General features: G+C 36.2%; 59 protein-coding genes, 1 pseudogene and 1 riboswitch (1 of these 61 running past the window's edge). Of the genes and pseudogenes, 53 read left to right on the top strand and 7 right to left on the bottom strand.

Going from position 1 to position 57,671, the window contains the following annotated elements; translation table 11 throughout:
* From mreD to thiT, 4 genes are all read left to right on the top strand, one after another.
* Positions 1–88, top strand: the final stretch of a protein-coding gene (gene mreD / locus FC88_RS01445) for a rod shape-determining protein MreD (RefSeq protein WP_057812053.1). Its footprint begins 455 nt before the window's first position; the window shows 88 of its 543 coding nt (coding positions 456–543); its start codon lies beyond the left edge, outside the window; its stop codon occupies positions 86–88.
* Complete coding sequence (locus tag FC88_RS01440; RefSeq protein ID WP_057812051.1) at positions 85–723, top strand: septum site-determining protein MinC; 639 nt, start codon at positions 85–87, stop codon at positions 721–723. The genes mreD and FC88_RS01440 overlap by 4 nt, the downstream gene beginning before the upstream one ends.
* A gap of 23 nt (positions 724–746) precedes the next feature.
* The gene (minD, locus tag FC88_RS01435; RefSeq protein WP_010020130.1) at positions 747–1,544 is read left to right on the top strand and encodes a septum site-determining protein MinD; all 798 of its coding nucleotides are present in this window, start codon (positions 747–749) and stop codon (positions 1,542–1,544) included.
* Positions 1,545–1,577: 33 nt separating this feature from the next.
* Positions 1,578–1,678: riboswitch (TPP riboswitch) on the top strand.
* A gap of 49 nt (positions 1,679–1,727) precedes the next feature.
* Positions 1,728–2,318, top strand: coding sequence for an energy-coupled thiamine transporter ThiT (gene thiT / locus FC88_RS01430; protein ID WP_057812049.1), 591 nt, complete (start codon positions 1,728–1,730; stop codon positions 2,316–2,318).
* Between the two features lie 60 nt (positions 2,319–2,378).
* On the opposite strand, the gene FC88_RS12545 is transcribed toward thiT, so the two are convergent.
* Entirely contained in the window at positions 2,379–2,504 is a 126-nt protein-coding gene (locus FC88_RS12545) for a DUF4044 domain-containing protein (protein WP_371874030.1), read from the bottom strand.
* A gap of 216 nt (positions 2,505–2,720) precedes the next feature.
* On the opposite strand from FC88_RS12545, the gene mraZ reads away from it, so the two are divergent.
* The 25 genes from mraZ (at position 2,721) to recD2 (ending at position 27,149) form a co-directional block, all read left to right on the top strand.
* Complete coding sequence (gene mraZ, locus FC88_RS01425) at positions 2,721–3,152, top strand: division/cell wall cluster transcriptional repressor MraZ (RefSeq protein ID WP_057812047.1); 432 nt, start codon at positions 2,721–2,723, stop codon at positions 3,150–3,152.
* Positions 3,142–4,092 carry a 16S rRNA (cytosine(1402)-N(4))-methyltransferase RsmH gene (rsmH, locus tag FC88_RS01420; RefSeq protein ID WP_057812044.1) on the top strand — a complete coding sequence of 317 codons (951 nt, stop codon included), beginning with the start codon at positions 3,142–3,144 and terminating at the stop codon, positions 4,090–4,092. Before mraZ ends, rsmH begins: the two co-directional genes overlap by 11 nt.
* A gap of 15 nt (positions 4,093–4,107) precedes the next feature.
* Entirely contained in the window at positions 4,108–4,473 is a 366-nt protein-coding gene (gene ftsL / locus FC88_RS01415; protein ID WP_057812042.1) for a cell division protein FtsL, read from the top strand.
* The gene (locus FC88_RS01410) at positions 4,470–6,638 is read left to right on the top strand and encodes a penicillin-binding transpeptidase domain-containing protein (RefSeq protein ID WP_057812040.1); all 2,169 of its coding nucleotides are present in this window, start codon (positions 4,470–4,472) and stop codon (positions 6,636–6,638) included. Before ftsL ends, FC88_RS01410 begins: the two co-directional genes overlap by 4 nt.
* 14 nt (positions 6,639–6,652) lie before the next feature.
* The gene (mraY, locus tag FC88_RS01405) at positions 6,653–7,618 is read left to right on the top strand and encodes a phospho-N-acetylmuramoyl-pentapeptide-transferase (RefSeq protein ID WP_057812038.1); all 966 of its coding nucleotides are present in this window, start codon (positions 6,653–6,655) and stop codon (positions 7,616–7,618) included.
* Positions 7,619–7,634: 16 nt separating this feature from the next.
* Positions 7,635–9,011 carry a UDP-N-acetylmuramoyl-L-alanine--D-glutamate ligase gene (murD, locus tag FC88_RS01400; protein WP_057812036.1) on the top strand — a complete coding sequence of 459 codons (1,377 nt, stop codon included), beginning with the start codon at positions 7,635–7,637 and terminating at the stop codon, positions 9,009–9,011.
* Positions 9,004–10,113 carry an undecaprenyldiphospho-muramoylpentapeptide beta-N-acetylglucosaminyltransferase gene (gene murG / locus FC88_RS01395; RefSeq protein WP_229239938.1) on the top strand — a complete coding sequence of 370 codons (1,110 nt, stop codon included), beginning with the start codon at positions 9,004–9,006 and terminating at the stop codon, positions 10,111–10,113. Before murD ends, murG begins: the two co-directional genes overlap by 8 nt.
* Before the next feature lie 17 nt (positions 10,114–10,130).
* Positions 10,131–10,829 (top strand): cell division protein FtsQ/DivIB, encoded by a 699-nt coding sequence (locus FC88_RS01390; protein WP_057812034.1) that lies wholly within the window; start codon positions 10,131–10,133, stop codon positions 10,827–10,829.
* 75 nt (positions 10,830–10,904) lie between these two features.
* Positions 10,905–12,239, top strand: coding sequence for a cell division protein FtsA (ftsA, locus tag FC88_RS01385; RefSeq protein ID WP_057812032.1), 1,335 nt, complete (start codon positions 10,905–10,907; stop codon positions 12,237–12,239).
* Positions 12,240–12,278: 39 nt separating this feature from the next.
* Positions 12,279–13,514 (top strand): cell division protein FtsZ, encoded by a 1,236-nt coding sequence (ftsZ, locus tag FC88_RS01380; RefSeq protein ID WP_057812030.1) that lies wholly within the window; start codon positions 12,279–12,281, stop codon positions 13,512–13,514.
* A gap of 14 nt (positions 13,515–13,528) precedes the next feature.
* Positions 13,529–13,936 carry a cell division protein SepF gene (locus FC88_RS01375; protein ID WP_057812029.1) on the top strand — a complete coding sequence of 136 codons (408 nt, stop codon included), beginning with the start codon at positions 13,529–13,531 and terminating at the stop codon, positions 13,934–13,936.
* Positions 13,937–13,950: 14 nt separating this feature from the next.
* Complete coding sequence (locus tag FC88_RS01370) at positions 13,951–14,217, top strand: YggT family protein (RefSeq protein WP_057812027.1); 267 nt, start codon at positions 13,951–13,953, stop codon at positions 14,215–14,217.
* Positions 14,218–14,219: 2 nt separating this feature from the next.
* The gene (locus tag FC88_RS01365) at positions 14,220–15,014 is read left to right on the top strand and encodes a YlmH family RNA-binding protein (RefSeq protein WP_057812025.1); all 795 of its coding nucleotides are present in this window, start codon (positions 14,220–14,222) and stop codon (positions 15,012–15,014) included.
* A gap of 12 nt (positions 15,015–15,026) precedes the next feature.
* A complete protein-coding gene (locus tag FC88_RS01360) occupies positions 15,027–15,779 on the top strand; it encodes a DivIVA domain-containing protein (protein WP_057812023.1) in 753 nt (250 codons plus the stop codon).
* A 179-nt stretch (positions 15,780–15,958) separates the two neighbouring features.
* A complete protein-coding gene (gene ileS / locus FC88_RS01355; RefSeq protein WP_057812020.1) occupies positions 15,959–18,736 on the top strand; it encodes an isoleucine--tRNA ligase in 2,778 nt (925 codons plus the stop codon).
* Between the two features lie 12 nt (positions 18,737–18,748).
* The gene (locus tag FC88_RS01350; RefSeq protein WP_057812017.1) at positions 18,749–18,964 is read left to right on the top strand and encodes a cold-shock protein; all 216 of its coding nucleotides are present in this window, start codon (positions 18,749–18,751) and stop codon (positions 18,962–18,964) included.
* 107 nt (positions 18,965–19,071) lie between these two features.
* On the top strand, positions 19,072–19,641 hold the full coding sequence (locus FC88_RS01345) for an NUDIX hydrolase (RefSeq protein WP_057812015.1): 570 nt from the start codon (positions 19,072–19,074) through the stop codon (positions 19,639–19,641).
* Positions 19,642–19,929, top strand: coding sequence for a hypothetical protein (locus tag FC88_RS01340; protein ID WP_057812013.1), 288 nt, complete (start codon positions 19,642–19,644; stop codon positions 19,927–19,929).
* Positions 19,930–19,942: 13 nt separating this feature from the next.
* Positions 19,943–20,632 (top strand): 5'-methylthioadenosine/adenosylhomocysteine nucleosidase, encoded by a 690-nt coding sequence (locus FC88_RS01335; RefSeq protein WP_057812012.1) that lies wholly within the window; start codon positions 19,943–19,945, stop codon positions 20,630–20,632.
* 12 nt (positions 20,633–20,644) lie between these two features.
* Positions 20,645–21,793 carry a cysteine desulfurase family protein gene (locus FC88_RS01330; protein ID WP_057812011.1) on the top strand — a complete coding sequence of 383 codons (1,149 nt, stop codon included), beginning with the start codon at positions 20,645–20,647 and terminating at the stop codon, positions 21,791–21,793.
* Between the two features lie 56 nt (positions 21,794–21,849).
* Positions 21,850–22,185, top strand: coding sequence for a hypothetical protein (locus FC88_RS01325; protein ID WP_057812010.1), 336 nt, complete (start codon positions 21,850–21,852; stop codon positions 22,183–22,185).
* A 14-nt stretch (positions 22,186–22,199) separates the two neighbouring features.
* A complete protein-coding gene (mnmA, locus tag FC88_RS01320) occupies positions 22,200–23,318 on the top strand; it encodes a tRNA 2-thiouridine(34) synthase MnmA (protein WP_057812009.1) in 1,119 nt (372 codons plus the stop codon).
* A gap of 139 nt (positions 23,319–23,457) precedes the next feature.
* The gene (locus FC88_RS01315) at positions 23,458–24,108 is read left to right on the top strand and encodes a histidine phosphatase family protein (RefSeq protein WP_057812008.1); all 651 of its coding nucleotides are present in this window, start codon (positions 23,458–23,460) and stop codon (positions 24,106–24,108) included.
* A gap of 7 nt (positions 24,109–24,115) precedes the next feature.
* Positions 24,116–24,784 (top strand): tetratricopeptide repeat protein, encoded by a 669-nt coding sequence (locus FC88_RS01310; protein WP_057812007.1) that lies wholly within the window; start codon positions 24,116–24,118, stop codon positions 24,782–24,784.
* On the top strand, positions 24,771–27,149 hold the full coding sequence (gene recD2, locus FC88_RS01305) for an SF1B family DNA helicase RecD2 (protein ID WP_057812006.1): 2,379 nt from the start codon (positions 24,771–24,773) through the stop codon (positions 27,147–27,149). The genes FC88_RS01310 and recD2 overlap by 14 nt, the downstream gene beginning before the upstream one ends.
* Before the next feature lie 53 nt (positions 27,150–27,202).
* Here recD2 and FC88_RS01300 read toward each other — a convergent pair whose 3' ends face one another.
* The 4 genes from FC88_RS01300 to def form a co-directional block, all read right to left on the bottom strand.
* A complete protein-coding gene (locus FC88_RS01300) occupies positions 27,203–28,147 on the bottom strand; it encodes a diacylglycerol/lipid kinase family protein (protein ID WP_057812005.1) in 945 nt (314 codons plus the stop codon).
* A 41-nt stretch (positions 28,148–28,188) separates the two neighbouring features.
* Entirely contained in the window at positions 28,189–29,880 is a 1,692-nt protein-coding gene (gene rnjA, locus FC88_RS01295) for a ribonuclease J1 (protein WP_057812004.1), read from the bottom strand.
* Positions 29,881–29,883: 3 nt separating this feature from the next.
* Complete coding sequence (locus FC88_RS01290) at positions 29,884–30,096, bottom strand: DNA-directed RNA polymerase subunit epsilon (protein ID WP_010020092.1); 213 nt, start codon at positions 30,094–30,096, stop codon at positions 29,884–29,886.
* A 136-nt stretch (positions 30,097–30,232) separates the two neighbouring features.
* Positions 30,233–30,793: a peptide deformylase gene (gene def, locus FC88_RS01285; protein WP_057812003.1), complete on the bottom strand. Its 561-nt coding sequence runs from the start codon at positions 30,791–30,793 to the stop codon at positions 30,233–30,235.
* 246 nt (positions 30,794–31,039) lie between these two features.
* Here def and FC88_RS01280 point away from each other — a divergent pair, with 246 nt between their 5' ends.
* The 16 genes from FC88_RS01280 (at position 31,040) to holA (ending at position 47,671) form a co-directional block, all read left to right on the top strand.
* Complete coding sequence (locus tag FC88_RS01280) at positions 31,040–32,038, top strand: D-2-hydroxyacid dehydrogenase (protein WP_057812002.1); 999 nt, start codon at positions 31,040–31,042, stop codon at positions 32,036–32,038.
* A gap of 161 nt (positions 32,039–32,199) precedes the next feature.
* Positions 32,200–33,303: a pyruvate dehydrogenase (acetyl-transferring) E1 component subunit alpha gene (gene pdhA / locus FC88_RS01275; protein WP_057812169.1), complete on the top strand. Its 1,104-nt coding sequence runs from the start codon at positions 32,200–32,202 to the stop codon at positions 33,301–33,303.
* A gap of 2 nt (positions 33,304–33,305) precedes the next feature.
* Positions 33,306–34,283 carry an alpha-ketoacid dehydrogenase subunit beta gene (locus FC88_RS01270; RefSeq protein ID WP_057812001.1) on the top strand — a complete coding sequence of 326 codons (978 nt, stop codon included), beginning with the start codon at positions 33,306–33,308 and terminating at the stop codon, positions 34,281–34,283.
* Positions 34,284–34,308: 25 nt separating this feature from the next.
* Positions 34,309–35,583, top strand: coding sequence for a 2-oxo acid dehydrogenase subunit E2 (locus tag FC88_RS01265; RefSeq protein WP_057812000.1), 1,275 nt, complete (start codon positions 34,309–34,311; stop codon positions 35,581–35,583).
* Between the two features lie 6 nt (positions 35,584–35,589).
* Positions 35,590–37,017 (top strand): dihydrolipoyl dehydrogenase, encoded by a 1,428-nt coding sequence (gene lpdA / locus FC88_RS01260; protein ID WP_057811999.1) that lies wholly within the window; start codon positions 35,590–35,592, stop codon positions 37,015–37,017.
* Positions 37,018–37,140: 123 nt separating this feature from the next.
* Positions 37,141–37,431, top strand: a complete 291-nt coding sequence (locus FC88_RS01255) for a UPF0223 family protein (protein WP_057811998.1) — start codon at positions 37,141–37,143, stop codon at positions 37,429–37,431.
* Entirely contained in the window at positions 37,418–38,197 is a 780-nt protein-coding gene (locus tag FC88_RS01250; RefSeq protein WP_057811997.1) for an inositol monophosphatase family protein, read from the top strand. Before FC88_RS01255 ends, FC88_RS01250 begins: the two co-directional genes overlap by 14 nt.
* A gap of 74 nt (positions 38,198–38,271) precedes the next feature.
* Positions 38,272–40,110, top strand: coding sequence for a translational GTPase TypA (gene typA, locus FC88_RS01245; protein ID WP_229239867.1), 1,839 nt, complete (start codon positions 38,272–38,274; stop codon positions 40,108–40,110).
* A 134-nt stretch (positions 40,111–40,244) separates the two neighbouring features.
* Complete coding sequence (locus FC88_RS01240; protein ID WP_057811995.1) at positions 40,245–41,423, top strand: FtsW/RodA/SpoVE family cell cycle protein; 1,179 nt, start codon at positions 40,245–40,247, stop codon at positions 41,421–41,423.
* 4 nt (positions 41,424–41,427) lie between these two features.
* On the top strand, positions 41,428–41,691 hold the full coding sequence (locus FC88_RS01235) for a DUF2129 domain-containing protein (protein WP_229239866.1): 264 nt from the start codon (positions 41,428–41,430) through the stop codon (positions 41,689–41,691).
* Complete coding sequence (gene rsmD / locus FC88_RS01230; RefSeq protein WP_057811993.1) at positions 41,691–42,239, top strand: 16S rRNA (guanine(966)-N(2))-methyltransferase RsmD; 549 nt, start codon at positions 41,691–41,693, stop codon at positions 42,237–42,239. Before FC88_RS01235 ends, rsmD begins: the two co-directional genes overlap by 1 nt.
* A 2-nt stretch (positions 42,240–42,241) precedes the next feature.
* Positions 42,242–42,733, top strand: a complete 492-nt coding sequence (gene coaD / locus FC88_RS01225; protein ID WP_057811992.1) for a pantetheine-phosphate adenylyltransferase — start codon at positions 42,242–42,244, stop codon at positions 42,731–42,733.
* A gap of 6 nt (positions 42,734–42,739) precedes the next feature.
* Complete coding sequence (locus FC88_RS01220; RefSeq protein WP_057811991.1) at positions 42,740–43,795, top strand: SepM family pheromone-processing serine protease; 1,056 nt, start codon at positions 42,740–42,742, stop codon at positions 43,793–43,795.
* A 38-nt stretch (positions 43,796–43,833) separates the two neighbouring features.
* Positions 43,834–44,433 (top strand): helix-hairpin-helix domain-containing protein, encoded by a 600-nt coding sequence (locus tag FC88_RS01215; RefSeq protein WP_057811990.1) that lies wholly within the window; start codon positions 43,834–43,836, stop codon positions 44,431–44,433.
* 48 nt (positions 44,434–44,481) lie between these two features.
* Positions 44,482–46,683: a DNA internalization-related competence protein ComEC/Rec2 gene (locus FC88_RS01210; protein ID WP_162256517.1), complete on the top strand. Its 2,202-nt coding sequence runs from the start codon at positions 44,482–44,484 to the stop codon at positions 46,681–46,683.
* On the top strand, positions 46,658–47,671 hold the full coding sequence (holA, locus tag FC88_RS01205) for a DNA polymerase III subunit delta (protein WP_057811988.1): 1,014 nt from the start codon (positions 46,658–46,660) through the stop codon (positions 47,669–47,671). Before FC88_RS01210 ends, holA begins: the two co-directional genes overlap by 26 nt.
* A gap of 74 nt (positions 47,672–47,745) precedes the next feature.
* Here the strand turns inward: holA and rpsT are convergent, their stop codons facing one another.
* Entirely contained in the window at positions 47,746–47,994 is a 249-nt protein-coding gene (rpsT, locus tag FC88_RS01200) for a 30S ribosomal protein S20 (RefSeq protein ID WP_010020066.1), read from the bottom strand.
* A 215-nt stretch (positions 47,995–48,209) separates the two neighbouring features.
* Between rpsT and rpsO the strand changes: the two genes are divergently transcribed.
* From rpsO to yihA, 7 genes are all read left to right on the top strand, one after another.
* Positions 48,210–48,479: a 30S ribosomal protein S15 gene (gene rpsO / locus FC88_RS01195; RefSeq protein WP_057811987.1), complete on the top strand. Its 270-nt coding sequence runs from the start codon at positions 48,210–48,212 to the stop codon at positions 48,477–48,479.
* A gap of 172 nt (positions 48,480–48,651) precedes the next feature.
* Complete coding sequence (locus FC88_RS01190; RefSeq protein ID WP_057811986.1) at positions 48,652–50,361, top strand: ribonuclease J; 1,710 nt, start codon at positions 48,652–48,654, stop codon at positions 50,359–50,361.
* Between the two features lie 36 nt (positions 50,362–50,397).
* Complete coding sequence (locus tag FC88_RS01185; RefSeq protein ID WP_057811985.1) at positions 50,398–51,345, top strand: tetratricopeptide repeat protein; 948 nt, start codon at positions 50,398–50,400, stop codon at positions 51,343–51,345.
* A 205-nt stretch (positions 51,346–51,550) separates the two neighbouring features.
* On the top strand, positions 51,551–52,741 hold the full coding sequence (tuf, locus tag FC88_RS01180; RefSeq protein WP_057811984.1) for an elongation factor Tu: 1,191 nt from the start codon (positions 51,551–51,553) through the stop codon (positions 52,739–52,741).
* 203 nt (positions 52,742–52,944) lie between these two features.
* Positions 52,945–54,231, top strand: coding sequence for a trigger factor (gene tig, locus FC88_RS01175; protein WP_057811983.1), 1,287 nt, complete (start codon positions 52,945–52,947; stop codon positions 54,229–54,231).
* A gap of 137 nt (positions 54,232–54,368) precedes the next feature.
* Complete coding sequence (gene clpX, locus FC88_RS01170) at positions 54,369–55,616, top strand: ATP-dependent Clp protease ATP-binding subunit ClpX (RefSeq protein ID WP_057811982.1); 1,248 nt, start codon at positions 54,369–54,371, stop codon at positions 55,614–55,616.
* Between the two features lie 53 nt (positions 55,617–55,669).
* On the top strand, positions 55,670–56,251 hold the full coding sequence (gene yihA / locus FC88_RS01165; RefSeq protein ID WP_057811981.1) for a ribosome biogenesis GTP-binding protein YihA/YsxC: 582 nt from the start codon (positions 55,670–55,672) through the stop codon (positions 56,249–56,251).
* A gap of 31 nt (positions 56,252–56,282) precedes the next feature.
* Here yihA and FC88_RS01160 read toward each other — a convergent pair whose 3' ends face one another.
* On the bottom strand, positions 56,283–56,858 hold the full coding sequence (locus FC88_RS01160) for a histidine phosphatase family protein (protein WP_057812167.1): 576 nt from the start codon (positions 56,856–56,858) through the stop codon (positions 56,283–56,285).
* Positions 56,859–57,193: 335 nt separating this feature from the next.
* Here FC88_RS01160 and tyrS point away from each other — a divergent pair.
* Positions 57,194–57,616, top strand: a pseudogene (gene tyrS, locus FC88_RS01155) (tyrosine--tRNA ligase); the annotation flags it as partial.
* Positions 57,617–57,671: the final 55 nt, after the last annotated feature.

The raw sequence follows: 57,671 nt of genomic DNA, 5'->3' as shown, positions 1-57,671 counted from the left end.
ATGGAACGTAGTGGTTTTCTTCATTTTTTACATTCCACTAGCAAATTTATCAAGTTGGATGGTGAAATATCGGAGGGATAGTAAATGAGTGACATCATTTTAAAAGGTGATAAAAATGGCTTTTCAGTCATTATTGATGATAAGGCCAATTATGGCGATGCTTTGAAGGAAATGAAAGATTTGATTATCCAACAAAATGCCAAATCAACTAATGAAAATGATGATGTTATTTATTTTACCGTTAAGACAGGACATCGTTTGTTGACGGAAGATCAAAAAAACGATATCCGTGGTTTCTTTGATGAGTATCCACAACTGACTTTGAAAGATATTGAAGCAGATGTTGAGGATAATTTAAAAGTTGCCGATATTTTAAAAGCTAATCGAACTAATGTTGAATCGGGAATAGTCCGTAGTGGACAAAAAGTCGATTATGAAGGCGATTTGATTTTTCTAGGGACATTGCACCGAGATGCTCAGGTAAGAGCTAGTGGTTCTATTTACATTCTTGGAGAGGTCGATGGAATCGTTCATGCGGGCTATCCTGATAATACTGATGCCATGATCTTCGGCAATTTAAAAGACGTCGATCAGTTAAGAATTGCTGATGTGATAGAAATCGTAACTGATGATAATAAAGAAAATTTTCAAGCTGGAAAGTATGCTTTCATTGATGATTTGCATTCTATCAGTATTGATGATTTAAAAAATTATAAGCGTTAGTTTAAAAAAAGGACAGGTTAACTATGGGGATATCAATCGTTGTAACTTCTGGAAAAGGTGGAGTTGGAAAGACTACTACCACAGCAAATGTTAGTACTGTCTTGGCAAGCCTTGGAAAAAAGGTCTGCATGGTTGATTTGGATATTGGTCTAAGAAACCTGGATGCGGTCATGGGGCTAACCAATCGGATAGTTTATGATATTGTTGACGTAGCACAACATCGAGTCGTAGTATCACAGGCTTTAGTCAGAGATCCACGTTTTGAAGATAATTTGTATTTATTGGCGGCATCACAGTTTGCTGATAAATATGTCTTAGATAAAGAATCTGTTGGTAATATCGTTAACGAATTGAAACAACGTTTTGATTTTGTAATGATCGATTGCCCTGCCGGAATCGAGTATGGTTTTCAAAATGCTGTTTCCATTGCTGATGGGGCTTTAGTGGTTACTAATCCGGAAGTTGCTTCTGTAAGCGATGCTGATCGTGTCGTCGGTATTTTGGAGAATATGAATATGCCGATCACACCACATTTGATTATTAATCGTATTAGAAAGAATATGATCAATGATGGTACTTCGATGCGAATTGATGACATTGTCAATCATTTAGGAATCCCACTTTTGGGAATCGTGATTGATGAAGATAAAGTTATTTCTGCTTCTAATTCAGGTAGGACGGTTGTTTTTGATGATCAAAGTGATGCTGGGCATAGTTATCAAAATATTGCTCGTCGTATGCTTGGAGAAAACATTCCCCTAGATTTATCGACTCATACAAAAAAAGTCGGTTTTTGGGGCAGAGTGTTTGGAAGAAAATAAGGACTATGGTACAATTTTTCTGTAAATTGAATAAGTCAACACAGGGGGAGCCATTCGGCTGAGAGTGAACTAAGTTCAGACCCTTTAAACCTGTTATGTTAATACATGCGTAGGGATAGTGTTGTTCAAGCAGAAGCTCGAACTCTCTTGTGATGACGAAAATCAGAAGGGAGTTCTTTTTTTATGATCAATAATGTTAGTAAGGGAACGGGTAATGATTTAGTCGTCATTACTGAAGGTGCTTTGATCACTGCTTTAGCGATGGTCTTGTCATTTATTCCACATTCCACTGGTGTTTCAGCGGTGGAATTTTCCTATGGATTGATTACAATGTCAATTTTTGCCTTACGTCGAGGATTAAAACCCGGTTTAATGGCAGGATTAGTTTGGGGAATCTTAGATTTGGTTATTCGTGGTTTCAGTAACGGTGGATTTTTGAATCCTTTACAAGGTTTTGTTGAATATCCAGTTGCCTTTGGTGTAGTCGGGTTGATTGGTCTTGGTAGTGTTCAAGTGAAACGCTCAATTGAACAAGGCAACAATGCTTTGGGACTGATTATTTTTTATTCAGCTATTGGATTTTTTGCTAAATACTTTTTCCACTTTATTGCGGGAGGAATTTATTGGGGTTCATATGCGCCTAAGGGAATGAATCCTTGGATTTATTCTTTAGCAATCAACGGTGGCAGTTTTATTGCTAATATGATTATGCTCTTAATTTTGGCAGTCTTATTGAATAAAATTTTTAAACGTTTGATTATGGTTAAAAATTAGGATAAAAATAAAATCCTCGTGGAAATGTGTTCAAATACATTTCCACGAGGATTTTTTGTTTTAAATGAAACTCATTAACGCACCTAAAACTACACCGCCGATAGTAACTAAGATCATTAGCCAAACGACTACTTGTGTAATTTTAGTCAAAGTGCTTTTAGGTTTTTTATCGTCCAATAATTCCACCACCAAATTAAATATATAGTGAAATACTACTTCACAAACTCATTTTATGCAATGATTGCAACCGTTTGCAAGATAATTTAAAAAATTACCCCACCGCTAGAACCATACAAATAGTAATGGCTTTCACATTTCTTGTGAAATTATTAAATATCGTGTGGTTAAAAGTGGGGAATTGTGGTAAATTAGGAAGTGTTAAAGAATTGAGGTGAACTGTCCGTGTTTATGGGTGAATTTCATCACACACTAGATACTAAAGGTCGAGTTATTGTCCCGGCTAAATTTAGAAAGCTACTTGGTGATAAGTTTGTAATTACTCGAGGCATGGATGGTTGCCTTTTTGGGTATCCAATTGAGCAATGGGAAAAACTCGAAGCTCAATTGGACAAGCTGCCTTTAACAAAAAAAGACGCAAGAGCTTTTACACGATTCTTTTATTCTGCTGCTGCAGAGGTTGAATTCGATAAACAGGGGCGAATCAATCTTTCAACACCTTTAATCAAATTCGCTAAGTTACAAAAGGATTGTGTATTTGTCGGAGTTTCAGATCGAATTGAAATTTGGGATGCAGAGCGTTGGAACGAATTTAGCCAAGAGGCTGAAGATAATTTTGAGGAAATATCGGAGAAAATGACAGACTTTGACTTCTAATGTATATAAACATAAAACAGTACTTTTAAAAGAAACTATTGATGAAATAAATCCACACGATAATGGTATTTACGTTGACGCTACTTTTGGTCGTGGAGGACACACTAAAGAATTATTGAGTCGCGTACACAATAGTCATCTTTATGTTTTTGATCGAGATGAAGCTGCCATTGAGGTCGGTGAAAATATTCAAAATGATCCAAACATTATTGGTGATAATTCACTAACTTTAATACGTGATAATTTTGAAAATATGCAAGAACGTTTGAACGAACTTGGAATAGAGAAGGTTGACGGTATCGTTTATGATTTGGGAGTTTCATCTCCACAATTTGACGATGCCCAAAGGGGCTTTAGCTATAAAAAAGAAGCACGTTTAGATATGCGGATGGATCAAAGACAAGATCTTGATGCTGAAAAAATTGTAAATGATTGGTCGTTCAATGAACTAGTAAGTATTTTTTATAAGTATAGTGACGAAAAATTTGCTAAACAAATTGCTCGTGCGATTGAACGTACTAGAGACGATCATCGAATCACTTCTACGCTGGAATTAGCAGATATTATTAAAAATGCTATTCCAGCAGCAGCTAGAAGAACCGGTGGTCATCCTGCTAAGCGTGTTTTTCAAGCGATTAGAATTGCTGTTAATGATGAATTGGGTTCTTTAGAGAGATCTCTAGAACAAGCTATAGATTTGTTAGCACCAAAAGGCAGAATAAGCGTTATAACTTTTCAATCCAAAGAAGACCGAATTGTAAAACATATTTTTAAAAACAATTCCCATGTTGATTTACCAAGGGGACTTCCTGTCATTCCTGATGATGTCAAGCCGGCTTTGAAACAGATCACTAGGAAACCAATCTTGCCTAATGAAGAAGAATTGTCTGAAAATAATCGGGCTCATAGTGCAAAATTACGTGTCGTTGAAAAGATATAATGGAGAAATAATGATATGAGAGAAGAAAGTACTGCCAAAAACTTACAAGAATATCAAGTTGAACAACAACCACAAGAGCAGGTTCATCCTGCTCCTAAAACTTCTAGTGTTGCTTTGTCAAAGTTTGAGATTTTTTCAATTGTGACATTAGCTTTATTAACCTTGGGCTTAATGGTTACTTTGGTCAGTATTAAAGTTTCAATGACTTCTTCTCAAAATAAATTAGATAGTCTGACTACACAGATTACAAAAACAAATACCAGTAATGTTAATTTAAGACAAGAGATTTCTGAATTAACTAGTTTTGATCGCTTTTCTTCGTTTGCAAAAAAGCATAATTTGAAAATGAGTGACAACAATGTAAGGAATATTTCAAAATGAGTAAGTTCAGAAAATTATTTAAAAATAAGGCAAGACGCAATCATTATATTGTTGGGATAGTAATTTTGATTGCGACTGCCTTTTCTTTTATCCTTTTTATCCAAAGATTTGCCTATATCTCGATGAGTAAGCAATATGATGGTGTAAATTTGGAACAAAAGACGAAACAAAAGTACGAACGAGTAACGAAGGTCAACGCCAAACGTGGTGATATTCTTGATGTTAACGGAGATATGATTGCAGGAGACTCTACTATCTACAATATTTATGCGATTGTGGATCATAAGTCGAAAACAGTAGATGGCAAAGCTGATTATGTAGTGAATAAAGATAAAACTGCACAAGTTTTGAGTAGGTATTTATCATTATCCAAAAAACAAATTAAAAAGTATTTGACTCCGGTCAGTAAAAAACAGTATCAAGTTGAGTTTGGCCCATCTGGTCGGGGTTTGTCGATTGAGATAAAACGTAAGATTGCATCTAAAAAATTACCAGGGATTCATTTTATTGAATTACCTTCTAGATCTTATCCCAATGGTGTTTTTGCGACTAACTTAGTCGGTATCACTAAAGCTGATGATGCTAATGATAAAAATAGTAATATCAGTGGTGTAATGGGTATTGAAAAATATTTCAATAAAGTTTTATCTGGTAAAAATGGCAAGCAAATTACTAAAGTCGATAAAAATGATAATGAATTACCAGGTTCACAGATGATTGAAAAGAAATCCTCTGACGGCTCGAATGTTTACTTGACTTTAAATAGTAAAATTCAACAATATGCTGAAATATTGGCGCAAACAGTTGAAGAGAAATATGAACCAAAGAATTTGCAAATTTTGGTAATGAATGCCAAAACCGGCGCGATTGAAGCAGCCACACAACGGCCAACCTTTAATCCAACAACTGGTAAAGGCCTCAGCAATAGTTGGCGGGATACTTTGGTTGAGGATCAGTTTGAACCTGGCTCAGTTATGAAAATTTTGACTTTATCGGCTTCAATTGATTCCGGAAACTATAATCCTGATCAATTGTATCAATCAGGGACAGTCGAAGTTGGTGGTCGAACGATTGGTGACTGGAATACTGCTGGCTGGGGTTATATCCCACTTTCTGAAGCTTTTACTAGGTCATCTAATGTCGGGATGGTCAAGCTGGAACAAGAGATGGGTTCAGAAACTTGGATGAATTACATGAAAAAGTTCCATATTGGTCAAAAAACTGGAGTGGATTTACCAGGAGAAGTTTCAGGTAGTATTTCTTATGAGCACACCAGTGACCAAGCGATGACTTCATTTGGTCAAAGTGTCAATGTGAATACTATGCAAATGTTACAGGCTTTTTCAGCTATCGCTAATGGCGGTAAAATGATTAAACCACAAATTGTCAAAAAAATCGTTGATGCCGATACAGGTAAGACAACTAAGAAGTTTAAACGTGAAGTAGTTGGACAACCAATCAAGGCAAGTACTGCTAAAAAAGTCCAAAAAGCTATGCGTCAAGTCGTAACTAAGAGTTATGGAACCGGAGTAGTTTATAATGTACCTGGTGTTAAAGTTGGTGTAAAGACTGGTACTGCTCAGATTGCTTCTCCAAGTGGTGGTTATTTAACTGGTTCAAATAACTATATTTTCTCTGTTGCCGGAATGATTCCATATAATGATCCTAACTACATCGTTTATGTCACAATGAAACAACCACAAAAGATGACCGAATCGGCTGAAAAGATTTTATCTGAAGTCTTTAATCCATTGGTTAAACGCTTAGTCAGTCAAGGAAAATCTCAGACTGATTCAGTTGAAGTGGGTAGTCAATATGTGAATGTGCCAAGTCTTTTAGACAAGTCAACTAATTCAGCTTTAAATAAGATCAAGAACTTAGGATTGCAGTCAGGAGTAATTGGTACAGGTAATAAAGTTGTTCAACAATTACCTGACAGTGGTCAAAAAGTCATGCCAGGTCAAAGAATGGTCTTGCTAACTAATGGTGCAATGACGATGCCAGATCTGACAGGTTGGTCAAAAAATGACGTCTTGAAGTTTGCTGAAATAACAGGTAAACAAGTCACAACTAAAGGCGATGGATATGTTGTTAAACAGTCAGTTGAGGCTGGTCATGTAATAAATGACAGTGGTAAAATTATAATCACATTGAAAAATAAATAATTAAGGGGATTTTCATGGAAATTAGTCATATTATTTTCGATATAGTTAGCTCGTTTGCTATCGTTGCGATTTTGATGCCTTTTTTAATTGGCTATCTAATTAGACACAAAGAAGGACAATCGATTCGTGAAGAAGGTCCAAAGTGGCATGCCAAGAAGTCTGGAACACCTACTATGGGTGGTTTGTTAGTAATTCTAGCTACGTTGATCACAAATATTTGGGTCGGACTTTGGCAAGGTCAGTTGGATCGTTCATTATTGATTACAACTTTTGTTATCGTGTTGTACGGATGCATTGGTTTTATCGATGATTTTATTAAAGTTTTCAAAAAGAGAAACTTGGGTTTACGTGCTTATCAAAAAGCATTGTTACAAGTAATTGTTGGAATCATTTTTTTATACGTTTATAACGATGATCAATTGCCAATGAACTTCACTATTCCTGGAATCATATCAATTGATTCAGTAGTGATTTTCGTATTGTTTACACTATTTTGGTTAGTTGGCTTTTCAAATGCTACCAACTTGACTGATGGTTTGGATGGTTTATTAGGTGGTTTAGGAACGATTTCTTATTTTACTTACGGAATCATTTCTTTGAACCAAAATAAAATTGATTTAGCTATCGTTTGTTTCTCAGTGGTTGGTGCTTTATTGGCTTTCTTGTTATACAACCACAAACCAGCCAAGATTTTTATGGGTGATGTTGGTTCATTAGCTCTTGGGGCTGGATTAGCAGCTATTTCAATCTTGCTAGGTCGTTACTGGTCATTATTATTGATTGGTTTAGTTTATGTGATTGAAACGGCTAGTGTTATGTTGCAAGTCTTTTCATTCAAAGTTTTCCATCGTCGTATTTTTAAAATGACACCAATTCACCACCATTTTGAAATGATGGGCTGGAGTGAATGGAAGATCGACATCGTCTTTTGGATTTTTGGAGCCATCTGTTCTGCAATTTATTTAATTTTATTCGTATAGGGAAGTAGTTTAAGCAATGAAGAAGAGTAATTATTCAAATAAAAAGATCTTAGTATTAGGTTTAGCTAAGAGTGGTTACGCCGTAGCCAAATTATTAAAGAAAATGAATTCAGATGTTACTGTCGTCGATTCCAATCCTCTTGAAGGTAATACTGAAGCTCAAGCATTGATCGATGAAGGATTTAAAGTTATCACTGGAACGAATAGCGCTGACTTGATCGATGACTCATTTGATTATTTGGTTAAGAATCCGGGAATTTTCTATTCTAATGAATTGATTCAAAAAGCTGAGGAATTAATGATCCCGGTTATTACTGAACCGGAAATCGCTTATAGTTTTAGTGATGCCACAATGGTTGGTGTTACGGGGACTAATGGTAAAACTACAGTGACGACTTTGATCCAATTGATGCTCAAGCATTCACCAAAATTTGAGAATTCTTATTATGCCGGAAATATCGGTATTCCTATCTCTAATGTTATTCAAAAGGCGAATGCTAAAGATGTCGTTGTGACTGAACTTTCCAGTTTTCAATTGCAAGGAACGATAGAACTACATCCTCACGTAGCCGTTTTAAATAATATTTATTCAACTCATTTAGATTTCCATAAGACTCGAGAAAACTATATTAAGGCTAAGATGCATATTACTAAGAATCAGACTGAGAATGATTACTTCGTAGTTAATTACAATACTGAAGAATGGCGCAATTTAGCTAAACAATCAACTGCTCAAATCTTGCCATTTTCAGACAATCAAACCTTAGATCAAGGTGCCTTTGTCAAAGATGGTGTCATCTACTGCAATGATCAAGCTGTGATGAAAACTGATGAAATCAAAATTCCTGGAGAACATAATGTTCAAAATGCCTTGGCAGCTATCAGTGTTGCTAAGTTGTATGATGTAAGTAACAAAGATATTATTGAAGTTCTATCTTCATTCAAGGGTGTTAAACATCGTATTCAGTACGTTGATACTTTTGGCGGACACAAATTTTATAATGATTCCAAAGCTACTAATGTGGAAGCAACAATTGTCGCCTTGACAGCTTTCAAACAACCTATCACTTTGATTGCCGGTGGGTTAGATCGTGGAAATGGATTTGATGAACTTATTCCTGCTTTGAAGGGAAAAGTTAATAATTTAATCGTTTATGGTCAAACAGCCGATAAAGTGATTGAATCCGCCCAAAAAGCCGACGTAGGAAATATTGTCAAAGTTGATAATCTGACTGAAGCTGTGCCGGAAGCATATAAGCAAAGTGATCCAAAAGATGTTATTTTACTTTCACCAGCTGCGGCTAGTTGGGATCAATTCCACACCTTTGAAGAACGTGGTGACCAATTTATTCAAGAGGTCGAAACTTTAAAGGGAGAAATAAATGATGACTAAAATGCGTATTATTGTTTCCGGTGGTGGTACTGGAGGACATATTTACCCTGCAATGGCCTTGATTAAGCGTCTAAAAGAGCGTGACATGATTGATGATGTTTTATACGTTGGGACAGAAAAAGGCTTAGAAAGCAAAATTGTTAAGAATGCTGGGATTAACTTTAAGACGATTGAAATCCAGGGCTTTAGACGTAAATTAAGTTTAGAGAATTTAAAGACTGTTCAGCTATTCTTGTCGAGCATTCATAAATCTCGTAAGATCATCAAAGAATTTAAGCCGGATATCGTCGTTGGAACCGGTGGATATGTTTCAAGTGCAATCGTCTATGCAGCACACACGATGCACATACCAACTGTGATCCATGAACAAAACACGATTGCTGGTGTTACGAATAAATTCTTAGGTAAATTCGTTGATAAGATTGCGATTGCTTTCACAGAAGCTGTTGATCAATTCAATGAAAAGAAAAAAATCGTTTTCACTGGTAATCCGCGAGCTCAAGAAGTAGTCGGCATTCAAAAAAATGATCGTTTAACTGAATTTGGCTTAGAACCAAATAAAGATACCGTTATGATTTTTGGTGGTTCTAGAGGTGCTAAACCAATTAATCAAGCTGTTATCGATACGATGTCTAAATTTGTTGAAAGTGACTATCAAGTGTTATTTGTAACTGGTCGGGTGCACTATGACGGCGTTATTAAGTTGATAGATGATAAATACTTAAAGAGTGCAAATGTTTCGGTATTACCATATATTGATAATATGCCTGAAATTTTGCCGGATATTAAGTTGATTGTTGGTCGTAGTGGTGCAACTAGTATCGCTGAGATAACAGCATTAGGAATCCCCGCAATTTTCATTCCTAGTCCTTATGTAACGCATAATCATCAAACAAAAAATGCACTCTCTGTTGCCAAAGTCGATGCAGCGGTCGTGATTCCTGAAAAGGACTTGAATTCCGATAGTTTGTTTAAAGAAATCAATCAAATTATGAGCAATACTAAATTGCAACAAGAGATGTCGGTCAATTCTAAGAAAATTGGTGTGCCTGATGCAACTGATCGTTTGATCAAAGTCTTGGTCGACTTAGTAAATAAGTAAGATTTGAGGATTAGGTGTTGAAGAAGAGAAAAATCAAAGTAAGTAAAAACAGCTTAATTATTGTGATAGTCTTTTTCATAGTTTTAATTGCTTATTTTGGTTCGCCTTTGAGTAAGGTTAGAAATGTCAACGTCAAAGGTGTAAACGACTTAGGAGCGCAGCAAGTTATCAATGCTACTGCGATTGATGATAATTCTAATTTATTCGATGTTTTGCTGCATCACAGTTCGATTTCGAAAAAAGCTGAGAAAAAGTTACCATCAATTGAATCTATTTCGTTTAGAACTCGTAATTTACGTGATTTGACTATTACGGTTAAAGAGCGTCCAACACTCGGTTTTATTGCTAAAAATGGTGGCTATTATCGAATTATTAATAACGGTCAGATCATTGATCAAAAACTCAATTCACCGATTGGAAATTATCCGATTTATAGTAATTTTAGGCATAAAAGATTGAAACAAATTTCCAATATTTATGCTAGATTGTCAAAAAATATTCAAACTAATATTTCTGAGATCCGTAACGCTCCGACAAAATTGAATCCATATCGCATCAAGATTGATATGAATGATGGCAATAAAGTAATTGCTGATATGCGAACGGTTCAGTCGAAATTGAAATATTATCCAGGGATGGCATCACAAATGAAGAAAAAAGGTGTTATAGATTTAGAGATCGGTGCCTATTCTTATCCTTTTAAAGACAAGAAATAGGTTTAATATAATCATATTTGTGTTAAAATTTTTTAGTGAATAGATTTTTCTAGGTAAGGGAGGCTGCTACGATTAATGGACAATTCTGAATTCTTTGTAGGTCTAGATATCGGTACTAATTCAATAAAAGTAGTCGTTGCTGAATCGTCCGATGATAGATTAAGTATCGTGGGCGTTGGAAGTGAACGCTCTGAGGGAGTCAGTCGTGGCGTTATAGTTGATATAGACAAAGCGGCAGGTGCTATTAAAAAGGCTATTAAAAAGGCCGAGACACAAGCAAATATAACTATTCGTAACGTTGTAGTCGGTATATCGGCAAACATGTTACAGATTGAGAAATGCCAAGGGATGATAGCGGTTGGTTCTCAATCAAAAGAAATCAACGAAAATGATGTCAGACAAGTGATGTTGGCCGCTATGGTCCAAAACTTACCTAGTGAAAGAGAAGTAGTTTCTCTAATACCTAAACAGTTTTCCGTTGATGGATTCACTAATATTCGTGATCCACGTGGAATGATCGGTGTCCGTTTGGAAATGACGGGAATCATTTATACGGCGCCAAAAACAATCGTACATAATACTAAAAAAGCCATTCAAAAGGCTGGTCTAAATATTATTCATAAAGTAATCTCTCCAATGGCATTGAGTCAGGTGGTATTAAATGACGGTGAAAGTGATTTTGGAGCCGTTATAATCGATATGGGAGCTGGTCAAACAACCGCTTCAGTCGTACATGATCACAACTTGAAATTGTCAACTGTAGACTTTGAAGGTGGAGATTACGTTACCCACGATATCTCCGTTGTCTTGAATACGACAGTTGAGAATGCTAACCAACTAAAACTTTATTACGGTAATGCATCAGCTGATAAATCAGATACTGAAGAAAATATTAACGTAGAAGTAGTTGGCAAGAGTGAACCAACCATGGTTTCAGAAGAATATTTGGCTGAAATCATTGAAGCTAGATTGAACCAAATCTTTACGAGATTGCAAGCACCACTAGAAGAGGCTGGAGCGTTATCACTTCCGGGTGGTATCGTACTTACTGGTGGTGTCGCAGCAACTCCTAATATTGAAGATCTTGCCCGAAAGATTTTTGATGTTAAGGTAAGGAGTTATGTTCCTACGCAAATGGGTATGAGATATCCTTCTTATTCCTTGGGATTAGGATTAGTTACTTACGCTTCAAGATTGAATGACATTGGAGTAATTGCTGACAATGTTGTTAATGGTGCTACTGTTTCAAATAGTAGACCTCAACAAACTGTTCCGGAACAACCACAAGTGCAACCAGAACAATCTGTTGATACGACTCAAGAGGACCAACCAACAGAAGAAGAGACGTCAGAGCCAAAGGCTAAGAAAACGTCGAAATTCAAGGACTTTTGGAGTAGATTTTTTGATTAATAAATAATAAATTAAATGATTTGTAGGAGGAACTCCTTAATGGAATATACTTTAGACTCAAGCCAAAATAAGGGAGCGGTAATTAAAGTTATCGGTGTCGGTGGTGCCGGCGGAAATGCTGTTAATCGAATGGTTGAAGCAGATATCAAAGGCGTTCAATTTATTGCTGCTAACACTGACGTTCAAGCTCTAGAAAATTCAAATGCTGAAACTAAGATTCAATTAGGACCTAAGTTAACTAGAGGGTTAGGTGCTGGTTCAAATCCTGAGGTTGGACAAAAAGCTGCTCAAGAAAGTGAAGAAGCCATTAAAGAAGCCCTTGAAGGTGCAGATATGATTTTTGTCACTGCCGGAATGGGTGGTGGAACTGGTACTGGTGCCGCTCCTATCGTAGCTAACATTGCTAAGGAAAGTGGTGCTTTGACAGTCGGCGTTGTAACACGTCCTTTTGCTTTTGAAGGTGCTAAGCGTTCACGTTTTGCCGCCGATGGAATCACTGAACTTAAAAAAGATGTTGATACCTTAGTTTTAATTTCTAACAGTAAGTTATTAGAAATTGTTGATAAGAAAACTCCAATGAATGAAGCTTTCAGTGTTGCTGATGACGTTTTACGTCAAGGTGTTCAAAGCATCTCTGATTTGATCACATCACCTGGTTTTGTTAACTTGGATTTTGCGGATGTTAAGACTGTTATGTCTGATCAAGGTTCTGCTTTGATGGGTATCGGTACAGCTAATGGTGAAAACAGAATTACTGAAGCTACTAAGAAAGCTATTTCTTCACCATTACTTGAAGTTTCAATTGACGGTGCTAAGCAAGTACTTCTTAATATTACTGGTGGACCAGACTTATCACTATTTGAAGCCCAAGATGCAGCGCAAATTGTTTCCGAACAAGCTACATCTGATGTTAATATAATCTTTGGTACTTCAATCGACGATACTTTAGGTGATCAAGTTAAGGTAACAGTTATTGCTACTGGTGTTGAAAGTGGCGACAAGAAAAAAGAACCAACTAGACGTCCTTTGCACAATCCAAGAGCTACTTTGGATAACAGCAAAAAACCAGATGAGCAAGTTCAATCAAGACCTCAAACTAAACCATCAAATGATCCCTTAGCGGATTGGGATATTAATCGTGATTCATCCAAGAGCAACAATGTTTCGGGTGAAAAAGGTGATTTTGAAATCTTCCAAAAACCTGAAACAATTGATTTAAGTGATGACGATGATGATTCAACTCCTCCAATTTTTAAGCGTCGTAACAAAAAATAAAAGGAGACTTTCCTATGGCATTTGAAAAGTTAGGCAGTTTTTTTGGCATCAATGATGAAGAAGACTTCGATGAAAAGAAGCCAGAAACACAACCAAGGCAAGAAAACTACGCAAATAACGAAAAGGTAGTATCTATGAGTACAGCTAGTGAAGCAAGAACTAAGCCCAATAGTAAAATTGCTATTTATCAACCTAGGGTTTACTCGGATGCGAAAGTTATCGCAAAGCAACTGTTGAACAATAAAGCAGTAATCGTCAATTTTACTAATGTCAATGATCAACAATCAAAACGGATCGTGGATTTTTTGACAGGAGCTATTTATGCCATTAATGGTGAAATTAAACGTGTCGGCGATAAAATTTTTCTTTGCACACCACCTAAGTTTGAAATCGACGGAAGCATACCAGATATAAACGAATAAAGTCGAGGAATGATATGGATCGAATTGTAAGTGGACTGCCGTTCATTATTAGTTTGGCTTTCGAATTGTATGAATTTATAATTTTTTTGTATTGTATAATGTCTTTTATACCTTCGCTATATAATTCAGCTTTTGGAAGTCTGATAGTTAGAGCAGTAGATCCATTCTTGAACTTAATTAGAAGATTTATTCCAACTAGTATAGGTTTTCTAGATTTTTCTCCAATAGTTGCACTGATATTAATTCGATTATTGCAGAAAGCGATATTTTTAATAATTTAACTATGGATAATAAAAATACAATCATTGGCGGCGGCTATTTTCGTCCAGAAGAAAAGCCGTTCATTGATAAAATAAGTGATATTTTATTAAAAGCTCAAACGATGTACACACCGCAATTGACTGAATTTTTGAATCTGCGCGAACAAACAATTTTAAATAACCTGATCAATAAGTATGATGACCTATATGTTCATTACTTCGGGGGTTTTAGAAATGCTGAAAGAGTCAGGGGAATAATTGCTCCTGACTATTTTGTACCACAAGATTCAGATTTTGAGATTGCGATGTATGAAATACGTTATCCAGAAAAATTTGCTAATTTACATCACGGTCAAATATTAGGCTCATTAACAGGATCAGGCGTAGAACGTGACCGTTTTGGAGACATAATTACCGATGGTGAGAATTGGCAATTTTTTGTATTTAATTCAATGAGCAGTTACATTGAAGAACAAGTGAAAAAAATTGGTCCTTACAAGATCCATTTGATTAAGAAAGATTTTTCTGAGGTCATTTTGCCGAAAGATGAGTCAATTGATGAAACAGTTCTTGTGCAGTCATTGCGCTTGGACTCAATAATTTCAACAGTCTATGACTTGTCACGACAGAGTTCTAAAGCCTTGGTCGATCATGGTAAGGTTCAAATCAATTGGGTCGTCAATAAGAATGCGTCTGCGTTTATTGCCATTACTGATACTCTTAGTGTTAGGGGCTTTGGTCGTATTCGAATCAATGATATTATGGGTCGATCAAAGAACAACAAGTATATTTTACTTGTTAATATCTTTAAGAAATAGGGGCGTGAAGTTATGGTATTGTCACCAGTAGAAATACATGATAAAGAATTTGATAGTAAATTTCGAGGCTATGACCGCGACCAAGTTGATAGTTTTTTGAAACAAGCAGCTCAAGACTATAATTTAGCTCTCCAAAAAAATGCTCAATTAGAAAAAGAGCTTAAGGAAACTTCAGAACAGTTAAAATACTTTACTGATATGAAGGATGCCTTGAATCAATCTATTTTGGTGGCTCAAGAAGCCGCTGAGAAGGTTAAAAATGAATCTGAACAAGAAGCCCAGATTATCGTTGAAGAGTCTCAGAAGAAGGCTCGGGACTTGTTAAATCAATCAACTGAAAAATCCAATCAAATTTTACAAGATGCTTCTGATCGTGCTAGACAAGTGACGATTGAGACTGACAATCTGAAAAAGAGTGTCAATTCATTCCGACAAGGACTACAAGGCATGTTGAAACAGCAATTGGATATGGTTGACAGTCCGGAATGGTCCAAACTTAACGACAGTACTTCTACTGACAAATTAAAACAAGAAGTTGGTGGCCATTCAGACGTTGATACGAGTGCCAATTACCAAAATAATCAACAAAAAAATTCACAAGATTATGAAAATAATCAAGAATCAGTTTTCAATTCGGATCAAATGAACTATAATGACAATTATCAGGATGACCAACCAGATGAAACATATACGATTAATCATCAACAAAATGAACCTACGTTCAATTTTTCAGATGATAAATCTGGTGATGATCCTAAAGAATAATAAGAGAACAAGTGCCTTTTGGATATTTTTTCAGCGAGCTAGTGTACGGTGTGAGTCTAGTAAAAATTAATTAAGGTATATCAACTCTTTGACAATTTATGTAATTTACCAATAGGTGGTATAGCGAGAACTCGTCCTAGATTGGATGGGTTCTTTTTATTTTCAGAAGGGGTGAAAAGATGCGAGTAAAAGATACTCTAAACTTGGGTAAAACTAAGTTTCCAATGCGTGGTAACCTTCCAAACAAAGAAGCGGAATGGGAAAAAGCTTGGGAAGAAAACAAAATTTATGAAAAGCGTCAAAAATTAAACGAAGGTAAACCAACTTTCGAACTATTGGATGGACCTCCATTCGCTAATGGTGACATTCACATGGGACATGCTTTGAACAAGATTTCTAAGGATATCATTGTTCGTTATAAGTCTATGAACGGATTCCGTTCACCTTACGTTCCTGGTTGGGATACTCATGGCCTTCCAATTGAACAACAACTTGCAAAAAAAGGCATTAAACGTAAGGAAATGTCAATGAGCGAATATCGTAAATTGTGTTACGAATTTGCTGAAGGTGAGATCAAGAAACAAATGGCTGGTTTCAAACGCCTAGGTGTTTCAGCCGATTGGGATCACCCATATATCACATATCAAAAAGAATTTGAAGAAGCCGAAGTTAAAGTCTTTGGTGAAATGGTTGACAAAGGTTATATCTACCGTGGTAAGAAACCTGTTTATTGGTCGCCATCTTCAGAATCAACTCTAGCTGAAGCTGAAGTTGAATATAAAGACATCAAATCACCTTCAATTTTCGTAGCTTTCAAAGTACGTGATGGTAAGGGCGTTGTTGATGCTGATGCTTCATTTATTATTTGGACAACTACTCCTTGGACAATTCCATCAAACAAGGCTATCTGTGTAAACCCTAAGTTTATCTATGCTGAAGTTGATGCTGATGGCAAGAAGTATGTCGTTGCTCAAGAAAGAATTCAATACGTTCAGGAAGAATTAGGTTGGAAGAACGTTGAAATCCTTAAGACATTCAAAGGTTCAGAATTAGAATACGTTACAGCAACACATCCATTCTACGATCAAGAATCACTTTTGATCTTAGGTAATCACGTAACACTAGACGATGGTACTGGCTTAGTTCATACAGCTCCTGGATTTGGTGCTGATGATTTTGTTGTTGGTATGAAATACAAGTTGCCAGTCTTTTCACCAATCGATGCTCAAGGTAAATTTACTGACGAAGTACCAGAATATCAAGGTGTCTTCTACGATGATGCTAACAAGTTGATCACAAAACGTATGGAAGAAAACGGCTCACTTTTGAAGTTAAGTTTCTTCACTCACAGTTATCCACATGATTGGCGTACTAAAAAACCGGTTATTTTTCGTGCTACACCACAATGGTTTGCTTCAATCGATAAGTTCAGACAACAAATCCTTGATGCTATTGAAAAGATTGACTTCAAGCCAGCTTGGGGTAAGACACGTCTTTACAATATGATTCGTGACCGTGGTGATTGGGTAATTTCCAGACAACGTGCTTGGGGTGTTCCACTACCAATTTTCTACGCTGAAAACGGCGATCCAATTATGACGAAAGAAACTGTTGACCACGTAGCTGAATTGTTCGGTAAATACGGTTCTAACGTTTGGTTTGAAAGAGATGCTAAGGATCTTCTTCCAGAAGGTTATACTAATGCCGGTTCACCAAATGGTAAGTTCACTAAGGAAACAGATATCTTGGACGTTTGGTTCGACTCTGGGACAGCTCATGCAGGAGTTGCTAGAACTCGTGATAATCTAACTTATCCAGCTGATTTAATTCTTGAAGGTTCTGATCAATATCGTGGTTGGTTCAACTCAATGCTAGTAACTTCTGTTGCAGCCTTTGGTGAAGCAGGATACAAAGCAATTCTTTCTCAAGGTTTCACTTTGGATAAGAATGGCGTTAAGATGAGTAAATCACTTGGTAACGTTATTGCTCCTAGTGACATTGAAAGACAATTCGGTGCTGAAATTATTCGTTTATGGGTTGCTTCAGTTGACTCAAGTTCTGATGTTTCAGTATCAGTTGACTCATTCAAACAAGTTTCTGAAACTTATCGTAAGATCAGAAATACTATCAGATTCATGTTAGCCAATACGACTGACTTTGACCCTAAGACTAACGGTGTTAGTTACGATGATCTTCGTCCAGAAGACAAGTACATCAAGGTTAAGTTGAACAACTTAGTTAAAGAAGTTCTAAGTGACTACGATAAGTATGATTTTGCTGACGTAGCTAAGAATGTCGTTAGTTTTATCGTTAATGAAATGTCTACTTTCTATCTAGACTTTGCTAAGGACGTTGTTTATATCGATGCTGAAGATGCACATTCACGTCGTTCAATGCAAACGGTCATCTATGAAACAGTTGTTAAATTGGCTAAGTTATTGACACCGATCCTTCCACATACAATGGAACAAGTTTGGGAATACCTTAAAGAACCAGAAGAATTCGTTCAATTAGCTGAAATGCCAGCTGTTGAAGAAATCCCTGATGAAGCAGAAATTCAAAAGGATTGGCAAGTATTCATGGACTTTAGAGATAACGTTTTGAAGTCACTTGAAGTTGCCCGTGCTGATAAATTAATTGGTAAATCACTTGAAGCTAAAGTTACCGTACATCCAAATGACGAACTAAAAACTGTTCTTGACAAGATCGACAGCAACTTTGGCCAATTGTTGATTGTTTCTCAATTTGAACTAGTTGATGCAACACCAGAAAATGCTGACAAGTATGATTTAGCTGATGTCTTAGTTCAAAAGGCAGAAGGCGAAGTTTGTCAAAGATGTCGTATGATCAAGACTGATGTTGGTAGTGATAATAATTATCCAACATTCTGTGCTAGATGTGCTAAAATTGTTGCTGAAGAATATCCAGAAACAAAAACTGAAGGCTTTGATGATTAGGAATGGTGAATAATGTTCACAGGAAAAATTGTAAGATTTAATAATAACCGTGGCTTTGGCTTTATAAATAATGGTGAGGAAGATATCTTTTTCTTTGCAGACTCAGTTCTCAATCGTGATGACTATTTCATCAAAGATGGTTTAGATGTCAGCTTTGAGATTGCACCAGGTTATAAAGGCCCTCAAGCGGTAAATGTTAATATCAAAGATGAAGAAAGCGCTGATTAGTGCTTTCTTTTTCTTTGGCAAGGTTGTAGACATTTCAATTTCTGGTAAAATATCTGCAAAAGGTAAGTATTATTTTAGTTGATTAATCAAGTCAGGAAGGTTTTGCAATGAAAAAAGAAGATTCAAGATATTATGAAGAAGTGGTTGCCAAGAAACAAATGTTTGGTGGCAAGATTTTTGACGTGAATGTCGAACAAGTTGTTTTGCCAAATGGTATTCCTGATATTCGTGAAGTTGTTGAACATCATGGTGCTGTGGCAATTATCCCATTCACTGACGATGGAAAAATGATTTTTGTTAGACAATGGCGGACACCGATGGGACAAGAAACATTGGAAATCCCAGCCGGAAAAATCGACTCAGATGAAGGTAGTGACTTAAAAGAAGTTGCTCTACGGGAAATGGATGAAGAATTAGGTTTAACTACTGACGATTTAACACAAGTTACTTCATTTTATTCTAGTCCTGGTTATTCAAATGAAAAATTGACAGTTTTTGTTGCGAAAAATCTCAAAAAAGTAGAATTCAAACGGCCACTTGATCCGGATGAATTTTTAAATGTTGAGAACTTAACTTTAGAAGAAGCTAAGGAACAAATTAAGTCTGGTGATATTTGCGATGCTAAAACTATTTATGCTATTACTTATTGGGAATTACTAAAAGCGAAGGAAAAATAAATGTTTTCAAAAGTAAGAGATTTTGTTAATTCTAAAGTTAAGAAAAACAATCATCCACAGACAGTTGTTCGTGCAGATCAAGTTGAAGCTCAGCAACAAAGAATTAAAGAACAGGAAAGACAACGAGCTGAAAAACAATATCAGCAACAACATCCAGAGCAAACTATACAAGAAAATATGGAATTATTTGAGTATAAGACAAATAAATTGAAAAAGAAATTGAATATTGCCATCATTACAGTATTCGGTCTAATTGTACTGGTATTTTTAATATTATTTTTTATTTAAGAGGAGTTAAAGTATGAAAATTGGCGTAATCGTCCCTATGGAAGAAGAAATCAAACTAATGAAGGAGTCTTTGACAGACATTCAAACAGTCACTGTTGCTGGAGTCGAATTTACTCTAGGCAGTTATAAGAATCATGAAGTATATTTGGCTCAAAGTGGCATTGGTAAAGTTCAAGCTGGTATGACAGCTACTTTGATGAATGATCGTTATCAACCAGATTTTGTCGTTAATACCGGTTCAGCTGGTGGTATCGGTGAAGGTTTGAGTGTTGGAGACGTCGTTATTTCTGACAAATTGGCTTATCATGATGTTGATGCAACTGGCTTTGGTTATAAAGTAGGACAACTTCCTCAAAAAGACCTTTATTTCAAGGCTGATCCTGATTACGTTAAAGCAATCGCAGCAGCTGCAAAGAGAACTGGCTTGACTAGTAAAATTGGTTTGATCGTTTCCGGAGACCAATTTGTTGACGGAAAAGAAAAAATTGCTACAATTAAAAAGTCGTTCCCAGATGCTTTGGCATCAGAAATGGAAGGCGCAGCTGTGGCTCAAGTCTGTGTTGAATTCAAAACACCATTCGTTGTTATTCGTTCAATGAGTGATGTGGGCGACGAAAATGCTAGTGTAAACTTTGACGAATTTGTTTTACAAGCCGGACGCAAATCAGTAACTATGTTATTGAACTTTTTAGACCAAGAATAGAGGGGATTTATTGTGGCATTTATTTATTTAGATAATGCTGCCACCACACCGATGGCTACACCTGTAGTCGATGTAATCAGTGAACAGATGGCTAATAATTTTGGTAATGCATCTGCTACCAATTATTTTGGTCGTCAAGCTCGAAAAGTTTTGGATGAAAGCCGGCATACGATTGCTCAAAGTCTCAACGCTAAAGACTCAGAAATTGTCTTTACTAGTGGTGGAACTGAGAGCGACAATACCGCTGTAATTCAAACAGCATTATCTAGACAAAAACTAGGAAAACATATCATAACGACTGAAATTGAACATGAAGCAATTCTTAAACCGTTAGCTTATTTAGAAACTTTAGGTTTTGAAGTAACTTATCTAAAGCCTAATGAACATGGTGAAGTGACTGCTCAACAAGTCAAAGATGCTTTACGTGACGATACGATCTTAGTAACGATCATGTACGGTAATAATGAAGTTGGTTCGATGAATCCAATTAAAGAAATTGGTGAAGTCTTAAAAGACCATCAAGCATATTTCCACACCGATGCTGTACAAGCATTTGGAATGGAAGATATTGATGTCAAAGGCCAACACATCGATATGTTATCGACTTCGGCTCATAAGATTAATGGACCGAAATTCATCGGCTTTTTGTATATCAATGATGATATTCATATTCCATCTTTTATTAAAGGTGGCGATCAAGAAACTAAACGTCGTGCGGGAACGGAAAATGTTCCTGCCATCGCTGGTTTTGCCAAAGCTGTTGAATTGATTACTCCGGAAGAAAAACAAGCTCGACAAGATCGTTATTTTGGATTTAAACAAACGATTCAAAAGGTCTTGACAGAGAATAAAATTGATTTTGACATCAATGGACCCAAAGATAAACATGCTTTAAATCACGTGATGAATTTGTATTTGCCAGGAATTGATCGTGGCGTCTTATTGACGAGATTAGATCTTGACGAAGTAGCAATTTCTGGAGGTTCTGCATGTACCGCGGGAAGTCTTGAACCATCGCATGTTTTAGTTGCCATGTATGGTGAAGACAGTCCAAAAATCAATGACTCAGTTAGAATCAGTTTTGGTAAAGACAATACTGAAGAAGAAGTAGTTGAATTTGCCAATAAACTAGTTAAAATCGTGCAAGACTTGACTAATTAGGCAATTTTATTCAAACTTATAATTAAGAGAAAATTTGATTATGAGGGATGATTATTATGGATAAACGCCAAGCTCAAGTACAAGGGGATCAAGAAGTTTATGAACTTAACCCCGAAGTAAAAAAATATTCACTATTAGATTCAGGCTTCATGGAAACAAATAAAGGTAGTTTTCGTTTGGAACACCCAATCAATGGGTCATCTCCATATGATGCTAGATATTATTTGCGTGCCGTGGTTAGCAAAAATCTAGACAGTTTGAAATTGTCGATCACTGATAAAAGTGGTATGCACAGTATCAATATGTTCAAAATTAAAGATACAGAAAAAGAAGTCAGTGACTATCGTTACTTGATGAACTTTTTGAAAGAAAAAAACGTATTAGTTAAATAAAATGAGGTTTTCAAATGGATAATAAGAAGAAGCGTGTTGTAGTAGGTATGAGTGGTGGCGTTGACTCGTCAGTTAGTGCACTTCTTTTGAAACAACAAGGCTATGAGGTTATCGGAGTTTTCATGAAGAACTGGGATGATTCTGATGACTCTGGTGTATGTACTGCTACCGAGGATTATGAGGATGTTGCTAAGGTTGCCAATAAGATTGGTATTCCTTATTACTCGGTTAATTTTGAAAAGGAATATTGGGACCGTGTGTTCGAGTATTTCCTGGCAGAATATCGTAAGGGTAGAACACCAAACCCTGATGTTATGTGTAACAAAGAAGTTAAGTTCAAGGCTTTCTTGGATTATGCTAACAAATTAAACGCTGATTACATCGCTATGGGTCACTATGCACAATCATTCCGTGATGACAACGGTGTGGTTCACTTGCTTCGTGGTGGCGATGCAAATAAGGATCAAACTTATTTCTTGAGTACTGTTCAACAAGAGCAATTACAAAAGGCTTTGTTCCCAATCGGTGGTATGCAAAAGTCAGAGGTTCGTCGTATTGCTGAAGAAGCTGGACTAGCCACTGCTAAGAAGAAAGACTCAACTGGTGTATGTTTCATCGGTGAGAGAAACTTCCGTCAATTCTTAAGTGAATTCTTGCCTGCACAACCTGGTAAGATGATGACACCAGATGGTGAGATCAAGGGTGATCATGCCGGTTTGATGTACTACACGATCGGTCAAAGACAAGGCCTAGGTATCGGTGGAAATGGTAAATCAAACGAGCCATGGTTTGTAGTTGGTAAGGACATGAGCAAGAACATTCTTTATGTCGACCAAGGATACGACAACCCAAGACTATATGCCGATCATTTGGACGCATCTGACTTGTCATTTATCACCGCTTTAGACTACGGTGATACTTTCCATGCCACAGCTAAGTTCAGATATCGCCAACAAGATACTGGTGTTACAGTTCACGTTTTAGGCGATGGTAAGGTCAATGTTGAGTTTGACAACCCAGTTCGTGCAATTACACCAGGACAAGAAGTTGTCTTCTATGACGGCGAGGAATGCCTAGGTGGCGCAACTATCGATTGTGCTTACATGGCAGAAAAGAAGTTACAATACATCTAAAAGTTACTGCGATTGATATTGACTGGAATAGCCAATATTGATCGCTTTTTTTTATTTTCAGTAAAATACGCTCTGGCTTGAAAAAATCTTCCAAAAAACCGATAATTAAAGGTAATTAACTTTGTAAGGTGAGAATAAAATGGAATTATATTTTGTCAGACACGGGAAGACCGAATGGAATCTAGAAGGAAAATATCAAGGTGGACACGGTGATTCACCACTTTTGCCAGAAAGTTTACATGATATTAGTTTACTGGCAAAAAGATTGCAGGATATAAATATCGACCACATGTATTCCAGTCCGTTGCCACGTGCTAAAACAACCGCCCAAACTTTGATCAAAGATTTAAATCGTCAAATACCGTTTGATGTCGTTGATGGTCTTAGAGAATTTGATTTAGGCATCATGGAAGGTCGTAAATTTTCTGAATTGGAAAATGAAATGCCAGAAGTGATTTATGCCTTTAGACATCAGCCCAAAGATTATGATTATGATTTAATCAAGGGTGAATCGTTCGAACAAGTTGCTAATAGAACTACAGCTGCTGTTGAAAAGATCGTTGCTCAAAATGATCCTGACAGTAATCTTGTCATCGTCAGTCATGGAGCTGCTTTAGTGACGTTGATCCAATCATTATTAGGAACTAAAATTTGTGACATTCGTAAAAATGGTGGTCTTTCCAATACTAGTCTGACTCATTTACAATACCAAGATGGCCAATTTAAATTAATCAAGTGGAATGAAACTAGTTATCTGGATAAACAATTAGATAGTTCAGATACTATTTGAGGTAATTATGAACAAACAAGCAGAAAAATTATTTAATCAAGGTGATAAAGAAGCTGCTGTTAAGTTGCTAGTAGCGGATCTGAATCAAAACCCAAAACAATTGCCTGAAATTTTACAATTATCGACGTATTTGGTCCAAGCTGGAGATTTAGAACAAGCTGAGGAATTATTAGCTCGTTCGTTAGAAATATTTAAAGACAATCAAGATTTACTTTATAATTTGGGTAATGTCTATTATTTAGCAGATAAGTATGATAAAGCTAACAATATTTTTCAAAAGTTAGTTAATAATGATTATGCTTTTGAAGCTTATTTCATGATGGCCAAAACTTTGGACCAACAAGGCAAGCGTCAATTAGCAATTATGTATGCTTTAACAGCGGTGGAAAAATCACCAAAGGATTTACAATCCAATGAATTACTAGCTGATTTATTGCTCGCTAACGGCAATTTTCAAGAGGCCTTGTCCTTTTATCAAACTGCCAATAAAATCCAACCAACGGCCAAATTTTACTTCAATATGGCTTTGTGTGCGATGAATCTCAAAAAGGATTATCAAAATTATTTGAAACAAGCTAAAAAATTAGATGAGAAGTATTATTTAAAGAATGAAAAAAAACTAGCTGATTTACAAGAATTCATTAAAAAACAAGGAGATAGCGATGACAGACAGTAATGAAACACCATATTTTTTAGGCACTGTCAAAGCTATCTTTTTTGAGAACCCAGAAAATCTCTACAAAATTTTTACAATTAAAATAAAAAAAACAAATACTGATTGGGATGCTAAAGATATTGTTGTGACAGGAAGCTTTGGCGAAATATCAGAAGAAGAAGAGTATCGTTTTGAGGGGCAAATTGTTGACCATCCTAAATATGGCAAACAATTTCAAGCCACTTCGTATCAAAGAAGTCGTCCTAATGGTCGAAAGGAACTAATTAGTTTTTTCTCCAGTGATGAGTTTCCTGGCATTGGAAAGAAAAAAGCTGAAAAAATCGTTGATGAATTAGGAAATGATGCTATTGATAAGATCATCAAAGATCCTCATGCTCTAGATTTCTTAAAATTAAGTGCTGAAAAAACGCAACAAATAATTGAACAGATTTCTAACAATCATCAAACAGAACAAGCTTTATATCAATTGAATAATTATGGTTTTGGGCCCACTTTGAGTGCTAGGATCTATCAAAAATATGGAGTCCAAACACTGAAAAAAATCCAAGCTGATCCCTACCAACTAGTTTTAGACGTTAAAGGTGTCGGTTTCAAACGAGCAGATGAGTTAGCTCGACGTTTAGGGATAACTGGCGATGACCCTAGAAGAATTAAAGGTGCATTGATTCAAATGACTAGCTCAATGATCAACGAAACCGGCGATACTTATGTCGATGGTCAGGAATTGATTAGACGAGTTATGGGCGTTTTACGTAATAATTCGACGGATGATTTATCAAAAAAACTAGTAGCAGGATTGCGCGATTTAGTTAAAAATGGTGTTTTACTAGTTGAAGATGGCAATGTTTATCAAAAAGATCTGTCTGATTCTGAGTGGTCGATTGCACAATCTTTAAAAATGATCACAGATACTTTTAAGGGCGTCTCTTGGAAAGAAAGAGAGATGAAAAAAGAGCTTAAAAAAATTGAGAAACAATTTAAAGTTAAATATGATGATTCTCAAGAAAAAGCTATTCGGCAATCTTTGACCCATCCAATTTTTCTTTTGACAGGTGGTCCGGGAACTGGTAAAACAACGATTATCAATGCAATTGTGGCTGCTTATGCAGAACTAAATGATATGCCGCTTGATCCAAATTCAGATGATTATGCAATCGCTTTGGCTGCTCCAACCGGTCGTGCCGCTAAACATATGAGCGAAGCTACGGGGTTACCGGCTATGACGATCCATCGTTTATTAGGTCTTACTGGGACTGAAGATGATGAATATGCTGAACCTAGTTTGGATTGTAAATTGTTGATCATTGATGAGATGTCGATGGTTGATACTAAACTGTTTAAAGTATTGATAACAGCAGTACAACCTGGAACGCAGATCGTTTTAGTAGGTGATCGCGATCAATTACCTTCGGTTGGACCGGGACAAGTATTTGCCGACTTGATTAATAGTGACGCTTTTCCTACAACAATTTTAAAAAATATTCACCGTCAAGATGAAAATTCAACGATTATTCAATTAGCTCATGATATAAATGAAGGGATTGTCGTTGATGGTATTTTTCAAAATAGGGCCGATCGTAGTTTTATTAACTGTGACAGCCGTAACGTTCCAAATGTTTTATCACAGATTATTTCAAAATCAAGTGAGCGTGGCTTTGATATTGCTGATGTGCAAGTTTTAGCACCGATGTATCGTGGTCAAGCTGGGATCGATAATTTAAACTATGTGATTCAAAACGTCGTTAATCCAATGAAGCCAAAAAGAAAAGAAGTTTCGATGGGAAATGTTAAATATCGAATTAATGATAAAGTGGTTTACTTAGTCAATACGCCTGAAGATAACGTGTTCAATGGCGAAATCGGTAAAATTGTGGGAATCATCCTCGCTAAAGAAAATACTGACCACGTGGATCAGTTAGTGATCGATTTTGATGGAAATGAAGTTACTTTGAATCGCAAAGATTGGACTAATATATCATTAGCTTACTGTACATCAATTCATAAATCTCAAGGTTCAGAATTTGAAATGGTAATTCTGCCACTAGTTAATGAAGAATCCAGAATGTTACGCCGTAATTTGTTGTATACAGCAGTAACACGTGCTAAGAGATTATTGATTATGGTAGGCGATAGGTCAACTTTTGAGCGTTCAATCAAAGACCAGTCGAGTGAACGTCAAACCACTTTGAAACAAAGGATTTTTACAACATTTAAGATTAAAGGACCAGATACACCACCAAAAGAAACACAAGAACAAGCGCTAATCGATTATCGTTTGACTTTAGACATGATAATGAACAATGCGATTGATCCGATGATTGGTATGGAACATATAACTCCTCAAGATTTTTTGGAGAAAAAATAACCTCGTTAGAGTGCAATGAAACAATGCATTCTAGCGAGGTTTTTGTGTAGGGATTATTTGATTGGTAGCCAAAAGGGATGGTGACTGATTTCAAAATTAAAATTAAATTCATGCTGATCTAATTCTTCGCCATCCATCTGTCCGTATTGATTCGTCTGGTTATGAAGAGAAAACTGACCACCCTCAATATGCCAAACGTTTTTATCTTGTAGGTGAGAACCGTTAGTCAATAATTTGCTGAACAATTTGATAAAAGTCATGCCAGTGATTTTTTTGACAACGATCAAATTCAAATGGTGATTGAAAGGCGTGGCAGTTGGATCAATTGCAAAGCCACCACCAAAATAAGGATGATTCGTAGCAACCACAATATAAGCAGAATCAAAATGTTTTTGGTGATTTTTATAAGCAACATCTAAACCAAAGGCCGGTTGTTTTTTGATAACTTTTAGTAAATTAGTGAAGTAAGATAATGTCCCCAAATGTAATTTATTGAGAAAGTCTTTTCGTTCAGAATGATTTGTATAATAAACCGTTCGAGCATCAAAACCGATGCCAATATTATTGATAAAATAATGAGAAAAATCGTTGTTATAAGCTTTACCCACATCAAATATCTGAGGCTGTTTCATTGAGAGAATGGCTTGTAACAAAATCACAGGATCTTTGATCTTTAATTTGATGCCACGACAAAAATCATTGCCAGAACCACCAGGAATATATCCTAAAGCGGTATTCGGGTAATTGGATTGTTTGACGCCATTAACGGCTTGATTTAATGTTCCATCTCCACCAATAACAATGATTTTACTGTTATTTGGATGATTAGCTAACTGTTTGGCAATTCTTACTCCGTCACCATCTTTTAGAGTTTTGTGTATCTCATAATTGAGATTATTCTTTTCTAGAAATTTTATTACTTTATGACAGGCAGAAATTGCTAAACCATTACCAGCGTGGTGATTTAAAATTATTTCGATTTTTGTAGTTTTACTCATTTGAATACCCTTAAATAAAAAAAGTAGATCAAATGATCTACTTAGATTGAAGTTCCAATTAACATTGGCAAGATAACAGGATTTCTAGCTGTACGCTTGTACAAGAATTCTTGTAATCCTTCAATGATGATGCGTTTTAATGTTGCTTCAGTAACTTTTTCATTTTCATCGTCAAAAGCATTTTTAATCAAATGGAAAACACGCTTTTGTGCTTGATTGATCAATTCACCTGACTCACGCATATAAACAAAACCACGTGAAAGAATGTCAGGACCAGCTAAGACAATGTGTTTTTGATAATCGATCGTAGCAACGACAACGACCATTCCTTCTTCTGAAAGAACTTGACGATCGTGGATAACAACATTTCCGATATCGCCAACGCCTTTACCATCGACGTAGACATCTCCAGCAGGGAAGTGTCCAGCTACACGTGCTGTGTCTTTGGTCAAGGCTAAAACATCACCGTTTTCCAAAAGGAAGGAGTGATCTTGTGGTACGTCGCACAATTCAGCTAATTCTGTGTGAATCTTTAACATTCTGTACTCACCGTGAATTGGCATAAAGAACTTAGGCTTCATTAGACGAAGCATCAATTCCTGTTCTTCTTGGCCACCGTGACCAGAAGCATGGATATTGTTGACTTTACCATGAATAACCTCAGCACCAGCTTCTGAAAGTTGATTGATTAAATGGTTAACACTGATCGTATTACCAGGGATAGGATTACTTGAGAAAATAACCGTGTCACCTGGTTGAATAGTAATTTGTCGGTGAGTACCATTGGCAATTCTACTCAAAGCAGCTAATGGTTCACCTTGTGATCCAGTACATAGGATCAAAGTTTCAGATGCTGGAGTTTGGTTCAAAGCATGAGGATCGATTAACATACTATCAGGAATATTCAAATATCCTAGTTCACGACCATTTTCAATGGCTTGCTCCATACTTCGACCGAAGACGGCAATTTTTCGGTTCTGTTGCATCGCTGCATCGACCGCTTGAGAAATACGATAAATGTTAGAAGCAAAAGTAGCAAAGATGATCCGTCCTTGAATTGTTTCAAAGATTTGATGGATTGTTAATCCAACAGACCGTTCCGATTTAGAAAAAGTAGGTATTTCTGCATTAGTACTATCAGATAGTAAACATAAAACACCTTTAGCTCCAAGTGCAGCCATTTTTTGTAAATTAGGTGATGGCAATCCAGCAACTGGTGTCAAGTCAAACTTGTAATCACCAGTTTCAACAATAATTCCCTGAGGGGTATGAACAGCGATACCTAAGGTATCAGGAATTGAGTGAGTCGTTCTAAAGAATGAAACACTAGTCTTTGGGAATTTGATGACGTCATCTTCATGTAAGACGTGCATTTCGGTTGTTCTTAATAGACCATGTTCTTCCAATTTACCTTTAATTAATGCACAAGCTAATGGACCGGCATAAATTGGGATGTTAGGAAGCTGTTGAAGGAGATAAGGGATACCACCAATATGGTCTTCGTGACCGTGAGTGATAAATAAACCCTTGATCTTATCCTTATTTTCTACTAAGTAGCTGTAATCAGAAATGACATAGTCAATTCCGAGAAGTTCATCTTCTGGAAACTTGATTCCGGCATCAATAACGATCAATTCGTCTTGATATTGAACTCCATACATATTTTTACCGATCTCGCCAAGGCCCCCGATGGCAAAGACGGCAACTTCATTATTTTTAACTTTAAAGGACATTAACTAAAACTCCGTTAATTTAAAGTCAGGGCTCTTTTTCTCGTATTCGAGATGTTTTTCATCGAGCTCCTGAATAAATTCGATGTCATAGTCAGTGTTATCTTCTACTGCTTGACGTACTTCAATACTTGAAGCAGCGTCCATATAGAGTGAATGTGTAAATTCACGACGGGGGTTGTCTAGTTCACTTGTTTGATACAAAACTTTATAAATCAATATATAATTCTCCTTTAATCAAATTGAATGAAACAAGTCAGTCTCATTCGGTAATTCTTTTCCAGTCCATTTGTGCACTATTCAATAGATAGCACAATTCTACCATAATAAGTTATCTAAGTATACTGAACTACCATTACGAAATGACTACAGTACTTGGATCTAATTCAAATGGGGCAGTCTTACTAATCTTATCGTAATATAAGTGACCATTTAAGTGATCTATTTCGTGTTGACAAACGATAGCAGGGTAGTCTTTGACACGCATAGTTTGTGAGTTGCCTTCGAAGTCATCATATTTGATAGTGATACGGTCAGCACGTGGTACGAATCCAGGAACATCTTTATCAACTGATAGGCAGCCTTCACCTTCAGATAAAGCAGCCTTTTGCACGGAGTTTCTGATGATAACTGGATTGATCAAAGTCATCTTGAGAAGTGGCTTGTCAGGATCTTCTTCATTAGGAACCAAAACAGAAGCCATCATCTTTGAAACGCCAACTTGAGGTGCAGCCAAACCAACTCCAGCTCTTAATTGATGTTTTTCAGCATATTCTTCGTCTTGACTCTTAACGAGGTATTCCATCATATTAGCCGCTAAAGCTTTATCTTCTTCACTTAGTGGGAATTGAACCTTTTCTGCAACTTTTCTTAAAACGGGATCGCCATCACGGACGATATCTTTCATAAAATACATAGTTTCCTCCAAATGTTAAATTGTACAAAATTACCTTAGTATATCTATTATAGATTATTTTTCTTAAAAAAAAGAAGTAAATGAAAAATTTTTTTAGAAAAGAAAGTAAGTAAGCGCAACCATTTTAAAGGATTTTACTAGGTCATTTCTTTGTTATAACAACTACCATAATGCTAAAATGATAAATGTACATGTTACCGATTTCATATTGGTACATAAATAAAAAGATGGCTGGAGGTTTTGTTAATGAAGCTAATTGATTTTGGCGTCAGGGAAGATGAAAAGAAATATATTCAAGAATGGTCTAAGACTAACAATATTGAAGTAAAAATCGTGACTGATTTGTTAACGCCAGAAACAGTCAAAATGGCACAAGGATATGATGGGATCGTTGCTTATCAACAATTACCATATGATGAAAAAATTTTTGATACGATGAACGATTTTGGAATTCACGTTTTGTCGTTGCGCAATGTTGGGGTGGACAATATTCCATTTGAGGCTCTAAAGAGAAATAACATTCGACTAACTAATGTTCCAAGCTATTCGCCAGAAGCTATCGCTGAATATTCAGTTGCAGGATTGATGGCATTATTACGTAATTTTAAACATATGATCAGAAAAGTTGATCAACATGATTTCAGATGGGCACCAGATATTGGCCGTGAGTTGAATCAATTAACAGTCGGGGTGGCAGGTACCGGCAGAATTGGTCGAGCAGCTATAAAAATTTATCAAGGATTTGGTGCAAAAATCATTGCATATGATAAATTTCACAATCCAGAAATTGAAAAACAGGGTCTATATGTTGATGATTTAGATACTTTATTAAAAGAATCCGATGTAGTAACTCTACATATTCCAAGCCTTGGCAAAGGTCACACGGTTATCAATAAAGATACGATTGCTGAAATGAAAGACGATGCTATCGTAGTTAACTCAGCTCGTGGAGATTTGATCAACACCACTGATCTCTATGACGCAATTGCAAATGGAAAGCTTTACGGTGCAGTTTTGGATGTTTATGAGAACGAAGTCGGTGTATTTAACACTGATTTAAGCGATGAAGAATTCACCGATAAACTTCTAGAAAGAGTAATTAAGAGCAATCGAATTATTTTAACGCCTCATATTGCCTTTTATACAACAAAAGCTGTAAAAAATATGGCGACTGTTTCTTTAAATTCAATGGTCAGTGAATTAAAGGATGGAAGCTCTGAAAATGAAATAAATTTGGATAAATAGTTACGATTTTCACAAACTAATGAAAAAATAATTTGGATTTTTTTTGTGCCAAGAACGTTGAAACTACTTGTTTTTTGACAGATCAATGTTAGACTAAAATTATATGAAAGCCCTTACAAACATTCACAAGGGATGAGTTTTTTATGAAAGGACTGTGGAGAATGGCAAATAAACCAATTGTTGATTTTGAAGCAATTAAAAATAATTTATCAAATGTTTCAAAACCCATTCAAGTATTGAACGAAAATGCTGAAATTACAGATCAAGAAGTCTTTGATAGTTTTTCAGATGAGGATTTAGTTGAATTCATGAAGAAAATGGTCTGGGAACGTGCTTTGCATGAACAGACAATGAACTTTTCACGTCAAGGACGCATGGGATTTTATGCCCCAACTGAAGGTGAGGAAGCTTCTGAGATGGGAACTGTTCTCGCAATGAAGAAACAAGATTATCTTCTACCTGCTTATCGTGATGTTCCTCAATTGATTCAACACGGAGCTACCGTAACAGAAGCTTATCTTTGGTCAAGAGGTCACGTTTTAGGTAATAAATTTAAAGCTCGCTCAATGATGCCACAAATTATCATCGGTGCTGCTTATGTTGAAGCTGCTGGTGTTGGACTTGGTATCAAGAAGAATAAAGAAGAAGACACGATTGCTTTCACATATACTGGTGACGGTGGTACTTCACAAGGTGATAGTTATGAAGGAATGAACTTTGCTGGTGCTTATCAAGCTCCTGTTTTGTTTATTGTTCAAAATAACGGTTTTGCCATTTCAACACCTCGTGCAAAACAAACTGCTGCTCCAACTTTGGCTCAAAAAGCTGTTGCTGCTGGTATTCCTAGCGTTCAAGTCGATGGGATGGATATCTTAGCTTGTTATGCAGTTGCTAAGGCAGCCCGTGACTACATGGTTGCTGGCAATGGTCCAGTCTTAATTGAAACCTTAACTTATCGTTTTGGCGCTCACTCAAGTGCAGGTGATGATCCTAAACGTTATAGAACTAAGGATCAAGAACAACCTTGGTTTGAAAAGGATCCATTGATTCGTCTCAGAAAGGTTCTTACAGATAAGGGACTTTGGTCAGAAGATGAAGAAGACAAATTAGTTGAAGAATACAAAGCATCATTTAAGGATGCAATTAAAGAAGCAGATAATGTTCCTGCCGATAAAGTTTCCGATATGTTGAAACGTACTTTTGAAATTCCAACTCCAGAAATGAAACAAGAAATTGACAAATTTGAAGCAAAGGAGTCGAAGTAAAAATGGCTAAGAAAACTTATATCCAAGCAGTTACAGATGCCTTAGACATTGTTCTTGAAGACGATCCAAAAACATTGATCTTCGGTGAAGATGTTGGTAAAAATGGTGGTGTTTTCAGAACTACTCAAGGACTTCAAGAAAAATATGGTGAAGATAGAGTCTTCGATACTCCACTTGCTGAATCAGGAATTATGGGACTTGCAACTGGTTTAGGTTTGACAGGTTGGCGTCCAATCCCAGAAATCCAATTTATGGGCTTCTCGTTTGAAGCTGTTGATCAAATTGCCGGTCAATTAGCTAGAATGCGTTTTAGATTCGACGGTTTAAAAAATGCTCCAGTAACGATTCGTACGCCTTATGGTGGTGGAACACATACAGCTGAAATGCATGCTGATAATCTAGAAAACTTCTTTACTGGAGTTCCCGGACTTCGTGTCGTTATGCCAAGTAATCCATATGATGCTAAGGGATTGTTGATTTCTTCTGTTGAAAATAATGATCCTGTATTGTTCATGGAAAATTTGAAGTTATATCGTTCAATGAAAGATGATATTCCTGATGGCAAATATACAGTTCCATTGGATAAAGCTAATGTTATCCGTGAAGGAAATGACATTACTATTGTTGCTTATGGTGCTGAAGTAAATGAGGCACTAAAAGTTGCCGATAGTTTGGCTGAAAAGAACATCTCAGTTGAAGTTATTGATCTTAGAACCGTTTCACCAATTGATACAGAAACGATTTTCAAATCAATTGAAAAAACTCATAAAGTTGTAATTGTTCAAGAAGCTCAAAAGATGGCCGGAGTTGGCGCACAAGTTGCATCAGCTATTGCTGAAGGCGCTATTCTTTCTCTCGATGCACCAGTTGGTAGAGTTGCAGCACCAAACAGTGTTTATCCATTTGCATTAGGTGAAGACATTTGGATTCCACGTGCCAAAGAAATTGAAGAAAAAGTAAATGAGATTCTCAACTACTAATTAATCGAAGGAAGGGAAAACAACTATGGCTTACAAATTTAAATTACCAGAACTTGGCGAAGGAATGGCCGAAGGTGAAATTGCTAGCTGGCTAGTTAAGGAAGGAGACACCGTTAAAGAAGATGACTCCTTGGTAGAAATTCAAAATGATAAATCAGTTGAAGAACTACCATCTCCAGTCGCCGGAACTGTCAAACAAATTGTAGCTAAAGAAGGCGAGACAGTCGAAGTTGGAGACACTTTGATCGTGATCGATGATGGATCAGCTGATGATGGTGAAGATGAAGCACCAAAGGCTGAGACTAAAGAAGCACAAAAGCCAACTGAGACTAAAGAGCAAGCTGGACCCGCAACTGGATCAGCTAATGCTAAATATTTGGCTATGCCATCAGTTCGTCAATATGCACGAGACGAGGGTGTTGATTTAAGTCAAGTAACTCCTAGCGGTAAACATGGTCAGATTACTAAAGCTGACGTTGATGCCTTCAAGAGTGGTAACCCACAAGCTGCTGCACCACAACAAGCAACTGCTAGTGCATCAACTACTCCAAGTGCACCTGCTCAACCAATAACACCTTACAAGTCAGCAACTCCTGAATTAGAAACTCGTGAAAAGATGTCGATGACTAGAAAAGCAATTGCAAAAGCAATGCTCAATAGTAAGCACACAGCTCCTCACGTAACTAGTTTTGATGATGTTGAAGTAAGCGCTTTGATGGCTAACCGCAAGAAATATAAAGCTATCGCTGCTGACAAAGGGATTCATTTGACATTCTTGCCATACATTGCCAAAGCTTTAGTTGCTGTTTTGAAAGCATATCCAGAATTGAATGCTTCAATCGATGATTCAACAGAAGAAATCGTCTACAAACACTATTACAATATTGGAATTGCCACAAATACAGAGCACGGACTCTACGTTCCAAATGTTAAAAACGTTGATTCTAAAGGCATGTTTGAAATTGCCAAAGAAATCACCGAAAATTCACAAGCTGCTTATGACAATAAATTGAGTATGGACAAAATGTCTGGTGGTTCAATTACTATCAGTAACGTTGGTTCAATTGGCGGTGGTTGGTTTACTCCAGTTATCAACTATCCTGAAGTAGCAATCCTTGGTGTCGGTAAGATTGCTAATGAACCTTATGTAGATGAGGACGGCAACATTCAAGTAGGTAAGATGTTGAAGTTATCACTAAGTTATGATCACAGATTGATCGATGGTGCCTTAGCTCAAAATGCTTTGAACTTATTGAAAAAATTGTTGCACGATCCAGACATGTTATTGATGGAGGGCTAATTTAAAATGGCAGAAAATGTAATAGAAAAAGATACCGTTATTATTGGATCAGGCCCTGGTGGTTATGTTGCAGCAATCAGAGCTTCAGAATTAGGACAAGATGTAACAGTTATTGAGAAGTCAGATACTGTTGGTGGTGTTTGTTTGAATGTTGGTTGTGTGCCTTCAAAGGCTTTGATCACAGCTGGTCACAGACTTCAACAAGCCAAAGATTCATCAACTTATGGTATTACAACTAGTGACGCTACGATAGATTTTACTAAGACACAAGCTTGGAAAGATGAAAAAGTTGTGGCACGTATGACTAATGGTGTTCAAATGCTTTTAAAGAAACATCACGTGGAATTGATCAATGGTGAAGCATATCTGGACAGTGATACACAATTGCGTGTCATGCCAAGTGGCCCTAGACAATTCATGGACAACGGTGGTGGTCAAACTATCAAGTTCAAGAATTTAATTTTAGCAACTGGTAGTCGTCCTATTGAAATTAGAGGTTTCAAGTTCGATGACCGCGTAATTGATTCAACCGGTGGCTTGAATTTGAAAGAAGTTCCTAAGGAATTCATCATTATCGGTGGTGGTTATGTTGGAACAGAACTTGCTGGTGCCTATGCTGATCTTGGTTCTCATGTAACGATTCTTGAAGGTTCTCCAAATATCATTCCTAACTTCGAAAAAGACATGGTTTCTATCGTTAAGAAGAACCTTGAGAAAAAAGGCGTTACAATTGTTACTAACGCTATGGCTAAGAAGAGTGAAAATAAGGGCGATCACGTTGATGTTACTTATGAAGTAGATGGTACTCCAACTACGATCAGTGCTGATTACTGTATGGTAACAGTCGGACGTCGTCCAAATACTGACAACTTTGGTCTTGAAATGACTAATGTCAAAACTACCGACAGAGGGTTAGTTGAAGTCGATGAACAAGGTAAGACCTCAGTTGATCATATTTACGCTATTGGGGACATTACTCCTGGACCAGCTTTGGCTCATAAGGCATTCTTTGAAGCTAAGACAGTTGCTGGTGCAATTTCAGGTAAGAATACTGCTAATGATTACATTGGTGTTCCAGCAGTTTGTTTCACTGATCCAGAACTTGCTAGTGTAGGTTTGACAGAAAAAGATGCTAAAGACCAAGGTATCGATGTCAAAGTTGCTAAATTCCCATTTGCTGGTAATGCTCGTGCGGTTTCCCTAGATGCTGCTGAAGGCTTTGTTAAGTTGATTGCTCAAAAAGATACTGGTACGCTTCTTGGTGGACAAATCGTTGGACCTGGTGCTAGTGACTTGATCTCTGAATTGAGTGTTGCAATTAATTGTCAATTGAATGCAGAAGATATTGCTCTCACGATTCACCCACATCCAACTCTTGGTGAACCAATTCAAGAAGCAGCCGATATTTTAATTGGCTATCCAACACACATTTAAATCAGTTATGCGTTTAGCAGCCAAAATAAGATATTTTGTAAACTAAATAAAATGATTTAGCTAAAAGCGATGCAATTGCACCGCTTTTTTTGTATAGTAGAATAAATGAAAGGGGTTATTTCAATGCAAGATAATTACAGTTATCCGCTTGATGAGACTTGGAGTCAAAAAGATATTGTCACAGTGATAGATTTATACAACGCCGTCGAGAAGGCCTATGAGTCCAGTGTCAAGCGAGATGAATTTTTGCAAAAATACCGCTCATTCCAACAAGTAGTACCCATGAAGATGGAGCAAAAGCGTCTTGATAAGGAGTTTGAGACCCAGTCAGGCTACTCAATTTATCAAGTCTTCAAGCAATGTCAAAAAGACAAAAACAGTGAGAAAGTCAGGATTCGAAATGAACGTAGATAGCAAAGAGATCGATACATTTTTAGTAGAATTATTAACTCAAGTTGGAGCTAATTTACGAGAAGATTCTATAAAAAAAATGTCTGTCGGTACGAAAAAGAATCGTAATGATTTAGTAACTAATTTTGATAAAAAAACTGAGAAGTTTATTAATACTGAAATTAAAAAGGCTTATCCAGAAGCTACGATTGTTAGTGAAGAAGGTTACGGTGACTTAGTTAAAGATATGTCAGGCTTAGTTTTCTTTGTCGATCCAATCGATGGGACAATGAACTTTGTTAAGCGCGGAGATGATTTTGCTTCAATGATTGGCGCTTACATTGACGGTGAACCATTAATTGGTGCTATCATAGACGTTATGGATAATGAAATTTATCATGGTGGTAAGGAAATTGGACTGTTCATCAATCAAAAAGCGATTAATTTTCCAAAAGACTTATCCTTGATAGAAGGGTTAGTTGACGTATCAGCTCCAATGGCTTTGGCAAACAGATTTGATGTTCAAGAAGTCATAAAAAAGAGCAGTGGACTGAGAGTTTATGGTAGTGCAGGAATCATCTTTGGACACCTTTTAACTGGAAAAGAAGTCATGTATATGTCATACTTAGCTCCTTGGGATTTAGCCGCTGGACGCGTTCTGTGTGAAGCAGCGGGGATGAGTGTCGTAAGTATTGACGATTCCCCAATAAATATGTTAGAATCACAAGTCGTAATAGTTGGTACTCAGAAGGTTGCTTCTGAAGCGCTAAAGACACTTAAAACGCGTTAGTGAACTGTGACAGTCATTCACAGTTTTTTTATTGCAAGTAATCTAAACACGTATTTATGGAAGGAAGAACTAATTTGACTAAGAGAAGAGAAGATATTAGAAACATTGCGATTATCGCTCACGTTGACCACGGTAAAACTACATTAGTTAACGAAATGCTAAAACAATCAGACACACTAGGAAAGCACTACGAAATCCAGGACCGTGCGCTTGACTCAAATGCTATTGAAAGAGAACGTGGTATCACAATCCTTTCAAAAAATACGGCTGTTGATTACCAAGGTAAAAAGATCAATATCTTGGATACACCAGGACACGCGGACTTCGGTGGTGAAGTTGAACGTATCATGAAGATGGTTGATGGTGTATTGCTAGTTGTTGATGCTTATGAAGGTACAATGCCTCAAACACGTTTTGTTTTGAAGAAAGCTTTGGAACAACACTTAACACCAATCGTTGTTATTAACAAAATTGATAGACCAGGTGCTCGTCCTGCAGAAGTTGTCGACGAAGTACTTGAGCTATTTATCGAATTAGGTGCTGACGATTCACAACTTGATTTCCCTGTTATTTATGCTTCAGCTATCAACGGTACATCAAGTTATTCAGATGACCCAGCTGACCAAGAACATACAATGAACCCATTGTTTGATACAATTTTGAAGACAATTCCGGCACCAATCGACAACTCAGATGAACCATTACAATTCCAAGTTGCCTTACTAGACTACAACGATTATGTTGGTCGTATTGGTATTGGACGTATCTTCCGCGGAAAGATCAAGGTTGGTGACAGTGTTACTGTTATGAAACTTGACGGTTCTACAAAGAATTTCCGTGTAACTAAGTTGTTTGGTTTCATGGGCTTGAATCGTGTTGAAATCAATGAAGCTAAGGCCGGAGACTTGATTGCCGTTTCTGGTATGGAAGATATTTTCGTTGGTGAAACTGTTACACCAGTTGACCATCAAGAAGCACTTCCATTGCTACGTATTGATGAACCAACATTGAAGATGATGTTCTTACAAAATAATTCACCATTTGCTGGCCGTGAAGGTACAGAAGTTACTGCTAGAAAGATTGAAGACCGTTTGAAGAAACAATTGCACACTGATGTTTCATTGAAGGTTGAAGACACTGACCAAGCTGGTGCTTGGATGGTTTCAGGTCGTGGTGAACTTCACTTGTCAATTCTTGTTGAAGAAATGCGTCGTGAAGGTTTCGAATTGCAACTTTCACGTCCAGAAGTTATTTACAAGACTATCGACAATCAAAAATGTGAACCTTTCGAAGAGGTTACAATTGATACTCCTGACGAATACGTTGGTTCAGTTATCGATTCAATGGCTCAAAGAAAAGGTGACATGGAAAACATGGAAAGTACGGGAAATGGTCAAACAAAACTTATTTTCTCTGCACCTTCACGTGGTTTGATTGGTTATTCAACAGAATTCTTGTCAATGACTGGTGGTTACGGTATCTTGAACCACACATTCTCAGAATACAAGCCAGTTGTTAAGAACTGGAACCCAGGTAGAAGAACTGGTGCTTTGGTTTCAATCAACCAGGGTCCATCAACTACATATTCACTACAATCAGTTGAAGATCGTGGTACATTGTTCATCGGTGCTGGTGTTGATGTCTACGAAGGTATGATTGTTGGTGAAAGTAGCCGTGATCAAGATATCGCTGTTACTGTTACGAAAGGTAAAAACCTTACAAATACTCGTGCTTCTGGTAAAGATCACGCTGCTGCAATCAAGACACCTAAGGATATGTCACTTGAACAATCAATCGAATTCCTAAATGAAGACGAACTTTGTGAAGTAACACCTAAGAGTGTTAGATTACGTAAGAAGATCTTGAATACAAACGAACGTAAAAAGTTTGACAAACAAAAGAAAAATAACTAATAATTGATTATTTAAGGGTTGAGGACAATAGTCTTCAGCCCTTTTTGTTTTGATTTTTTTGTCTACTTAGAGGGAGTTTTTTTATCCATTTGTTTGGTGGTATAATCGTTATATCAGATTTTAGGAGTTAAAATGTGAAAAAATTAAAGAAAATAGACTTATGGATCGTGATTCCATATATTCTGTTATTGGGTATAGGCATCGTGATGGTGTATTCAGCCAGTTTTTATAATTCTTTAATGGCTGGAGGTAGCACTAATCAATATTTGATTAAGCAGGCCATCTACGCGGTGTTGGGGATTTTTCTATGTTATGTAACTTTTATGCTGAAAGAGCGTATCTTAAAGAGTCAACGAATTTTGAGTATGGCAATGTTAATTACAGTTGGTTCGCTGTTTTATTTGTTAGGTCGTGCTTGGATTGATCCTAGTAGTCGTGTTAATGGGGCCTCGGCTTGGATCAGTTTGAAGGTATTTAATTTTCAACCGTTGGAATTTGCTAAATTATTCTTGATCATGTTTTTAGCTTTAGTATTGACGAATAAACAAAATCGTTTGCTCAGAAAGCAAGGGTGGAAAGAAGTTTTTCGTGAAGTCTTACAACCAATGATAATTGTGGCTTCAATCATTATTATGGTACTTGTTCAACCAGATATTGGTGGAGCATTGATTTTATCGATGATAACGTTAGTTTTGTTGGCCTCATCGACTATTCCGGGGAAGCTAATAGCTGAATTAAGTGCTTTCTTATTAACGGTATTTGTCAGTGTAGTTGTTATGATTACTAAGTTTCCACCTAATTTTGTGAAGACTAATTATGCATACCAACGTTTTTTAGCCATGCAGCATCCATTTCAATTGGAACAAAAATCTGGAGCACAGTTGGTTAATTCTTTTTATGCAATTAGTAATGGTGGAGTTTTTGGAACAGGCTTAGGAAATAGTATTCAAAAACGTGGTTATCTGCCAGAACCACATACTGATTTTATTTTGTCAATTATCAGTGAAGAATTAGGTTTAGTCGGTGTGATCTTTATTCTAGGACTATTGTTGATTATTATCTTAAGAATGATTTCTTTAGGATTTCGTTCTAAGAAAACTTACAATTCACTAGTTTACTACGGTGTAGCAACGATGATTTTGGCTCAAATTATTTTAAATGTTGGTGGATTGTTGGGGGTGATTCCTCTGACGGGGGTTACTTTGCCATTTATTAGTTATGGTGGTTCAAGTTTATTGATTTTATCAATTGCTTTGGGAATCGTCTTGAATCTTGAAGCAACAACTAAGTTTGAAAAAATGAAAAAAAGGTGATTTTATGTACAAAAAAGTGGAACGCCAGGCGCTGTATGTCTGGGTCTACTCACTAAAGTGGAGAAAAAAATTGCAACGTTACGGAACAATTTATTACACTTCTCCCAAGATGAAATATGTTATGTTGTATGTTAATTCTGAAAAGATTTCAGAAGTCAGAAAAGAATTGATTTCTAAAAATTATGTTAAACGTGTAGCATTGGCTCATCGAAAAGAATTAGATGAACATTTTGTCTTAAAATCTAAGAATACTGAAGAGGAAGATTAATGAAAGTAGTTTCAGGTAAATTTCGAGGACTCAATTTAAAATCTGTTCCGACTAATAACACTCGCCCAACTTCAGCCAAAGTTAAAGAGGCTGTTTTTAGCATGTTGTCGCCTTATATGATTGATGGAAATACATTAGATTTATTTGCTGGAACAGGAAGCTTAGGTATTGAGGCTGTTTCTAGAGGTTATAAGAAGGCTTATTTAGTTGATAAAGCTTACAAGGCTATCAATACGATCAAAGAAAATGTTGAAAAAACTCGTGAAGAAGACAGTTTTGTAATTATTAAAGCTAGTGCAACTGAAGCCTTGAAAAAATTTGAAGGTGAACAAGTTAAATTTGATCTGGTTTTCTTAGATCCTCCGTATCGAATGAAGATCACTGAACAGATTATTTCTGATTTAGTTGATAATAATTTGTTAAATGATGGGGCAGTTATTGTCGACGAAACAGATTACGATATTGAACTAGACTTAGAACAGATTGAATTGATCAAAGAAAAAAGATATAAAGATACCAAAGTGGCAATATATCGATTTGGGGGTTAAAAATGTCTGAAAGAATTGGACTTTATGCGGGAAGTTTTGATCCAATTACCAATGGTCATTTGGATATTATTCGTCGATCAGCTAAACTATTTGACAAATTGTATGTTGTACCGATGACTAATACTTCAAAAAATTATTTATTTACTTATCAAGAAAAGAAAGCTTTTATTGAAGCAGAAATTACAGATTTAGATAATGTTGAAGTTTTTGATGGTAAAGGTGAGCTATCTACTAAGTTAGCCAAAGATCTGGGGGCACAATTTCTAGTACGCTCTATGCGTAATCCAGATGACTTTGGTTATGAATCAGGTGTCGCTTCAATCAATAAAGTTTTGGATAAAAATATTGAAACGATATTCCTGCTAGCAAATGGCAAATATGCTACGATATCATCATCAATGATGAAAGAGGTAGCAAAATTTGGTGGCGATATTTCTGAATTTGTTCCTCCGGCTGTTGCTAAAGCATTGATAAAGAAGTTGAGGAAGGAATAATTCATTTTGAAGTTCAACAAAACTAGAAATAAAGTTTTTGGTGCAATTTTTATTTTTATAGTTGTGGTAGCATTTTTCTTCTACCCAACGAAATATTATTTGGAAGTACCAGGATCAGCTGAAGATACTTCACAGTTTGTCAAAGTTGCCGGTAAACATGATCCAAAAAAGGGTAATTTATTGTTGACCACAGTTGGTATCGTTAATGGAACACCGTTTACGCTCTTGAAGTCGGTTGGCAATAATTTTGAAACCATCTATTCACAACAAGAATTGATGGGTGATGAGACAAATGATGAATACATGCGAGTCCAACAGTATTACATGAAATCAGCTACGAATAATGCTATTCAAGCTGCGTATTCTAAAGCTAACAAGCCTTTTACGAAAAAGTATTTGGGCGTTTACGTCATGGATGTAATGGATAATTCTGATTTTAAAAATAAATTGGCAATTGGCGATACAATTACCTCAATCAACGGCTACCACTTCAATGACGCTGATCAATTTATCAAATATGTTAAAAAGCAGAACAAAAAATCCACAGTAAAAATTAAATTTACTCGTGATGGCAAGGAAAAAACTGCCAGTGGTAAATTAGTCAAACTAGCGGATACAAAACGCTTTGGTTTGGGCATTACTTTAACCGATAATACTGAAGCAAAAGGGACCCCTACCACAAAAATTGATGCCGGTAGTATTGGCGGTCCATCGGCCGGATTGATGTTTACTTTACAAGTTTATTCACAAATTGCGAATAAAAATCTCAAAGCTGGGCGTACGATTGCTGGGACCGGAACTATTTCTCCTGACGGAACAGTTGGTCCAATCGGTGGAATTGAGAAAAAAGTTTATGCTGCATCACAACAAGGGGCAACGATCTTCTTTGCTCCCGATGATCCAGTTACTAAATTGATCAAAAAATATGAACCAGGCTACGTTAACAACTACCACCTAGCTTTACGTGCCGCTAAAAAAATTCATACCAAGATGAAGATCGTTCCAGTGAAAAATTTGAACGATGCAATTAATTATCTTGAAAAAACTAAACAGTCCAAATAAGGGCTGTTTTTTTTCGTAATTTTTTTGAGGTGATAAAAATGAATGAATTCTTGGACTATATTAAGCGTAATAAAATCATAGTCATTGTTGTGAGTATTTTGATAGTAGGAATAGGAAGCTATTGGTGGGTCAATAGAGCTCCAGTAACTAAAAATGATCTCAAAACGGAAATTAAAGTTCCCAAGCGAGTTCCTGAAAAAGAAAATTCAGCTCCTAAAAATAAATTAGTGGCAGTTGATATTCAAGGTGCGGTCAAAAAACCTGGTGTATATCAACTTAAAGAAAATTCATTAGTTCAAACGGCAATTCAATTAGCAGGAGGTTTAGCGGATAATGCTGATACTAAACAGATCAATCAAGCCAAGCGAGTTTCTGATCAGATGCAAGTTTATGTACCAGTTATTGGGTCTAGTAGTAATGTTTCAACTAGTACATCGGCTACTGGTGAAAAAGTAAATATTAATAATGCTAAAGCCGAAGATTTCAAAAATGTAACTGGAATTGGGCCTAAGAAGGCTGAAAAGATTATTGCTTTTCGAGAAAAGAATGGTAACTTTAAAAGTTTGCATGATCTGACGAAAGTGTCTGGAATTGGCGAGAAGAGTCTGGATTCTTTAAAAGATCAATTAACTGTCTAGCTTATGAAGAATTACTTTATTTTTTCCGCTATTATGGTCAGCATTGTCGTGGCTGCAATTTTTGAGTCCTTGTGGTTTTGGAGTTTAGCGATACTTTTATTAATTAGATTAGCCTATTTGAAAAAGCCGTTGGTATTAATCATCACGATCATACTGGGGATAGTCACGGTTATACGATGTCAGAGTTTTATCTTAAAACAAAAAGCAGAAAATTTTCAGACAGCTGTTTTTTCTCCTGATAAAATATCAGTCAACGGTGATATTTTGAGTGGAGAACTTAAAGCTAAACAGAATGTACGTTTCATTTATCGAATTAAGAGCCAAAACGAACAAAAAACTTGGAAAAAATTATCTGAATTAACAGTAGCTCGAGTAAAAATAGCAGAAGAACAGCCTTTATCGGGACCACGAAATCCGGGAGAATTTGATTTTAAAAAGTATGAACAGCATAAAGGCATTTTTTATCAAGTGAATTTGAAGAGCATCGATCATTTGCAAGTGACACAACCACAAACTATATCAGAAAAAATAAATGTTTTACGAATACATATAATCAATTATTTATCCCAATTGCCGAAATGGTTAAAGATTCATGCACAGAGCTTATTAGTGGGCTATGTTCCCAATTCAGAAAAGGATTTTCTTAAAACTTTAAGTATTTTGGGAATTATTCATTTGTTCAGTCTGTCAGGATTGCATGTTTTAGTGATTTTAACGTTTGTAAAAAAGATAACCTCTTTTTTTAAAATTCCAGTTGATTGGGTGAATTTTGTATTTTTATTGATTTTGCCATGTTATGGGTTATTAGTAGGATCAAAAAGTGGTATTTGGAGAGCAATTATTTTAGCCATGTTAGCAATAATTTTTAGGAAATTAAAAATATCAGTCAGTAAATTAGATTTATTTAGTCTAACTTTATTGATTTGTACACTGATTTATCCATTCGTTATGATTGAAATGGGTGGACAGTTGAGTTTCTTATTATCTTTTACAATTTTATATTTATATGAAAGAACAAGTTTATTTTTCGCTACATTTAAGATGAATTTGGTCAGTCTTCCTTTAATTTGCTTTTATACATATCAGTTTAATTGGTTGACTATTATCGTAAATGTTATTTTTGTACCATTATTTATGACGATAATTTTGCCGATTACCTTAATTTCTGCTTTTACAATTCATTGGTCGTTTTGGAGCTTCGTTAATCAAATTTTTGATCATTTGTATCAATTTTTGGATAGTTTAGCTTTAAACGGACAATTTACTTTTATTACTGGTAAATTTCCAATCATATTAGTGTTATTGCTCGTAATTATTACTCTTTTTTATGTAGAAAGCCGTAATTTTTGGAACCGTTATTTATTGGCTTACGCTGTTGTATTTTGGGGATGCATCTTATTGAATAAATTTCCACTTAATGGTTCAGTCAACTTGATTGATATTGGGCAAGGAGATAGCATTTTGATTACCACGCCTTTGAATAGAAAAGTAGCAATGATCGATGTGGCAGGTAAGGTCCATTTTCCCACTAAGCCATGGGCGAAACACGACAGTGGCAACCAAGTTGATTTCAATACTTTACCTGTTTTGAGGTCAAAAGGAATCAGTCACATTGATAAGTTGTTCTTGACTCACAAAGATGTTGACCACATTGGAAATCTAGAAACAATTTTGACAAAGTTTGACGTTAGGGAGGTCAATTTTGGAATTGGTTTAGAAAATGATCCTAAAATTAAACGCACTATCAAAAATCATCCTCAAATAAAATTCAAAAATTTACGTCAAGGGGATGAAGTGACAGTTGGTCAATTGAAGTTTCACGTTTTATGGCCTAAGAAAAGTGGCAAGGGTGAGAACAGCGATTCACTGACTTTATTAACTAAAATAAGGCAAAAAAATTGGCTGTTTACTGGAGACTTAGATATTCCTTCAGAAAATAAAATCTTAAAAGAATATCGATTTAAGGTTGATTATTTAAAATTGGGACATCATGGTTCTAAAACTGCGACGGGTGACAATTTATTAAAAATTACCAAGCCAAGTGTTGGTTTGATTTCTGCTGGGATTAATAATCGATATGGCCATCCGAATCAAGAAACCTTAACACGATTGAAAAACCATCATGTTCAATATTTTAATACAGCTGAATATGGTATGATATCTTGGTATTATAATTTCTTCAATAATGAGGAAAGATTAACGACATTTTTAAAGGGTGACTTGATTGAAGGTAGCGGAACTAAAAAATAATTTAAAACAAGGTAATTTAAGTAATGTTTACTTGGTTACTGGTAAAGAGCAAGTTTTTATCAAAGAAATTCAAAAGTCATTTAAAGAAATCATATCTACTGAAGAACGGGAAATGAATTTTTCTAATTTTGATTTGGAAGAAGTATCGATTGCTGATTTGATCAACGAAGCAATTTCGGCACCATTCTTTGGCGAGCGACGATTGGTTTTCGCCCAACATCCATATTTCTTAACAGGTGAAAGGGCAAAAAATGTTATTGAACAAAATGTTGATTTGCTGATTAAATACATTCAGGATCCAACGCCATCGACGATCCTAGTTATTTTTGCATCGTATGATAAATTGGATGCTAGAAAAAAGATTACCAAACAGCTCAAAAAAATGGCAACAGTAGTTGATGCTGGGCAAATGGAAGGACCTGTTTTGAATCGGACTATTAAAACCGATTTGAACAAAGCTGGCTATGAGATCGAACAAAATGCTTTAGAATTGTTGATCAATAAAACTAAAGGCAATTATTCTTTAATAACTAATCAGTTAGACAAATTAAAGTTGTATTCTTTACAAACTAAAAAAATTGATCAAACGGCAGTTAATGAATTGGTTCCACAATCTTTGGAAGATAATGTCTTTGATTTAACGACTCAAATTCTCAATAAGAACATTTATAAAGCTGAAGAATTGTATAATCAGTTCTTATTGCAAAAAATTGATCCAATTTTATTGATAGCAATCATCATTTCACAACTCAGATTGTTGATTCAGATTCAAATTTTATCGGAAAAAGGACTTTCAGAGGCAACGATTGCTAAGAATTTGCGCTTGAATCCTTATCGAGTTAAGTATTCTTATCGCCAAGCTAAGTCGTTGAATCGCAAACGACTTCAAGTAATGTATTCTGATTGTGTGAATTTGGATTATCAAATTAAATCAGGACAAGGGGATAAGGAACTGTTATTTGATCTGTTCATCGCTAAGCATGCATAAAAGGGACCCAGAATAAATTCTGGATCCCTTTTTTGGATAAAATAAAAAAGCAACCCTTCTGGCTGCTTATATCATTAATTCAATTTTGCAAGTCTTGACTTATCACGAGCAGCCTTGTTAGCCTTGATTAGGCCTTTTGACTTAGCCATGTCAATAGCACGGACAGCTGTTCTGAACAATTCATCTTTGTTGTCAGCGTTTTTGGCAGCTGATGTTTCAAAGTTCTTGATTGCTGAACGCATTGAACTCTTTTGTGCATTATTGCGAAGGTTTGCGCTTTCTGCAGTCTTTACACGTTTCATAGCTGATTTAATTTGTGGCATTAATTTCACCTCCGATTACCTAGTAAGCTTTAAAACTCAATACATAGAATTATACATAATTCACATTAGCAATGCAACGAATTGTGTATTTTTTTTCGCTATTGCAAAAATGTCAATTTTGTAGTAAATTTATTAGTTGTGTTAACCATGCTCTGTTTGACGAATCACCAACGCAAGCATAGTTTGGCTAAATTTATAAGGAAAAGGTGAAATAAATGGCTATTTCAAAAGAAAAGAAAAACGAAATTATTAAGCAATATGCACGTAAGGATGGAGATACAGGTTCTCCAGAAGTACAAATTGCTGTATTAACTTATGATATCAATGCACTTAACGACCACTTGAAGGTTAACAAGAAGGACCACCACTCATATGTTGGTCTACTTAAGAAGATCGGTCACCGTCGTAACTTGTTAGCATACTTACGTAATAAAGATGTTCAACGTTACCGTGAATTGATCAAGTCATTAGGTCTACGTCGTTAATAATTATTTTAGGAGTTTCCATTTTGGAACTCCTATTTTTTTTGCTTATTTTCTCTAAACCACTGTTGATATGGTAGAATAAAAAACAGGTATAGCTTAAATAGTCTTAAAAGACTTTAAATCACAATAGAATATTATGATCTATGCTATTTTAATGAAATGAGAGATGAAAATGGATAAAAAAATTAAAATAATTTTGTTAAGTGGCGTACGTGAAAATGGAAAAAATATGTACGCAGTAGAAGTAAATGATGAAATCTATATCTTAGATATTGGATTGCAATATCCTGATAATGATCTTTATGGAATTGATGTTGTGGTTCCAGACATGACTTATATCAAGAAAAACATTGATAAAGTAGTAGGAATCTTCTTGTCACATGGACATGCTGATGCAATTGGTGCTTTACCATACTTGATCAGTGAGTATGATATTCCAGTCTTTGGTTCAGAAATGTCGATTGAACTTGCTAAAATCGTATGTTCAAGTGACCGTCGTAGTAGAAAATTTTCAGATTTTCATGTTATTGATGAAAACACAGCTATCGATTTTAACGAAGCTTCAGTATCATTTTTCAAGACAACACATTCGATTCCGGGTTCATTAGGGATTGTTATCAAAACCAGTGAAGGACAAATCGTTTATACTGGTGATTTCAAATTTGATCAAGCTGCTGCTCCAATTTATAAGACAGATTATGGTCGAATCGCTAAAATTGGCAGTGAGCGCGTTTTAGCTTTGTTAAGTGACTCTGCCAATGCGGAATCACCTTACGAAAACTCAAGTGAAAAAGATATTTATGAATATATTTTTGACACTTTTAGTTATCACACAGGAAGAATTATTGTAGCTCAAGTTGCTTCAAACATTCAAAGAATGCAACAAGTTCTTGATGCGGCTGATAAAACAGGTAGACGGGTCTTTTTGTCCGGAACTGACGCTGAAAAGATTTTGAAGACAGCGATGAGATTGCATTACCTAACTATCAAGAACAAAGAGTTATTGGTCAAGCCTAAAGAATTGAAGAATGTCGACAAGGATAAACTCGTTATTATTGAGACCGGTAAGATGGGTGAACCAATAAAAGTTTTACGCAAAATGGCTAATCCTGCTGCTAAAACAAAATTCCAAGTTGAAGAAGGAGATTTGGTCTTTATTGCCACAACACCTTCTCATGCTATGGAAACAACTGTTGCTAAGGCTCGTGATGCTGTTTATCGTACAGGAGCAGAAGTTAAAGCTTTAAGCGATGATAAGCATTCATCAGGTCACGCTAATAAATCTGATTTGCAATTAATGATCAATTTGTTAAATCCTGAAAATGTTATTCCTATTCAAGGTGAATATCGTCTATTGGATGCCCATGCTCGAATTGCTCATGAAACGGGTGTTCCTTATCAAAATATTTTCCTAACTAAAAAAGGTGACGTTCTCAATTATGAAAATGGCCAATTTTATCAAGGAAAAGGTGTTGATGCTGGCGATACGATGATCGATGGTATTGGAATTGGTGATATTGGTAGTATCGTACTCCGTGATCGTGAATTATTGGCCGAAGACGGCGTCTTTATTGCAGTGGCTACAATTGACCGCAAAAAGAAGAAAGTCGTTGCTAAGCCTAAAATAACCGCACGTGGCTTCGTTTATATGCGTGCTAGTCGTGATCTGTTGAGTGAAAGTTCAGATATTATTGTTAATACGATCGTTGACTACATGCAAACAAGCAAAGACTTTGACTGGTCAGATTTGAAACAAAATGTTCGTGACAAACTAAATCACTTCTTGTATGAACAAACTAACCGCCATCCTGTTATTTTGCCAGTGATCATGGAAGTAAACCAAAATAGACATAGAAAATCTAAATCAAGAGCCAAAAAATAGAATAAGTAATTTATTCAGAGATAGTTGAGGTACTTTATGAGCAACTCAGATAATCTAAAAAAAATCCTAGATCAAGCTCAAGATGCCTTTGATCAAGGTGATTGGGAAGAGTCAACTGACTTATTTACGCAAGCCTATGCCATGCAGCAGACGTTTGATATCAATAAGGGGTTGGCCGCTTCTTTATTGAATCAAAAAAGACCTGGGGATGCTGAAGCAGTTATTTTAGATTATTTTAATTACTACCTCAGCGAACCAGACACAGCTCAAATGGCATTAGACATTATTTTGGAAAATAATGATTTTTTGTTAGCTAATCAATTATTGAATTTTTATGCTACTAATCCAATGCCAAATATTAAGCAAGATTTTCTAGATGAAATCGTTAAAAGGATTCAAATTGCTGAAGACAGACATGAACGTGCTTTTAAACCAGAAAAGGAACAAATAACTAAGCGCTTGTTATCGATCGTGACTGAATCAACGAGTGAGCAAATTCAATTACTGCGCAAATTACGAGAGTTTAAGAAAGAAGATTACGTCGAAAATACCAAAATTTTATTGGATAATCCCTTGTTACACCCGCTTTTGAAAAGCGAAGCTTTGGAAAATTTATTGAAGCTTGGACTCGACGAAAATATCGATATTTCCTTTTATGGCGAAAATAAGACTTGCAATCCAAGCAAGTTAATGCCTATTATGTCAACTGATGTCTATTTGAAAATGTGTGACGAACTAGAAAAATTATTGACTGATAAAAATGAAACTCAGTTGGAAAACTTTAAAGGTGAATTGTCACTTTATGCTGCATTTGTCTATCCTTTTGGGGAAGAAATAATTAAAAGCCCTGAACTCTGGACAAAGGCGATGCTTTTAAGGTATGGTTTAGTGGATGATTCACAAGTGAGTGATAATCAGGGGCTGGATAATGTAAAAACTTGGTTGAAAAGGTTCGATAAATTGATTGATGCCTTTCAAGAGTGAATTTTTTGAACTTTTTTCGCTTTGAGTATTTACAATTTTGCTTACGCCCCGTATAATCCAAAGAGTATATTTTTAGTCGGTGATTTGCGTTGAATTAATTTGCTTTCACCTCTGAAAGTAGTATAATTTTTCAGTAAAGAGTCGTCTAAAGAACATTTTCTTTGGATCAATCTTATGAAATGAAATTTTAGGAGGATTCTTTGTAATGGCAGAAAAAGAACATTATGAGAGAACAAAGCCCCATGTAAATATTGGGACAATTGGTCACGTTGACCACGGTAAGACTACTTTAACAGCAGCAATCACTAAGATTTTGGCTGACAAAGGTTTAGCTAAGGCTGAAGATTACGCTGATATCGATAAGGCCCCAGAAGAAAAGGAACGTGGGATTACAATCAACACTGCTCACGTTGAATACGAAACTGAAAAGCGTCACTATGCACATATCGATGCTCCAGGACACGCTGATTACGTTAAGAATATGATCACTGGTGCTGCACAAATGGATGGTGCCATCCTTGTTGTTGCTGCTACTGATGGTCCTATGCCACAAACTCGTGAACACATCTTGCTTGCTCGTCAAGTTGGTGTTGAATACATCGTTGTCTTCTTGAACAAGACTGACCTTGTTGATGACCCAGAACTAGTTGATCTAGTTGAGATGGAAGTTCGTGAACTTCTATCAGAATACGATTTCCCAGGGGATGACATTCCTGTTGTACGTGGTTCAGCTTTGAAGGCTCTTGAAGGAGACCCTGAAGAAGTAAAACACGTTGAAGAACTTCTTGATGTTGTTGATGAATACATCCCAACACCAGAACGTGATAATACAAAACCATTTATGATGCCTGTTGAAGATGTCTTCACTATCACAGGTCGTGGTACTGTTGCATCTGGTCGTATCGATCGTGGTGAAGTTAAGATCGGTGACGAAGTTGAAATCATTGGTTTGAAGCCAGAAATCGAAAAGTCAACTGTTACAGGACTAGAAATGTTCCGTAAGACTCTTGATCTTGGTGAAGCCGGAGATAACGTTGGTATCTTACTACGTGGTATTAACCGTGATGAAATCGAACGTGGACAAGTTCTTGCTAAACCAGGTTCAATCCAAACTCACAACAAGTTCAAGGGTGAAGTTTATATCATGAGTAAAGAAGAAGGTGGACGTCATACTCCATTCTTCTCAAACTATCGTCCTCAATTCTACTTCCATACAACTGATGTTACTGGTGTTATTGAACTACCAGATGGTGTAGAAATGGTTATGCCTGGTGACCAAGTTACTTTCGAAGTTGACTTGATTGCTCCAGTTGCTATTGAAGAAGGTACAAGATTTACTGTTCGTGAAGGTGGCCGTACTGTTGGTGCCGGAGTTGTTACAGAAATCTTAGACTAATTCTAAGTAGTAATGATTAAAAAGAGTTGGTTAATCCAGCTCTTTTTTTTATGCTTAAATATTCAAAAATGGTAAAAAGTATTTTATAATGTAAAAATGATGTCTAAATTTACCTAGAAATGACGACGAATGTTTACAATATTACTAATTTAGGGTAATATTACAAAGTATGAGATCGTTGAAATACCGGAGGGATAATATAAATGTCTGCTAAGGCTAAATTTACAAAAAAAGAAAACAATACTGGTGAATTGAAATTTGAAATTGACCAAGACACAATCAAACAAGGTTTAGATACTGCATTTAACCGTGTTAAGAAGAGCTTAAATGTACCTGGTTTCAGAAAAGGTAGAGTACCTCGTCAAATCTTCAACCGTATGTATGGTGAAGAAGCATTGTACGAAGATGCTTTAAACGCTGTTTTACCAAATGCATACCAAAATGCTGTTGATGAAACTAAAGTAGAACCAGTTGATCAACCACAAATCAACGTTGAATCAATGGAAAAAGGCAAGCCTTGGGCTATTACTGCTGTAATCACAGTTAAGCCTGATGTCGAACTTGGTGACTACAAAGGTATCGAAGTTAAGAAGCAAAAACGTAATGTTATGAAGGCTGATGTTGAAAAACGTCTAGAAGAACTACAAAAGCAACAAGCTGAATTAGTTCTTAAAGACGGTAAAGCTGAAAAAGGCGATACAGTAAACATTGACTACGTTGGTACTGTTGATGGCGAAGAATTTGAAGGTGGCAGTGCTCAAAACTACTCATTAGAACTTGGTTCAGGTACATTCATTCCTGGATTCGAAGACGAATTGATCGGTCATTCAGCTGATGAAGATGTTGACGTTAACGTTACATTCCCAGAAGACTACCAAGCAAAAGATTTAGCTGGTAAGAAAGCTATCTTCAAGACAAAGATTCACGAAGTTAAGACAAAAGAATTGCCAAAATTAGACGATGATTTTGCTAAGGATGTTGACGAAGATGTCGACACACTTGAAGAATTGAAGACTAAGATTCATGATGAAATCAAGGATCAAAAGAAAGAAACTGCTGAAGAAAACATTCAAGAAGAAGCCATCTCAGGTGCTGTAAAGAACGCTAAGATCGATGACATTCCTCAAGCAATGATCGACACAGAAGTTGAAAATCAATTGAACCAATACTTAGCTAACTTACGTCGTCAAGGAATCGATCCTAAGTTGTACTATCAAATGACAGGTACATCAGAAGACGATTTGAAGAAGCAATTTGCTAAAGATGCTGAAGAACGTGTTAAGACTGACTTAGTTATCGAAGCAATCGTTGCTAAAGAAGATATCAAACCTTCAGAAGACGAAATCAAAGCTGAAATCAAGTCATTGGCTGACGAATACAAGATGGAAGAAAAAGCAGTTAGAAATGCACTTTCAGATGATATGTTAGCTCATGATATTGCTGCTAAGAAGGCAATTGAATTGATCGTTGACTCAGCTGTTGAAAAATAAAGCTAAAAGCTGTTAAACTTAAGGAAGCCGTAAGGCTTTCTTTTTTTATCAAGAACGACCTAGAAACTAATTACTTTACTCTTAATTATTACAATGCTAGACTTTCAAAGTATTGGAACTATTGAAGGAGAATAACTATGTTTGATAGTACAGAAAATACTGGCACGATTAGCTGTTCATTTTGTGGTAAAACACAAGATCAAGTAAAAAAAATCGTTGCTGGTCCCGGTGTCTATATTTGTAATGAATGTATTGATTTATGCAAAGAGATTATCGATGAAGAATTAAACGAAGCTACACCACTTGATTTAGATAACATTCCTACACCTGTAGAAATTAAGAAAATCTTGGACGAATATGTGATTGGACAAAAATCTGCCAAACGTGCTTTGTCAGTCGCTGTTTATAATCACTATAAGAGAATTAATAAAATGGAACACCTTAAAGACGGTGAAACAGAGCTTCAAAAGAGTAATATTGCCTTAATCGGACCTACTGGTTCAGGTAAGACTTTCTTAGCTCAAACGTTGGCTCGTATTTTGAAGGTTCCATTTGCTATTGCTGATGCTACTACGCTTACTGAAGCTGGTTACGTCGGTGAAGATGTTGAAAATATTTTGCTTAAGTTACTTCAAAATGCTGATTTTGATGTGGACAAAGCAGAACACGGTATCGTATATATTGATGAAATTGACAAAATCGCTAAGAAGAGTGAAAATGTCTCAATTACACGTGACGTATCTGGTGAGGGTGTCCAACAAGCTCTTTTGAAGATTCTTGAAGGAACAATTGCTAGTGTGCCACCACAAGGTGGAAGAAAGCATCCTCAACAAGAACTTATTCAAATCGACACAACTAACATTCTCTTTATCGTCGGTGGTGCTTTTGATGGTATTGAACAAATCGTTAAGAATCGTTTAGGCGATAAGACGATCGGTTTTGGTGCTGAACAAAAGGCTAGTGTCGCTGAAGAAAAGAACTTGATGAAACAAATCATTCCAGAAGACTTGATGAAATTTGGTATCATTCCTGAATTTATCGGTCGTATTCCAATCGTAACTGCACTAGATAAGTTGACGGAAAGTGATTTGGTTGAAATTCTAACTAAGCCTAAGAATGCTCTTGTAAAGCAATATAAGGAGCTTCTTGGACTTGATGGCGTTGACTTAGTCTTTACAGATGATGCTCTAAAAGAAATTGCGAAGATGTCAATTGAAAGAAATACCGGAGCTCGTGGTTTGAGATCGATTCTTGAAGAAACGATGCTCGATACGATGTTTGATATTCCTGGTCGTGATGACATTGAAACAGTTAAAGTTACAAAAGATGCTGTTAGAAAGATTAAAGAACCAGAAGTTATTTTGAAAAATGGAGAGGTTGCCTAATGGGCAGCCTTTTTTTGTATTAATATGGTAAAATTATGAGATTGAGGTGAATTATGCAAGTAAATAATGTTTCGATGAATTTGAGTGCTGTTAGTTCCAAGCAATATCCCGATGAAGGATACCCTGAAATTGCTCTTCTAGGCCGTTCTAACGTCGGTAAATCTTCTTTGATTAATACGTTGATCAATCGTAAAAGCTTTGCGAGAACGTCTAGTACGCCTGGTAAAACACAAACACTTAATTTCTACAATATTGAAGATCAGTTATATTTAGTTGATGTTCCTGGATATGGTTTCGCAAAAGTATCGAAGAAACAACGTGAAGAATTCGGTGTGATGATTGAAGAATATTTGACTACGAGAAAGGTATTAAAAGGGGTAGTTATTTTAGTCGACGGTCGTCGTAGTCCAAGTGATGATGATGTTTCGATGTATCAATTTGTCAGTTATTATCATATTCCAACCTTGATCGTGGCTACGAAGATGGATAAGGTTAAACGTAATCAATGGAATAAAACAGTTAGCCAAGTTAAAAAGACAATGGCTATCAATCAAACTGATGACTTACAGTTATTCAGTTCAGAAACTAAAGCTGGTAAGGATGAAGTTTGGGCTTGGATCGAAAATCATATGTAATAAAAAAAATCGACTACTACAGTCGATTTTTTTATTGTGGAAAGTTGATAATTTTTTCAAAATGAAATTGGTTATTTTCAAAAGTAAATTTAAGAATGCTACAGTTTGTGAAACCACTTTGGATAATTTTTTGGATATCAGTCCAAAGATCAGAAAACATCATCATAGCTCCACCGTGACTAACTACTAGGACTGTTTGATTATCTTGATTCATGATGTTTTGTAGGGTAGTGACGACCCGTTTTTGTGCAGCTTGATTATCTTCGCCACCAAATTGGACGTAATAGTCGCCAAAATGCTTTTTAGGATCCATTTTAGGATGTAAATATTCGTGCTCACCTTCGAAGACGCCAAAGGATAGCTCTCTTAAGCCCTTTAAACGTTTATAGGGCATGTCAGTCACAAGTTCCAACGTATCGCTAGCACGTTCAGCAGTCGAGCAATAAGCAGCGTCAAATTGGATTTTATTATCTTTGAAGTATTGGCCGGCAGTTTTTGCTTGTTCAATGCCTCTTTGAGTCAAAGGTGAATCGCACCAACCTTGGATCTTTTTTTGAATGTTGAATAGAGTCTCGCCATGTCGCATGATATAAAGTGTTTTTTTCATTTGCATTTCTCCCTCTTAGAAAACACTTACATTATACAATAACTTCTAAAAAGACCTTGAAAAAAATTAGGGCTCTGTGTATCATCTTACTTATAATAAGATTTTGATTTTAAGATAATTAGTGATTTGTTTCAGAGTTCAGAGAATTGACGGTCGGTGTGAGTCAAACAGGATAAATCACGAAATACAAAATCAAAACTCACGTCCAGTTGATGGAATAAAGTGCAAGTATGATTACTTGAATTTGGGTGGTACCGCGCGTAAAGCGTCCCTGCAATTACTGCAGAGGCGCTTTTTTTTATTTCTTGGCTTGGACAAATACAGGAGGAAGATTTATGAACATTATTGATGAATTATCATGGCGTGGTTTGATCAATCAACAATCTGATGAAGAAGGATTGAGAAAATTAGTTGACCAAAAAGCTATTTCACTATACTGTGGTATGGATCCAACAGGAGATTCAATGCACATCGGTCACTTGTTACCATTCATGACTTTGGAAAGATTTGCTAAAGCAGGTCATCATCCTTATATCGTTATCGGTGGTGCTACTGGTTCAATTGGTGATCCAAGTGGTAAAAAAGCTGAACGTCCTATGCAAACAATGGACCAAGTTAACCACAATGTGGAAGCTTTGAGTAACCAAGCTAATAAAATTTTCAGTAACTTTACTATGGTCAACAACTACGACTGGACTCATCAAATCGGAATTTTGGACTTCTTGCGTGATTACGGTAAATTGTTCAACGTTAATACAACGCAAATTGCAAGAACAAGTTAGCCACTTTGGAAAAATAAAGAAAAGTTAAGAT

The organism is Companilactobacillus futsaii JCM 17355, from assembly GCF_001435505.1.
GTDB lineage: Bacteria > Bacillota > Bacilli > Lactobacillales > Lactobacillaceae > Companilactobacillus > Companilactobacillus futsaii.
The sequence above is the reverse complement of the archived record's forward strand: the minus strand, read 5'-3'. Positions and strand labels throughout refer to the sequence as shown.

What these genes read in the sequence shown, in the direction of transcription:
- FC88_RS01360 (WP_057812023.1), top strand. Translation starts at nt 15,027, where the DNA reads ATGGTATTGTCACCAGTAGAAATACATGATAAAGAATTTGATAGTAAA.
- mraY (WP_057812038.1), top strand. Translation starts at nt 6,653, where the DNA reads ATGGAAATTAGTCATATTATTTTCGATATAGTTAGCTCGTTTGCTATC.
- tuf (WP_057811984.1), top strand. Translation starts at nt 51,551, where the DNA reads ATGGCAGAAAAAGAACATTATGAGAGAACAAAGCCCCATGTAAATATT.
- rpsO (WP_057811987.1), top strand. Translation starts at nt 48,210, where the DNA reads ATGGCTATTTCAAAAGAAAAGAAAAACGAAATTATTAAGCAATATGCA.
- FC88_RS01255 (WP_057811998.1), top strand. Translation starts at nt 37,141, where the DNA reads ATGCAAGATAATTACAGTTATCCGCTTGATGAGACTTGGAGTCAAAAA.
- FC88_RS01345 (WP_057812015.1), top strand. Translation starts at nt 19,072, where the DNA reads ATGAAAAAAGAAGATTCAAGATATTATGAAGAAGTGGTTGCCAAGAAA.
- FC88_RS01440 (WP_057812051.1), top strand. Translation starts at nt 85, where the DNA reads ATGAGTGACATCATTTTAAAAGGTGATAAAAATGGCTTTTCAGTCATT.
- murD (WP_057812036.1), top strand. Translation starts at nt 7,635, where the DNA reads ATGAAGAAGAGTAATTATTCAAATAAAAAGATCTTAGTATTAGGTTTA.
- ftsL (WP_057812042.1), top strand. Translation starts at nt 4,108, where the DNA reads ATGAGAGAAGAAAGTACTGCCAAAAACTTACAAGAATATCAAGTTGAA.
- FC88_RS01310 (WP_057812007.1), top strand. Translation starts at nt 24,116, where the DNA reads ATGAACAAACAAGCAGAAAAATTATTTAATCAAGGTGATAAAGAAGCT.
- FC88_RS01375 (WP_057812029.1), top strand. Translation starts at nt 13,529, where the DNA reads ATGGCATTTGAAAAGTTAGGCAGTTTTTTTGGCATCAATGATGAAGAA.
- FC88_RS01350 (WP_057812017.1), top strand. Translation starts at nt 18,749, where the DNA reads ATGTTCACAGGAAAAATTGTAAGATTTAATAATAACCGTGGCTTTGGC.
- ftsZ (WP_057812030.1), top strand. Translation starts at nt 12,279, where the DNA reads ATGGAATATACTTTAGACTCAAGCCAAAATAAGGGAGCGGTAATTAAA.
- FC88_RS01325 (WP_057812010.1), top strand. Translation starts at nt 21,850, where the DNA reads ATGGATAAACGCCAAGCTCAAGTACAAGGGGATCAAGAAGTTTATGAA.
- FC88_RS01410 (WP_057812040.1), top strand. Translation starts at nt 4,470, where the DNA reads ATGAGTAAGTTCAGAAAATTATTTAAAAATAAGGCAAGACGCAATCAT.
- FC88_RS01365 (WP_057812025.1), top strand. Translation starts at nt 14,220, where the DNA reads ATGGATAATAAAAATACAATCATTGGCGGCGGCTATTTTCGTCCAGAA.
- FC88_RS01190 (WP_057811986.1), top strand. Translation starts at nt 48,652, where the DNA reads ATGGATAAAAAAATTAAAATAATTTTGTTAAGTGGCGTACGTGAAAAT.
- ftsA (WP_057812032.1), top strand. Translation starts at nt 10,905, where the DNA reads ATGGACAATTCTGAATTCTTTGTAGGTCTAGATATCGGTACTAATTCA.
- FC88_RS01235 (WP_229239866.1), top strand. Translation starts at nt 41,428, where the DNA reads ATGTACAAAAAAGTGGAACGCCAGGCGCTGTATGTCTGGGTCTACTCA.
- yihA (WP_057811981.1), top strand. Translation starts at nt 55,670, where the DNA reads ATGCAAGTAAATAATGTTTCGATGAATTTGAGTGCTGTTAGTTCCAAG.
- rnjA (WP_057812004.1), bottom strand. Translation starts at nt 29,880, where the DNA reads ATGTCCTTTAAAGTTAAAAATAATGAAGTTGCCGTCTTTGCCATCGGG.
- pdhA (WP_057812169.1), top strand. Translation starts at nt 32,200, where the DNA reads ATGGCAAATAAACCAATTGTTGATTTTGAAGCAATTAAAAATAATTTA.
- FC88_RS01280 (WP_057812002.1), top strand. Translation starts at nt 31,040, where the DNA reads ATGAAGCTAATTGATTTTGGCGTCAGGGAAGATGAAAAGAAATATATT.
- FC88_RS01300 (WP_057812005.1), bottom strand. Translation starts at nt 28,147, where the DNA reads ATGAGTAAAACTACAAAAATCGAAATAATTTTAAATCACCACGCTGGT.
- FC88_RS01215 (WP_057811990.1), top strand. Translation starts at nt 43,834, where the DNA reads ATGAATGAATTCTTGGACTATATTAAGCGTAATAAAATCATAGTCATT.
- lpdA (WP_057811999.1), top strand. Translation starts at nt 35,590, where the DNA reads ATGGCAGAAAATGTAATAGAAAAAGATACCGTTATTATTGGATCAGGC.
- thiT (WP_057812049.1), top strand. Translation starts at nt 1,728, where the DNA reads ATGATCAATAATGTTAGTAAGGGAACGGGTAATGATTTAGTCGTCATT.
- rsmD (WP_057811993.1), top strand. Translation starts at nt 41,691, where the DNA reads ATGAAAGTAGTTTCAGGTAAATTTCGAGGACTCAATTTAAAATCTGTT.
- FC88_RS01340 (WP_057812013.1), top strand. Translation starts at nt 19,642, where the DNA reads ATGTTTTCAAAAGTAAGAGATTTTGTTAATTCTAAAGTTAAGAAAAAC.
- FC88_RS01335 (WP_057812012.1), top strand. Translation starts at nt 19,943, where the DNA reads ATGAAAATTGGCGTAATCGTCCCTATGGAAGAAGAAATCAAACTAATG.
- FC88_RS01250 (WP_057811997.1), top strand. Translation starts at nt 37,418, where the DNA reads ATGAACGTAGATAGCAAAGAGATCGATACATTTTTAGTAGAATTATTA.
- rpsT (WP_010020066.1), bottom strand. Translation starts at nt 47,994, where the DNA reads ATGCCACAAATTAAATCAGCTATGAAACGTGTAAAGACTGCAGAAAGC.
- murG (WP_229239938.1), top strand. Translation starts at nt 9,004, where the DNA reads ATGACTAAAATGCGTATTATTGTTTCCGGTGGTGGTACTGGAGGACAT.
- minD (WP_010020130.1), top strand. Translation starts at nt 747, where the DNA reads ATGGGGATATCAATCGTTGTAACTTCTGGAAAAGGTGGAGTTGGAAAG.
- coaD (WP_057811992.1), top strand. Translation starts at nt 42,242, where the DNA reads ATGTCTGAAAGAATTGGACTTTATGCGGGAAGTTTTGATCCAATTACC.
- FC88_RS01160 (WP_057812167.1), bottom strand. Translation starts at nt 56,858, where the DNA reads ATGAAAAAAACACTTTATATCATGCGACATGGCGAGACTCTATTCAAC.
- FC88_RS01370 (WP_057812027.1), top strand. Translation starts at nt 13,951, where the DNA reads ATGGATCGAATTGTAAGTGGACTGCCGTTCATTATTAGTTTGGCTTTC.
- tig (WP_057811983.1), top strand. Translation starts at nt 52,945, where the DNA reads ATGTCTGCTAAGGCTAAATTTACAAAAAAAGAAAACAATACTGGTGAA.
- FC88_RS01315 (WP_057812008.1), top strand. Translation starts at nt 23,458, where the DNA reads ATGGAATTATATTTTGTCAGACACGGGAAGACCGAATGGAATCTAGAA.
- ileS (WP_057812020.1), top strand. Translation starts at nt 15,959, where the DNA reads ATGCGAGTAAAAGATACTCTAAACTTGGGTAAAACTAAGTTTCCAATG.
- clpX (WP_057811982.1), top strand. Translation starts at nt 54,369, where the DNA reads ATGTTTGATAGTACAGAAAATACTGGCACGATTAGCTGTTCATTTTGT.
- FC88_RS01265 (WP_057812000.1), top strand. Translation starts at nt 34,309, where the DNA reads ATGGCTTACAAATTTAAATTACCAGAACTTGGCGAAGGAATGGCCGAA.
- FC88_RS01270 (WP_057812001.1), top strand. Translation starts at nt 33,306, where the DNA reads ATGGCTAAGAAAACTTATATCCAAGCAGTTACAGATGCCTTAGACATT.
- FC88_RS01185 (WP_057811985.1), top strand. Translation starts at nt 50,398, where the DNA reads ATGAGCAACTCAGATAATCTAAAAAAAATCCTAGATCAAGCTCAAGAT.
- mnmA (WP_057812009.1), top strand. Translation starts at nt 22,200, where the DNA reads ATGGATAATAAGAAGAAGCGTGTTGTAGTAGGTATGAGTGGTGGCGTT.
- def (WP_057812003.1), bottom strand. Translation starts at nt 30,793, where the DNA reads ATGTATTTTATGAAAGATATCGTCCGTGATGGCGATCCCGTTTTAAGA.
- recD2 (WP_057812006.1), top strand. Translation starts at nt 24,771, where the DNA reads ATGACAGACAGTAATGAAACACCATATTTTTTAGGCACTGTCAAAGCT.